Origin of the sequence: Streptomyces sp. NPDC029526 (assembly GCF_040637405.1) — a bacterium.
In the GTDB taxonomy this organism is placed as follows: domain Bacteria; phylum Actinomycetota; class Actinomycetes; order Streptomycetales; family Streptomycetaceae; genus Streptomyces.
The window spans coordinates 171,210-228,880 of sequence record NZ_JBEZWE010000004.1 but is presented as its reverse complement, the minus strand read 5'-3'; the positions used below and the strand labels follow the sequence as shown (position 1 = coordinate 228,880).

Below are 57,671 nucleotides of genomic sequence, written 5' to 3'. Positions count from 1 at the left end.
GCCGCCCACGAAGCCCGCGGACAGGTTGTAGATGAAGGCGCCGAGAGTCGCGAGGGCCGTCGCCAGGACGACGTCGATGACCGCGATGACCGTGGTGAAGAGCAGGACGTTGGGCAGCGACAGGAACGACTGCAGGTCGAAGCCGTTCGACTCGTTGGAGCCGGTCGCCTCGGCGATGGTGCCGCCCACGGTCGAGAACACGCCCATGGCGTCCATGACCATCCACAGCACCGCCGACGCGACGATGGTGCACACCCCGAGGGCGATGGAGAGCAGGAAGCTGACCTTCATCACCGACCAGGGGTCCATCTTGGCCACCCGCAGACGCGCCTTGCGCACGCGCGGGGTGGTGCGCGCCCCGGTGCGCGGGCGACGGACCGCGCCGGTCTGGCCGGCGGCCGCCCCGGCCTGCGCCGGATAGGCCTGCGGGGGGTGGTAGGGGCCCGCCTGCTGCTGCGACTGCCGCTCCCCGGGCAGCGGCGAGGCCGACTGGCCCGCGCCGCGCGACGCGGCCCGCTGTGCGCCGCGGCCGTCCGTCCCGCCTGCCCCGGAAGGTCCCTGCGGGCCGGACGCGCGGGTGTCGTCCTTCACCGGCTTGAGGTTGGTGGTGTGCGGATCGTTCGCCGGCGCGGCCGAGCCACGGGCACCGCCGTCCGTCCCCGTACTGGTACCGGCCGGTCCGGCGCCCGTGGCTCCGCTCACGCTGACTCACTCCTCGTCCTACTCGGCCGAGGGCGCCTCACCCTCGGCCGCACCGGTGGTCGCGGCACTCTCGTCGGTCTCGTCCACGGCCACGTCGCCGTCGACTTCCTCCGCCTCGCGTCCCGCCTCGGCGTTACGGGCGATGCCGACCACGGCATCGCGCTTGCCCAGATTGATCAGTTGGACGCCCATGGTGTCACGGCCCGTCTCCCTGACCTCGTTGACTCGCGTACGAATCACGCCGCCGGACAGCGTGATGGCGAGGATCTCGTCGGTCTCCTCCACCACCAGCGCGCCGACGAGGGTGCCGCGGTCCTCGACGATCTTGGCGGCCTTGATGCCGAGGCCGCCGCGACCCTGGACGCGGTACTCGTCGACGGCGGTCCGCTTCGCGTACCCGCCGTCCGTAGCAGTGAACACGAACGTACCGGGTCGAACAACATTCATCGAGAGCAGCTCGTCCCCTTCACGGAAACTCATGCCCTTGACGCCCGAGGTCGCACGGCCCATGGGACGCAACGTGTCGTCCGTGGCGGTGAACCTGATCGACTGCGCCTTCTTGCTGATCAGCAGGAGGTCGTCGTCGGACGACACGAGTTCGGCACCGATCAGTTCGTCGTCGGAACCGTCCTCCTGCTCGCGCAGGTTGATCGCGATCACACCACCCGAACGCGGAGAATCGTAGTCCTTCAGCGCGGTCTTCTTGACCAGACCGGCCTTGGTGGCGAGCACCAGGTACGGCGCGGCCTCGTAGTCGCGGATCGCGAGGATCTCGGCGATCACCTCGTCCGGCTGGAAGGCCAGCAGGTTGGCCACGTGCTGACCGCGCGCCTCCCGCCCGGCGTCCGGCAGTTCGTACGCCTTCGCGCGGTAGACCCGGCCCTTGTTGGTGAAGAACAGCAGCCAGTGGTGCGTCGTGGACACGAAGAAGTGGTTGACGATGTCGTCTTCCTTGAGCTTCGTGCCGCGCACGCCCTTGCCGCCGCGCTTCTGAGCCCGGTAGTCGTGCGTCTTGGTGCGCTTGATGTAGCCGCCGCGGGTGACCGTGACGACGATGTCCTCCTCGGCGATCAGGTCCTCGATGGACATGTCGCCCTCGTAGGGGATCAGCTTCGTCTTGCGGTCGTCGCCGTACTTCTCGACGATCGCGGCCAGCTCCTCGCTGACGATGCCGCGCTGGCGCACCGGGGAGGCGAGGATCTGGTTGTACTCGTCGATCTTCGCCTGCAGTTCGTCGTGCTCCTGGACGATCTTCTGGCGCTCCAGGGCGGCCAGCCGGCGCAGCTGCATCTCCAGGATCGCGTTGGCCTGGATCTCGTCGATCTCCAGGAGGTCCATCAGGCCCCCGCGCGCGATCTCGACGGTGTCGCTGCGCCGGATCAGCGCGATGACCTCGTCGATGGCGTCCAGGGCCTTCAGCAGGCCGCGCAGGATGTGGGCGCGCTCCTCGGCCTTGCGAAGGCGGAAGCGCGTCCGGCGGACGATGACCTCGATCTGGTGCGTCACCCAGTGGCGGATGAACGCGTCGAGGGAGAGCGTGCGCGGCACGCCGTCGACCAGCGCCAGCATGTTGGCGCCGAAGTTCGTCTGCAGGTCGGTGTGCTTGTACAGGTTGTTCAGCACGACCTTGGCGACCGCGTCCCGCTTGAGCACGATGACCAGGCGCTGACCGGTGCGCGAGGAGGTCTCGTCACGCACGTCGGCGATGCCGCCGATCTTGCCGTCCTTCACCAGGTCGGCGATCTTCTGCGCGAGGTTGTCCGGGTTGACCTGGTAGGGCAGCTCGGTGACCACCAGGCACTGGCGGTTCTGGATCTCCTCGACCTCGACCACCGCGCGCATGGTGATCGACCCGCGGCCGGTGCGGTAGGCCTCCTCGATGCCCTTGCGGCCCACCACCAGGGCGCCGGTCGGGAAGTCGGGGCCCTTGATGCGCTCCATCAGCGCGTCGAGCAGGTCCTCCTGGGAGGCCTCCGGGTTCTCCAGGTACCACTGGGCACCGGAGGCGACCTCGCGCAGGTTGTGCGGCGGGATGTTGGTCGCCATGCCGACCGCGATGCCCGCCGAGCCGTTGATCAGCAGGTTCGGGAAGCGGGCGGGCAGGACGGTCGGCTCCTGGGAGCGGCCGTCGTAGTTGTCCGTGGAGTCGACGGTCTCCTCGTCGATGTCGCGGACCATCTCCATCGACAGCGGCGCCATCTTGCACTCGGTGTACCGCATCGCCGCCGCCGGGTCGTTGCCCGGGGAGCCGAAGTTGCCGTTGGAGTCCACCAGCGGCATGCGCATCGACCACGGCTGCGCGAGGCGGACCAGCGCGTCGTAGATCGAGGAGTCGCCGTGCGGGTGGTAGTTGCCCATGACGTCGCCGACCACGCGCGCGCACTTGTAGAAGCCGCGCTCGGGGCGGTAGCCGCCGTCGTACATCGCGTACAGCACCCGGCGGTGGACGGGCTTGAGGCCGTCACGGACGTCGGGCAGCGCACGCGAGACGATGACGGACATCGCGTAGTCGAGGTAGGAGCGCTGCATCTCCGTCTCGAGCCCGACCGGCTCGACGCGCAGCGCGAGGCCGTCCTCTTCGGGCGTGACGGGAGTGTTCTCGTCGGTCATTGCTGGTGAAGATCCTTCCTGGTGCGGTCAGCTGAGACCGACTCAGATGTCGAGGAAGCGGACGTCCTTGGCGTTGCGCTGGATGAACTGGCGGCGGGCCTCCACGTCCTCGCCCATCAGGACGGAGAACAGGTCGTCGGCCTGCGCGGCGTCGTCGAGCGTGACCTGGCCGAGGACGCGGTGCTCCTGGTCCATGGTCGTGACGCGCAGCTCCTCGGCGTTCATCTCGCCGAGGCCCTTGAAGCGCTGGATGGAGTCCTCACGGATGCGCTTGCCCCGCTGCCGCCCGATCTCGATCAGCGCGTCGCGCTCACGGTCGGAATAGGCGTACTCCACCTCGTCACGGCCCCACTTGATCTTGTACAGCGGGGGGCGGGACAGGAACACGTGCCCGGCCTCGACCAGCGGACGCATGAAGCGGAACAGGAAGGTCAGCAGCAGGGTGTTGATGTGCTGGCCGTCGACGTCGGCGTCCGCCATGAGAATGATCTTGTGGTAGCGGAGCTTCTCGATGTCGAAGTCCTCGTGCACGCCCGTGCCGAAGGCGGAGATCAGCGCCTGGATCTCCTGGTTCTGCAGGATCTTGTCGATCCGCGCCTTCTCGACGTTGAGGATCTTGCCGCGGATCGGGAGGATCGCCTGGTACTCCGGGTTGCGGCCGGACTTGGCCGAGCCGCCGGCGGAGTCGCCCTCGACGATGAAGATCTCGCACTTGGTGGGGTCGTTCGACTGGCAGTCGGAGAGCTTGCCCGGCAGGGACGCCGTCTCCAGCAGGCCCTTGCGCCGCGTGAGGTCACGGGCCTTGCGGGCGGCCACACGCGCGGTGGCGGCCTGGATGCCCTTGCGGACGATGTCCGCCGCCTCGTTCGGGTTGCGGTCCAGCCAGTCCGCCAGGTGCTCGTAGACGACCTTCTGCACGAAGGTCTTCACCTCGGTGTTGCCCAGCTTGGTCTTCGTCTGGCCCTCGAACTGGGGCTCGCTCAGCTTGACCGAGATGATCGCCGTCAGGCCCTCGCGGATGTCGTCGCCCGTGAGGTTGTCGTCCTTCTCGCGCAGCAGCTTGCGGTCGCGCGCGTACTTGTTGATCAGCGAGGTCAGCGCGGCGCGGAAGCCCTCTTCGTGCGTACCGCCCTCATGGGTGTGGATGATGTTGGCGAAGGAGTAGACGCCCTCGGTGTAGCCGCCGTTCCACTGCATGGCGATCTCGAGGGACAGGCTCTTGTCCTTGTCCTCGGCCTCCAGGTCGATCACGGTGGGGTGCACCACGTCGCCCTTGCGGGAGTTGAGGTACTTCACGAAGTCGACGATGCCGCCCTCGTAGTGGTACGAGACGTGCTTGACCTCGTGCTTCTCGTCCTCGCCCGCCTCGTCCGCGCCGGCGGTGGCCTTCGCCGACTCGCGCTCGTCGGTGAGGTTGATGCGCAGGCCCTTGTTGAGGAACGCCATCTCCTGGAAACGCCGCGACAGCGTCTCGAAGGAGTAGTCGGTGGTCTCGAAGATGTCGGGGTCGGCCCAGAAGGTGACCGAGGTGCCGTGCTCGTCCGTGGCCTCGTGCTTGGCCAGCGGAGCCGTCGGGACGCCGAGCTTGTAGTCCTGCGTCCAGCGGTGGCCGTCGGTCTTGATCTCGACGGACACCTTGGTCGACAGGGCGTTCACGACGGAGACGCCCACGCCGTGCAGACCGCCGGAGACCGCGTAGCCGCCGCCACCGAACTTTCCGCCCGCGTGCAGCACCGTCAGCACGACCTCGACGGCCGGCTTGCCCTCGGAGGGGACGATGCCGACCGGGATGCCGCGCCCGTTGTCGACGACGCGCACGCCGCCGTCGGCGAGGATCGTGACGTCGATGGTGTCCGCGTGGCCGGCCAGCGCCTCGTCGACGGAGTTGTCGACGACCTCCTGCACCAGGTGGTGCAGACCGCGCTCACCGGTCGAACCGATGTACATGCCGGGTCGCTTGCGGACCGCGTCCAGGCCCTCGAGGACGGTGATGGCGCTGGCGTCGTACGAGGCGGTGGCCTCGGCGCCGGCGTCGGTGGACGGGATGATCTCGTTGGGGTTGCCGGAATCGGCCACGAAGCGCCCTTTCTGGCACAGCACGAGCCGAACTCCTGGGAGCACCCCCTGTGGGCGAGGGTCGCCGGAGCGGCTGCGGCATGTTGCGTTGGTAAGCCTTGATCAGCGTTGCTCAGCTTTTCCCGGGCGGTCCCCACGATCGGGGCGGGATTGCCTCCAGTCTACCGGTAGCGCTGACATCGATGGGGGTTTGCCGGTACCTGGATCCGCATGTGCCGCCCTCAACCGGCCGCTCGCGACTCCCGATATGCGGATGGGGGCCCCAGGCGGTCCACGAGGGCACTCAGCGCTTCGGACCGTCAACCCTTGGCTACTGGGGAGTCAGGTGCCGATTCGCAACCCTGTGCGAGGCGTGGACACACCGGGCGGCAGTGCCCCGATCAAGGGGTTGAGAAGCCCTGATGTGATGTCGATCACGTGGCGGGGGAAGGCCGGAAATCGGCGTCCCGTCACCCGTACGTGTCCCCCGGACCGGTGCTTCCCGGCGCGCGCAGAGGGCCGTAGCGGCGTGCGGGACCGCCCGGACCCTGGACCTTGATCTGCTTCACCGTGCCGTGCCCGAGGTCCTGGTTCAGCCGGGCCACCAGAGTCGGCGCGAGCAGCCGCAGGTTCGTCGCCCAGGCCGAGGAGTCGCAGCGCACGACCAGCACCCGCTCGTCCTCGTCGTACCGCTCGGGCGCGCAGTGGTTGGCCACGTCCTCGCCCACGATCTCCGGCCAGCGGCCCATCACACCGCCGACGGCGGCCGGCGCCTCCCAGCCCCGCTCGGTCAGCAGCCGGTTGATCGCCGCACCGAGCGCCATCGGATCCCGCCGGTCGGCACCCGCGCCGGAGCGCAGGCCGCCGCGGCGCGTCTGCTTCCTCTGCTGCGCCGCGTCACCCCGCGCGCGGGCCGCGTCCCGGGCCGCCCGCAGCGCCACCCGGGCGAGATCCACGCCGGACGGCTGCGGAGCGCCCCCCGGGGCGCCCCCGGGCGTACCGGGCTCGCTCATGCGCGCTCCACCGTGCCCTCCGCCACCCGGAACCGCGTCCCGGCGAGCACATGCGGCACGTCGTCGTCCACGGCCGCGGTCACCAGTACCTGCTCACCGGGGGCGACGAGTTCGGCGAGCCGTTCCCGGCGACGGGTGTCCAGCTCCGCGAAGACGTCGTCGAGGACCAGCACCGGCTCGTTGCCCTCGGCCCGCAGCAGGTCGTACGACGCCAGCCGCAGGGCGAGCGCGTAGGACCAGGACTCGCCGTGGGAGGCGTACCCCTTCGCCGGCAGCTCGCCGAGCCGCAGCAGCAGATCGTCCCGGTGCGGACCGACCAGGGTGACGCCCCGCTCGATCTCCTGCTTGCGCGCCTCCGCCAGGGCGGCCATGAGCTGCTCGAACAGGTCCTCGCGGGTGTGCGCCTCGCCGGGCGCGGACGGCTTGTACTCCAGCGCGACCGGCCCTCCGCCCGGCGCGAGCTGCTCGTACGCCTTGTCCGCCAGCGGCTGGAGCGCCGCGATCAGGTCCAGGCGCCGCGCGAGCAGTTCGGCCCCGGCGCGGGCGAGGTGCTGGTCCCACACGTCCAGCGTCGACAGGTCCAGCGTGCGGCCGCCGTGCCGGCGGGCCAGCGCGGCCGACTTCAGCAGCGTGTTGCGCTGCTTGAGCACCCGGTCGTAGTCGGAGCGGACCCCGGCCATACGCGGGGAACGGGCGGTGATCAGTTCGTCGAGGAAGCGGCGCCGCTCGCCCGGGTCGCCCTTGATCAGCGCCAGGTCCTCGGGCGCGAACAGCACGGTGCGGACGATGCCCAACACGTCCCGCGGCTTGACCTGCGAGGAGCGGTTGATACGGGCCCGGTTGGCGCGCCCGGGGTTCAGCTCCAGCTCGATGAGCTGCTGCCGCTCCCCCTGGCGGACCTGGGCCCGGACGACGGCGCGGTCAGCTCCCATCCGGACCAGCGGGGCGTCGGAGGAGACCCGGTGGCTGCCGAGGGTGGCCAGGTAGCCGACGGCCTCGACCAGGTTCGTCTTGCCCTGGCCGTTGGGACCGACGAAGGCCGTCACCCCCGGGTCGAGCGGGACCTCGACCCGGGGGTAGGACCGGAAATCGGCCAACGACAGGTGCGTGACGTGCATGGTCCTTCGCCGACCTCCCCCGGCGCCGCGGGCCGCCGTACGGCCCTGTGGACGACTGGATGTCCTGTGGGTTCTGTGGATCCTCGTGGACCCCTGTGGATTACTTCTTCTCGACCGCGTGCCCGCCGAACTGGTTGCGCAGGGCCGCGATCATCTTCATCTGCGGCGAGTCCTCCTGACGCGAGGAGAACCGCGCGAACAGCGACGCGGTGATCGCGGGCAGCGGCACCGCGTGGTCGATGGCCGCCTCCACCGTCCAGCGTCCCTCACCCGAGTCCTGTGCATAACCCCGGAGGGCGTCCAGGTGCTCGTCCTCGTCCAGGGCGTTCACCGCGAGGTCCAGGAGCCAGGAGCGGATCACCGTGCCCTCCTGCCAGGAGCGGAACACCTCCCGGACGTCGGTGACGGAGTCGGCCTTCTCCAGCAGCTCCCAGCCCTCGGCGTACGCCTGCATCATCGCGTACTCGATGCCGTTGTGGACCATCTTCGCGAAGTGGCCGGCGCCCACCTTGCCGGCGTGCACCGAGCCGAAGTCACCCTCCGGCTTGAGCGCGTCGAAGATCGGCTGCACCTTGGCGACGTCCTCCGCGGCGCCGCCGTACATCAGGGCGTAGCCGTTCTCCAGGCCCCAGACACCGCCGGAGACGCCGCAGTCGACGAACCCTATGCCCTTGGCGGCCAGCTCCTCGGCGTGCTTCTCGTCGTCCGTCCAGCGGGAGTTGCCGCCGTCCACCACGACATCGCCCGGCTCAAGCAGTTCGGCGAGCGCGTCGATGGTGGCCTGGGTGGCCTCACCGGCCGGGACCATCACCCACACCACGCGCGGGCCGGTCAGCTTGCCCACCAGATCGTGAAGGCTGTGGACGTCGGCGAGGTCGGGATTGCGGTCGTATCCGACGACGGTGTGGCCCGCGCGACGGATCCGCTCGCGCATGTTGCCGCCCATCTTGCCGAGGCCGACGAGACCGAGCTCCATCAGTTGTGTTCCTTAGGTTGCGACGTGACGTGGCGTGACGGCACGGCTGTGCCGGGTACCAGGTACCGCCCTGAGCCTAAACCCGGACGCTCACGCACATCTGTGGGCGTATGCGCTCATGCGTACGCCCCCACCTGCGGCTTCCTCCACAGGGCTTCCGGGATCCGGCCGACTCGGCGGAGCCGGTGGTCCACCGGACCCCGGACGAACTGTGCACAGCTGTGGACAGAGCGGCCGCTCAGCCGCTCAGCCGCACCGGCATGATCAGGTACTTGTAGGCCTCGTCCGCCTCCGCGTCGACCGCCGGGCGCCCGCTGAGCAGGGCCGGCTTGGTGGACGTGGTGAAGGACAGCTGCGCCACCGGGGAGTCGATCGCGCTCAGGCCGTCGAGCAGGAACGTCGGGTTGAAGGCGATGGAGATGTCGTCGCCCTCCAGCTGGGCGTCGACCCTTTCCACAGCCTGTGCGTCGTCGCTGGAACCGGCCTCCAGGATCAGTACGCCCTGCTCGAAGCTGAGGCGCACCGGGGTGTTGCGCTCGGCGACCAGCGCCACGCGCTTCACGGCCTCCACGAAGGGGGCGGTCTCGATCACGGCGATGCTGTTGAACTCGGTCGGGAAGAGCGTGCGGTACTTCGGGAGGTCGCCCTCCAGCAGTCGCGTGGTGGTCCGGCGGCCGGCGCCCTCGAAACCGATCAGGCCCTCGCCCGCGCCCGAGCCGGACAGCGCCAGGATCACCTGGTCGCCGCTGGTCAGGGCCTTGGCGGTGTCCAGCAGCGTCTTGGCGGGCACGAGGGCGACCGCCGACGCCTCCGGGTTCTCCGGCTTCCACAGGAACTCGCGGACCGCGAAGCGGTAGCGGTCGGTGGAGGCGAGCGTCACGGTGTCGCCCTCGATCTCGATGCGCACACCCGTCAGGACGGGCAGCGTGTCGTCGCGGCCCGCGGCGATGGCGACCTGCTGCACGGCGGAGGCGAAGACCTCCCCCGGGACCGTGCCGGTCGCGTTCGGCATCTGCGGCAGGGCCGGGTACTCCTCCACGGGCAGGGTGTGGAGGGTGAACCGCGAGGATCCGCACACCACGGTCGCCCGTACACCGTCCGTGGAGATCTCCACCGGCCGGTTGGGGAGGGCGCGGGAGATGTCGGCGAGCAGGCGGCCGGAGACGAGCACCGTGCCCTCCTCCTCGATCTCCGCCTCCACCGAGACCCGCGCCGAGACCTCGTAGTCGAAGCTGGACAGGCTGAGCTGACCGTCCTCGGCCTTCAGCAGCAGGCCGGCGAGGACAGGCGCCGGCGGACGGGCCGGGAGGCTGCGTGCCGCCCAGGCCACTGCCTCCGCGAGTACGTCGCGTTCCACCCGGATCTTCACTGTTGCCGCCTCCTGCTGTTGCCGGCGCTTCTCGCCCTGCCTGGCTTCGTCGTCTGACTCGGTGTCATCGCTCCCGGTGCGGGGAAGGACACCGGGACCAGTCTGACGCACCGCACTGACAGTAGGTGCCGGTCGGGGTCAAGTCGTGACGAGGGGCAGCCGGGGTCGAAGCATCGAGTTGTGCACAGGACCCACTTCGAAACGATTTCCTCGCTCTCTCTAGTTGGGAGTAGTAGTAGGGCCTGTGGATACCGTGGATAACCTCGTTTCCGCAGGTCAAGACCCAGATTTTGTCCACGTCCCCTGTGGGCGGCGGCAGTGGACAACCAAGGGCTTCTGTGGAGAACAGAAAGTTCTGCACACACCGTGCACAGGGCGGGGCGAGTTCTCCCCAGAGCCGTCCCCAGCTTTCGGCGTCTTTCCCACAGGGCCTCGCGGCACCTTGATGTGACGCCTTTCACTCGACCCAGTGAGGGCGGGCGTCGCGTTGCCGAACAGTGGACAGCCATGTGGAGAAAACGGCGTTTGCTGGGGACAAGGGGCTCCAGCCTGTGGGTTGTCCGTGGACAACTTTGTGCACAGGCTGGGGATCGCCAGGTTGTCCACAGGTTGTGGAGATCCTTCGTCCACGAATCCCCAACCCGCTGACCTGGCTCGATCGCTCCTCACCAGGGTGACCTGTGGACGAGGTCGGGACAACTTCGCAGTCCCCAGGATGTGGACGCGAAAAAGTCGTCGAATCTGTGGAGCGCGGCCGTAACCCGGCCATTAATCGAACAGCGGGTGCCGCACGGCGTCGACCGCCGTGCGGCACCGTGCGGTGCGTGGCGCGCCCCGCGTGGCGCGGGCGGGATACCGGACGGTGTTCCGAGGCGCGTACCGTCGGCGGGCCTGCGGGCCCGCGGGACTTCGCGGACGGCCGTGGAGGGGCGGGTGCCGAGGCTCGGGACAAGGCGGACGAGGGGACGCCCTGATCGGCATGCCTGGCATCACCGGTACACATCGCGCGGGCGTCCCTGGCGAAAGCCCCCGGTGTGACGGGGTGGCAGCGGCAGACTCCCCTGCCGAGCGGCTCGGGCCGGTACGGCCCGTAGGGCCACAACGGCGATACAGCCGGTACCGGCGGCACACAGCGGTTCGCAAGCGGCAAGGGAGCCGGGGCAACGGCCACGGCAGGTGTCCGGGAGCGCGAAACCGGGCCTGCGGCAACCGCGTCGCCCGCCGCCCGGGTGTGCTGCGGAGCCCCGGCCCCCGGGCACGACGAAGGGCGCCTCCAGGAGGGTTCCGGAGGCGCCCTCGACGGGCCGGCGCTCTGCCTCAGCCCGCCTTGATGCGGTTGGTGAGCTCGGTGACCTGGTTGTAGATGGAGCGCCGCTCGGCCATCAGATTGCGAATCTTGCGGTCCGCGTGCATCACCGTGGTGTGGTCCCGCCCGCCGAACAGCGCACCGATCTTCGGCAGCGACAGATCCGTGAGCTCCCGGCACAGGTACATCGCGATCTGCCGTGCGGTGACCAGCGCCCGGCCCCGGGACGTGCCGCACAGGTCCTCGACCGTGAGCCCGAAGTAGTCGGCCGTGGCGCCCATGATGGCCGTCGAGGTGATCTCCGGTGCCGAGTCGTCGCCGCCGGGGATCAGGTCCTTCAGGACGATCTCCGTCAGCCCCAGATCCACCGGCTGGCGGTTGAGCGAAGCGAACGCCGTCACCCGGATCAGCGCGCCCTCCAGCTCACGGATGTTCCGGGAGATCCGCGAGGCGATGAACTCCAGGACCTCCGGCGGGGCGTTGAGCTGCTCCTGCACCGCCTTCTTGCGCAGGATCGCGATGCGGGTCTCCAGCTCGGGCGGCTGGACGTCGGTGATCAGGCCCCACTCGAAACGGTTCCGCAGCCGGTCCTCCAGCGTCACCAGCTGCTTGGGCGGCCGGTCGCTGGAGAGCACGATCTGCTTGTTCGCGTTGTGCAGGGTGTTGAAGGTGTGGAAGAACTCCTCCTGCGTCGACTCCTTGTCCGCCAGGAACTGGATGTCGTCGACCAGGAGGATGTCCATCTCGCGGTACCGCTTGCGGAAGCTGTCGCCCTTGCCGTCGCGGATGGAGTTGATGAACTCGTTGGTGAACTCCTCCGAGCTGACGTACCGCACGCGGGTGCCCGGGTAGAGGCTGCGCGCGTAGTGCCCGATGGCGTGCAGCAGGTGTGTCTTGCCGAGCCCCGACTCCCCGTAGATGAAGAGGGGGTTGTACGCCTTGGCGGGTGCCTCGGCGACGGCGACCGCGGCCGCGTGCGCGAACCGGTTGGACGCGCCGATCACGAACGTGTCGAAGAGGTACTTGGGGTTGAGCCGGGCGGTCGGTTCCCCGGGGCCGGTGGCCGGCGCGGGCTGCGCGGCCAGCGGACCGGGCGCGCCGGTGGTGGGCAGGTTCGGGCCGACCGGGCCGCCGCGGTGGACGTGGCCGGAACCGGCCGGGGGCTCGGGCCGCTCGCGCCGACCGGAGTCGCGCGGGTCGTAGTCGCTCCGGTCGTAATCGCCGCGGTCGTAGTCACCGCGGGGCGGGTCGTAGTCGGCACGCGGCTGCTCGTAGGAGGGGCGCTCCATCGGCTGCGGACGGTAGTCCTGCGGAGGCGGACCGCCGTAGCCGTCCTGGCCCCCGTAGCCCTCCCGGTCGCCGTAGGCGTCCTGCGAGGGTGAGGCGTACGGGTCCCGGTCGGGGAAGCCGAGGCGCTGCTGCTGCCAGCCGTACTCGTCCTGCGTGGGCCGGGGCCAGGAGGCGGGCTCCGGACGCTGGTACTCGGAGGGGTAGGCGGGACGGGCGGTGGGGAGCTGGTCGCCGGGAGGGCCGGGATGCTGCTCGGGGCGACGGCGGCCGTACCCCTCGTACCCGTCGTATCCCCCCTCGTACTGGTCGCGCTCCGGACGTTCCGGGCGGGCCGTGGGGAGTTCGGGTTCCTCGTACCGGGGCTGTGCACGGGGCGGGGCGGGCGCCGGAGCGGCCGGAGGTTCGCCGGCGGACTCGTCGACGGTGATGGCGATCCGGATGGGGCGGCCGCACTCGCGGCTCAGGGTCTCGCTGACGACGGGTGCCAGGCGACCCTCGAGCACACCCTTGGCGAACTCGTTCGGCACGGCCAGCAGTGCGGTGTCGGCGACGAGGGCCAGGGGCTGGCAGCGCCTGATCCAGTGCTCGTCCTTCCCTTCGACCCCGTGACCACGGCCCTCGCCGAGAAGCTGTTCCAGAACGCGTGGCCACACTGCGGCAAGATCGGCAGGTACGTCAGCCACAGGGCACGCTCTCTCACAGGTCCCTCGAACGTGTGATTCGGGGACGGGTCGGTGGATCAAGGGGTGGTGAAGGGACACAAGGGAACGAGTCGAAGTCCAGTCACGGTAGTCAGCGCGGCCGGTACGGTTCAAGTTGTTGTCCCCAGGCTGTGGACAAGTGTCTCCCGGCGAGCAGCGGTTTGACCGAATGGCGCAGCCGCGCGTACCGTGACGAGGTCGAGTTGTCGATGGCTGCTGCCGCCTGCCTCCGATGGGCACAGATCGCGCAAGGTGATCGGTCAGCGGTGCACTCGGGCGTAACGCGAGCTACTCGTGGGCGCACGGTGACAGCCAGGACGGCATCCCGCAGACCCCGATCTTTTCTGGAGCCCCCGAGTGAGCAAGCGCACCTTCCAGCCGAACAACCGTCGTCGCGCGAAGACCCACGGCTTCCGGCTGCGTATGCGCACCCGTGCCGGCCGCGCGATCCTCGCGTCCCGCCGCAGCAAGGGTCGCGCCCGCCTGTCCGCCTGATTTCGATCAGGTCATGACGTCGTGCTGCCCACCGACCACCGGCTGAGGCGGCGCGAGGACTTCGCGAACGCCGTACGACGAGGACGCCGGGCCGGGCGCCAGCACCTCGTCGTACACCTTCGTAGCGGTGCCACGGACCCGCACGCGCCTGGGGAGAGCGCTCCTCCGCCGCGTGCGGGTTTCGTCGTGAGCAAGGCCGTGGGCGGTGCGGTGGTGCGCAACACGGTGAAGCGCAGGCTTCGCCACCTGATGCGCGAGCGAATCGGCCGACTGCCCCCCGGTAGCCTGGTAGTCGTACGGGCGTTGCCCGGGGCGGGCGACGCCGACCACGCAGAACTGGCCCGAGACCTGGACGCCGCCCTGCAGCGGCTCCTGGGAGGGGGCACCCGATGAAGTACCCACTGCTGGCCCTGATCAAGCTCTACCAGTGGACGATCAGTCCGCTGCTGGGCCCGGTGTGCAAGTACTACCCATCGTGTTCCCACTACGGCTACACGGCCATCGACCGGCACGGTGCCATCAAGGGCACAGCACTCACGGCCTGGCGCATCCTGCGGTGCAATCCGTGGTCGCTCGGTGGTGTGGACCATGTCCCTCCACGCAAGCGCCCGCGATGGCACGAAATGCTGCGAAGCGCCTGGCGTGCACGCAAGGGCGGGCCCTCCGCCGCCGAACCGGCCACCGAGGGACAGACTTCCCCCACAGGTCCGACGAGTCCTTCGAGCCCGGCCGCTGAGACCTCGTCCCATGCCCAAGGAGCATGATTAGTGGACACGATTGCCAGCTTCTTCAGCTTCATCACGACACCCGTCTCCTGGGTCATCGTCCAGTTCCACACGGTGTACGGCGCCATCTTCGGCCCCGACACCGGATGGGCCTGGGGCCTGTCCATCGTGTCCCTGGTGATCCTCATCCGCATCTGCCTGATCCCGCTCTTCGTGAAGCAGATCAAGGCGACGCGCGCGATGCAGACGCTCCAGCCGGAGATGAAGAAGATCCAGGAGCGCTACAAGAACGACCGGCAGCGCCAGTCCGAAGAGATGATGAAGCTCTACAAGGACACGGGCACCAACCCGCTGTCCTCGTGTCTTCCCATCCTGGCGCAGTCCCCGTTCTTCTTCGCGCTGTACCACGTGCTGAACAGCATCGCGTCGAACAACACCGTCGGCGTGATCGACGAGACCCTCCTCCGGAGTGCGCAGAAGGCCCACATCTTCGGCGCCCCGCTCGCCGCGAAGTTCACGGACAGCGCGGAGAAGGTCCAGGAGCTCAGCGCCTCGCTCACGGACGTGCGCGTCGTCACGGCGCTGATGATCGTCCTGATGTCGCTGTCGCAGTTCTACACGCAGCGCCAGCTGATGACGAAGAACGTCGACACCACGGTGAAGACGCCGTTCATGCAGCAGCAGAAGATGCTGATGTACGTCTTCCCCATCATCTTCGCCGTCTTCGGCATCAACTTCCCGGTCGGTGTCCTGGTCTACTGGCTGACCACCAACGTGTGGACCATGGGCCAGCAGATGTACGTCATCCACAACAACCCGACGCCGGGTTCCAAGGCCCAGGCCGCCTACCTGGAGCGCCTCGCCAAGCACGTCGTGAAGCACGGCGGCACGCGCAACCGTCGCCAGCGCGCCATCGTCAAGGCCATCGTCGCCAAGGGCCGGGACCGCAACGAGCACGAGCGCAGGTTCATCAACGGTCTGGGCAAGTCGGGTCTGGTGGCCCAGACCGACGGCTCCGTGATCAAGGGCGAGGCCACGGAACACGCCGAGGACGGTGCCCAGGGTGGGACGGCGCCCAGGCGGCAGCAGCCCAAGCGGCAGAGCAAGTCGCAGCGCCAGTCCGGCGCTGCCAAGGCCGCCGGCGAGCCCACCTCGTTGACCAAGTCCGACGAACCGCGGGCCGGGAGCAACGCCAAGTCCACCGCCGGCGCCAAGAAGGGCACGGGCAAGCAGCCCGGCAACGGTACCCGCAGCAAGGCCCAGTCCGGACAGCGCAAGGGCCCACAGCGGCCCAAGTCCCCGTCCAAGAAGTAAGAAGGAGTCCATCCGTGACGGAAGGCACCATCTCCACCGCTGCCGAGGGCACAGACACCCTGACCCGCCTGGAGCAGGAGGGTGAAATTGCCGCGGACTACCTGGAGGGTCTGCTCGACATCGCCGACCTCGACGGTGACATCGACATGGACGTCGAGGCCGACCGCGCCTCCGTATCGATCATCAGCGACACGGGCAGCCGTGATCTGCAGAAGCTGGTCGGCCGGGACGGTGAGGTGCTGGAGGCACTCCAGGAACTGACGCGGCTGGCCGTGCACCGGGAGACCGGCGACCGCAGCCGCCTGATGCTCGACATCGCCGAGTACCGGGCCAGGAAGCGGGCCGAGCTGTCCGAGCTCGGTGCCAAGGCCGCGGCGGACGCCAAGAGCAGCGGCGAGCCCGTGCGACTCGACCCGATGACGCCGTTCGAGCGCAAGGTCGTGCACGATGCGGTCAAGGCCGCCGGACTGCGCAGCGAGTCCGAGGGCGAGGAGCCGCAGCGCTTCGTCGTCGTGCTTCCCGCCTGATCGGATACATGCTCCACCGGCCCCGTCTGTAGCGCAGGCGGGGCCGGATTTTGTCAGCCTGATAGTTCGTGGTTCTGGTGTCGGCGCTCGATGTCGGCACGGTACGGAAGGACGGTTCCCCGTGACCGAGGCAGCGGAGCTTCCCCCCGCGCCCGAGCAGGCACGTGAGGTGTTCGGTGCCCGCTTCGCGGACGCGGTCCGGTACGCGGAGCTGCTCGCCGAGGCGGGTGTTCAGCGTGGTCTGATCGGCCCGAGAGAGGTGCCCCGTCTCTGGGAGCGCCATCTGCTGAACTGCGCCGTGCTCTCCGAGGTCGTCCCCGAGGGAGTGACCGTGTGCGACGTCGGGTCGGGCGCTGGCCTGCCCGGCATTCCCCTGGCGCTGGTCCGGGAAGACCTCAAGATCACGCTGCTGGAGCCGTTGCTGAGGCGCACCACCTTTCTCACCGAGGTGGTGGAACTGCTCGGGCTGGATCATGTCACGGTCGTGCGCGGCCGGGCGGAGGAGGTCATGGGCAAGATCCCTCCCGTGCACGTGGTGACTGCGCGTGCCGTGGCACCCCTCGACCGACTGGCCACCTGGGGGATCCCCTTGTTGCGGCCGTACGGGGAGATGCTGGCCCTCAAGGGGGACACCGCCGAGGAGGAACTGAAGAGCGCGGCGAGTGCGCTGAACAAGTTGGGGGCCGTGACGACCTCCATCGTGCACGTGGGTAACGGCCTGGTGGACCCCCTGTCGACGGTGGTGCGGGTGGAAGTGGGGGAGAGCCCCGGGGGCGTACGGTTCGCGGCGAAGCGCGCCAAGGCCGCCCGGACGGGTCGCACCCGTCGTCGGCGCGGATAAACACACAGCCCTGCCGCACGGGGCCAGAAGGGCTCCACCCACACTGCCGAACCGGCGTCCGCCGGAGTGTCGCGCCGATACGGCTCATGGCGCTGTGCATCGTGTTTCACGTGAAACGTCGCTCACTGCTGCACGGCATCATCAGTCGCGGCCGCGCTGCGGCCGAACCCCGCGACCGCAAACCTCTCGGTTCACTCGGAGAGGGTCCTGTTCCGGAGACCGCTCCGTCCCCCGTGAGGGGCACGGACATGTCCACAGAGGTGGATTTCTCCACAGAACGCCAGGCCTCACTGGTTCACGACCCCGAAGACATGGGAGGCTCTGTTCATTGCGAGCCTGAAGTCGAGGAGAGTGAATCCTTGCGGTCCGACGCCAACATCGCGGGACCGATGACCGATCCGGTCCCCGGTCCCCGTACCGAGTCGATGGGGGCGGATGTTTCACGTGAAACACCGCCGCCTATGGACGACACTCCCATCGGTCGTGCTGCTCAACTGGCAGTGGAGGCACTGGGACGCGCCGGTGAGGGCTTGCCACGGCCCGAGCAGACCCGCGTCATGGTGGTGGCCAACCAGAAGGGCGGCGTGGGTAAGACCACGACCACCGTCAACCTGGCCGCCTCGCTCGCCCTGCATGGTGCTCGTGTCCTGGTGGTGGACCTCGACCCGCAGGGCAACGCGTCCACCGCGCTCGGTATCGATCACCATGCCGAGGTTCCGTCGATCTACGACGTCCTGGTGGAGAGCAAGCCCCTGTCCGACGTCGTTCAGCCCGTCCCCGACGTCGAGGGACTCTTCTGCGCTCCTGCCACCATCGATCTCGCCGGTGCAGAGATCGAGCTGGTGTCCCTGGTCGCGCGGGAAAGCCGGCTGCAGCGGGCGATCCAGGCCTATGAGCAGCCGCTGGACTACGTCCTCATCGACTGCCCGCCGTCCCTGGGACTGCTCACGGTCAACGCGCTGGTGGCCGGGGAGGAAGTCCTCATCCCCATCCAGTGCGAGTACTACGCGCTCGAAGGGCTGGGGCAGTTGTTGCGCAACGTCGACCTGGTGCGGGGACATCTCAATCCCGCTCTGCACGTGTCGACGATCCTGCTCACCATGTACGACGGCCGGACCCGGCTCGCCTCCCAGGTCGCGGACGAGGTGCGCAGCCACTTCGGTGAGGAAGTGCTCCGGACCAGCATTCCGCGTTCGGTCCGCATCTCCGAGGCACCGAGCTATGGGCAGACGGTGCTGACCTACGATCCTGGATCGAGCGGTGCCCTCTCGTACCTCGAGGCGGCACGCGAGATCGCGCTGAGGGGCGTCGGCATCAGTTATGACGCGTCGCATGCCCACGTCGGCGCACAGCAGAACGATCCGAACATGGTGGAGGGCGTCCAGTGAGCGAGCGACGGAGGGGGTTGGGCCGCGGTCTCGGTGCCCTGATTCCTGCTGCCCCGACGGAGCGGAGCGTGCCTCCGCCCGCGGTGGGGGGCGGCGCATCGGGAGCGACAGGCGGGGCAGCGGCCGTGCTGCCGAACGAGCGAGGTGTCGCAGCGGCAAAGGTGGCCACCCTGTCCCCCGTTTCACGTGAAACGGAGGAGACGCGGACCCACTCGGCCGCTGAAGGATTCGCAGCGCCCGTCGGCGCGCACTTCGCCGAGATCCCGCTGGATTCGGTCACGCCGAACCCACGTCAGCCGCGGACCGTGTTCGACCCGGACGCTCTCGCGGAGCTCGTCACCTCGATCAAGGAAGTCGGGCTCCTCCAGCCGGTCGTCGTGCGGCAGACCGGTCCCGGCCAGTACGAGCTCATCATGGGTGAGCGGCGTTGGCGGGCGTGTCGGGAGGCCGGCCTGGAGAAGGTGCCGGCGATCGTCCGTGCCACGGAGGACGAGAAGCTCCTTCTGGACGCGCTGCTGGAGAACTTGCACCGTGCCCAGCTGAACCCGCTGGAAGAGGCGGCCGCCTACGACCAGCTGCTGAGAGACTTCAACTGCACCCACGACCAGTTGGCTGACCGCATCGGCCGTTCCCGGCCGCAGGTCTCCAACACGCTGCGGCTGCTGAAGCTCTCCCCCAGGGTGCAGAACCGGGTGGCTGCCGGGGTGCTCTCCGCAGGGCACGCGCGTGCTCTTCTCTCGGTGGAGGACAGCGAGGAGCAGGACCGGTTGGCTCACCGCATCGTGGCCGAGGGCCTTTCGGTGCGGGCGGTCGAGGAGATCGTGAACCTCATGGGTTCGCGGCCCCAGAAGGCCACGAAGGCCAAGGGTCCGCGCGCCGGCACGCGGGTCTCACCCGCGCTCACCGACCTGGCCACGCGTCTCTCGGATCGTTTCGAGACCCGGGTAAAGGTCGATCTGGGACAGAAGAAGGGCAAGATCACGGTCGAGTTCGCCTCCATGGAGGACCTCGAACGCATCCTCGGCACGCTGGCACCGGGGGAGGGACCTGTCCTGCAGAGGAGTCTCGTCGACGACGACTCGGTGGAACCGGAGTCCTGAGCAGCCACCGGCTGCCGTGACGTAGCCGACTGGGGCGGACCCTGTCCGGTGTATACCGGAACACGGTCCGCCCTTTGCTTTCCGCCGGTATCGACGGAAACGCATCATGGATACGATGCATTCGTATATGGCGCACTCACCCGGCAGCACGTCCGAGACCAAGGCAGGAGCCATGCGCATGACGAGCCGCACCCGGATGGTGAGCGCTTGGCTGGGGGTGGGAGCCGTAGGCGGATTCGTCGGCAGCTTGCTCAGGGAACGGAACGCTTTGGCAGCCGCCTGTGAGGCAGCAGGCGAGAAAAGCGAGGAACAGCCTTCATGGGGCGTCGGGTCGTACCGCTCACGCTGGACAACCTTCAGGACCTCCCCCAGCGCTGTCGCTCATGTGTCTTCTGGGAACTCGACCCCGTCAGCGGTGAGGCAGCCGTAAAAGCGGGTAAGTCCGCGCTCGAGAAGGAGGCGTGGATCTCGGCCGTTCTCCTGGAGTGGGGCTCCTGCGGCAGGGTCGTCTACGTGGACGATGTCCCCGTGGGGTTCGTGCTCTATGCCCCGCCCGCGTACGTTCCCCGTTCCACCGCGTTCCCCACGAGCCCTGTGTCACCGGACGCGGTGCAGCTGATGACCGCCATCATCGTGCCGGGCTACCAGGGGCAAGGGTTGGGACGGGTGATCGTGCAGACCGTGGCCAAGGATCTGCTGCGCCGGGGATTCAAGGCGATCGAGGCGTTCGGTGATGCCCGCTGGACGGAGCCGGCCTGTGTCCTGCCGGCCGACCATCTGCTGGCGGTGGGGTTCAAGACGGTACGGCAGCACCCGCGCCATCCGCGGCTGAGGCTTGAACTGAGGACGGCGCTCTCCTGGAAGGAAGATGTGGAGATGGCGCTCGACCGTTTGCTGGGTGCGGTGCAGAAGGAACCCGTCCTTCGGCCGCTCTGAGCCGACAACGTCTCCCTTGCTGAGCGACTCGTGCGAAAGGGCCGACCCGAAACGGGTCGGCCCTTTCGTGTTTCACGTGAAACATGCCGCCGCGGGGGCGGATCGCCGTCAAGCGGAGATGAAGGCCTCCAGGTCGCGGATGATCGCGGCCTTCGGCTTGGCGCCGACGATGGTCTTGGCGACCTCGCCCCGCTGGTACACGTTCAGGGTCGGGATGGACATCACGCCGTACTTGGCAGCCGTCCCCGGGTTCTCGTCGATGTTCAGCTTGACGACCTCGATCTTGTCTCCGTACTCGGCGGCGATCGCCTCGAGGGACGGAGCGATCTGGCGGCAGGGGCCGCACCAGGCGGCCCAGAAGTCCACCAGGACGGGCTTGTCGCTCTTGAGGACGTCCTGCTCGAAGGAAGCGTCGGTCACGTTCTTCAGGGTGCCTGCCACGGCGGGCTCCTTAACTGGTTGATGCGTGGTGGGTGATCAGACGGCGGCGGTCTTCTCGGGTTCGGCCTTCTCGCCGTCCGCGAGGGCGGCGAGGTAGCGCTCGGCGTCGAGGGCGGCGGCACAGCCCGTGCCGGCCGCCGTGATCGCCTGGCGGTAGGTGTGGTCGACCACGTCACCGGCACCGAAGACACCGCGAAGACTCGTGTGCGTGGAAGGCGCCTCGACCTTGAGGTAGCCCTCGCCGTCGAGCTCCAGCTGGCCCTTGAACAGCTCGGTGCGCGGGTCGTGGCCGATGGCGATGAACAGGCCGGTCACCGCCAGGTCCGACAGCTCGCCCGTCTTGACGTTGCGCAGCTTCAGCCCGGAGAGCTTCTGGTCGCCCTGGACCTCGGCGACCTCGCTGTCCCAGACGAACGAGATCTTCGGGTCGGCGAAGGCGCGCTCCTGCATCGCCTTGGAGGCGCGCAGGGTGTCCCGGCGGTGGACGACCGTCACGGACTTGGCGAAGCGCGAGAGGAAGGTGGCCTCCTCCATCGCGGTGTCGCCACCACCGATCACGGCGATGTCCTGGTCCTTGAAGAAGAAGCCGTCACAGGTGGCACACCAGGAGACACCACGGCCGGAGAGGGCGTCCTCGTTCGGCAGACCCAGCTTCCGGTGCTGGGAGCCGGTCGTGACGATGACGGCCTTCGCCCGGTGTACCGTGCCCGCCGTGTCGGTGACGGTCTTGATGTCACCGGACAGGTCGACGGCGACCACGTCGTCCGGAATGAGCTCGGCGCCGAAACGCTCGGCCTGAGCCCGCATGTTGTCCATGAGCTCGGGACCCAGGATGCCGTCCTGGAAGCCGGGGAAGTTCTCGACATCGGTGGTGTTCATCAGGGCACCACCGGCGGTGACGGCACCCTCGAACACGAGGGGCTTCAGCGACGCACGGGCGGTGTAGAGCGCTGCCGTGTAGCCGGCGGGCCCCGAGCCGATGATGATCACGTTACGGACGTCGCTCACGGCGTGTTTCCTCGTCTCTGTCTGCTTCGGTCGACCGGTGGTGGGAGCTTCTCGCAGGACTCTCACCCCGTCCAACGGATCCTACGGGGCGGGCATTCCCGCCGTGTCAGGGCACACGGAAGCGCCGCCGGGGGCGGGTCCGCGGAAGGTGGACACAGGGGTGCGGGGCCTCGGTGGCGACAAGGCGCAGCCGGCGCTCAACGCCGGGTGTAGGACTCCTTGAGCAGGACCTGGGCCGGGCCGGCCGATGGCCGGTCCACGCAGGTCGCTTCCATGATGTAGGCCCTGACCCGGCGCTGGTCGGCGGCATCGGGCAGCACCACGAGCAGAGCTTCCTTGCCCTGGAAGACCCCGGTCTCGGTGGCGAGGGCGTCGTCGTCCGTGCCGAGGCCCTCACGGACGCACTCCGGGACGGCGGGCTGCCTGAGGGTCCGAGGGCTCGCTCCGTTCGCTTCGGACTCGAGCCCGAAGGTGTTCGGAGAGCGGGACCCGGCGTCTGAGGGAGCACGCCGTCCCAGGAGCTCCGTCACCTGCTGTTCCAGCTCCCCCGCGGCGAAGGTGTCGGCGGCGGTCACCCCCTGGTCCCCTTCCGCGCTCCCGGTGTCGTCGAGTGAGGACAGGAAGACCGAGCCGAGGCCCAGAGCGGCGACGGTGAACGCGGTGCCCAGTACGGCGATTCGACGCCGTCCTCGGCGGGTGGTGCCGGGGCGACGGCTGCCGCGACCCGGCCCGGTCGTCGAGATCCGGGCCCTCCCGGCAGGCCGGTCAGACGGTGCGGCCGATGTTTCACGTGAAACATCTGCGTCGGACACATCAGCGTCTGACACCTCAGCGTCGTGGTCGTCGGGCGACGGGAGCGCAGCACCGGCCTCTTCAGCGGGCGTCCGGCGCTCCGTGCCCGTGGCACTGAGCCGGGCTTCGACAGCGAGCGCCGCATCGATGCGCTGGGCGACGTCATCGGGCATGCGAGGGGGTTCGGGCAACGCGCCGAGCAGACCCCGGACCTCCTCGAGGGAGGCGTGCATGCCGGCGCAGAGTTCGCACTCGTCCAGGTGTCGCTGCACGGTGGTGGTGCGGTCCGGCGGAAGCAGGCCTTCGGTGAGGTCGGAGATCTCGGCGACGTCCGGGTGCTCCGTCCTGTGCGCTCTCGACGTCACGCTCGCCCACCTCCGCCCTTCACTGCAGCCGGGTCATTCGGTCCGCTCTCCCGCGGAACCGCTTGCCGCGGCTCCGCCGAGGATGGGACGGACGGACCTCGCGTCCGGTTCCCTCCGCCGGCCCCGCTGCCGGCTTCACCGGTCGTGTCGGAGCGGAGGTGAGTGAGCAGCGGCAGCAGCCTGGCCCGGCCCCTGGCGCAGCGGCTCTTCACGGTGCCGGCGGGGACATCCAGGATGCGGGCGGCTTCGGCGACCGGATACCCCTGCATGTCCACGAGGACGAGAGCCGCCCGCTGATCGTGCGGGAGGGTGGCCATCGCCTCGATGAGCTGGCGGTGCAGGTCGTTGCGTTCCGCGGGGGCCGAGGCGGACTCGTGCGGCTCCAGCAGCTGCTCCAGCCGCTCGGTGTCCTCGACCGGTGAGGTCTTGCGTGAGGCGGCCTTGCGGACACGGTCGAGGCAGGCGTTGACCGTGATCCGGTGCAGCCAGGTGGTGACCGCCGACTGGCCCCGGAAGGAGTGCGCGGCCCGATAGGCGGAGACGAGGGCGTCCTGGACGGCATCCGCGGCTTCCTCACGGTCTCCCAGGGTCCGCAGCGCCACGGCCCACAACCGGTCGCGGTGCCGGCGCACCAGCTCACCGAAGGCGTCGGGGTCGCCTTTCACGTGGCGGGAGAGCAGGTCCCGGTCGCTCGCTTCGCGGTTCGCGGTGCCGTCCGCCATCGGGCCCCTCCCCCCTCGGTGAGACGTCAGCCGGTGAACTTCAGGTCGGTGATGGCCTGCTTGTAACCGGGCTCACTGTAGGCGTCTCCGGGCGCCGACGGCAGGGCGGTCAGCCAGACCAGCACGTAGCGGGTCTTGACCGGCTTGTCGACCTTCACCGTGGCCTCACCGCCGCTCGTCGTCTCGGTCCCCAGCTTCTTCATCGAGCTGATCGGGGTGGACGAGCCCGGGGAGTCGGTCGCGTAGAGGGTGATCGTGGTGTGCGGGCCCTGGTGCAGCAGGCCGATCGAGGACGACGTCACCGACTGCTCGGATCCGAGGTCGTAGACGATTCCGACACCGGGCTTGTAGGCCGGATTCATGTCCGGCCCCTCCCGGTAGGTCTTGGTGCGCCAGTAGGTCGACCTGTCGCCGTCGTAGGTGTTGCCGACATCTCCGGGCGCCTGGGCCGCGCCCTTGGCCACGTATTCCTGGGCCCCCTGGATGGCGAGCGGCTTGACGGGCCGGGGCTGCTGACCGCCCTTCTCGTCGCCGTCCGTCGTCTGGGTCTTGTTCGGATCGTCGGACGCGCTGCCCTGGTCCATCAGGGCGTCCGCCAACTGCCAACTGCCCAGCCCGAGTGCGGCGATCAGCAGGGCCGACACGGCCCACTTCAGCGCCTTGCCGGTGCGGCTCTGCAGCGGGGGCGGAGGGGTGGGTACGGGCGGCGCGACATGGGGGTGCGGAGCGGGGCGCCCGTAGGTGCCCTGCTGGTAGGTCGTGCGCTGGTAGTCCGGAGGGGTCGTGAACGCGGGCTCCGGGGGACGGATGCGGGGCATCTCGCCGATCGCCTTCACCAGCTCCTCGGGGGTGGTGCAGGCGGCTTCGTGACGGGAGGCGGTGGCCCCGTCGTTGGCCAGCGCGCGCATGGCCAGTTCGGACAAGCCGCGATGCACGCCGGCCCGCACCTGGTCGGGCGGGAGCAGGCCCACGTCCTTGGGCAGTCCGGTGAGGCCGTAGGCATCGCTCTCGTACGGCCAGCGCTGGGTGATCGAGGCGTAGAGGAGGGCACCGATGGACTCGGTGTCGGTGCGCTGCGGGGTGTCGGAGGAGACACCTCGCAGCGCCGCGTTCACGGCGAGGCCGCGGATGCGCCACTGGCCGGTGGACGTGCGCAGGACGGAGTTGGGGTTGAGACGGAGGTGGGACAGGCCCTCGCGGTGGGCCGCGGCCATGGCGGAGGAGACTTGGCTGACCATCTGGTAGGCGTCGTACACCTCCAGGGGGCCGGCGGCGAGCAGAGTGGTCAGCTCGGTGGCGTCGGGGAGCCATTCGTGGACGACGTAGACGACGTCGTTCTCCTCGACGGCGTCCAGGACCTGCACGAAGCGAGGGTCACCGAGCAGGGCGGAGGATCGGGCCGCGGCCAGGACGGAGCGGGCTCGCGCATGGTCGGCGGGCAGGATGTGCACGCCGACGGCTCGGCGGAGCTTCTCGTCGACGGCGCGCCAACTGCTGAACCCGTCCAGACGGGTGACGCACTCCTCGAGGCGGTAGCGTCTGGCCAGCTTGTGACCGCTGTGCAGTTCGGGCGGCGAGGTCTTCCCGGAACCGTCGGTCCCGGTGTTCTCCTGTGCCTCGTCGCTGTCCGTGTCCTGCTCCCGGTTCTTGGCCACCCCGTCGGCCGTGGACTGGTCCGCCTGCGCGGTCAGCGACTCCTCGCCGCTGTTGTCTGCCACGTCGACGGCAGCTGTGCTCCGATCCGCCACCGTCGTTCCCTGCCTCCCCATTCATTGCGCGTCGGTCGGCGTCCGTCGCGCGCATCCGACGCCGACACCAATTGTGCCCACAGTCCGCCGCTATGCACGACACACGGCGGACGACGATGGTTGTGCGCCTACCCCCCGCTTCAGCGTCCCAGGCGTCCGCGGACCATTCCGACCAACGAGTTGAGTTCCTCGATGCGCATCCGGCGGGCCGCGACGAAGAAGACTCCCAGCAGCACGGCCCCGCCGACCAGGATGGCGGCGAACGAACCCGCGGCTCCCTGGCCGATCGCCTGGCTGATGCCGTAACAGACGGCACCGCTGAGCAGGGCGGCCGGGACCGAGGCGATGCACAGGCGCGCGTAGGTGCGCAGCACCCGGGCGCCGTCCAGGTCCCCGCCCAGCCGGGAGCGCAGCCGTCGCCAGGCGACTCCCACACCGACCGCGTAGGCGGCGCCGTAGGAGGCGGCCATGCCGACCACGGCCCAGCGGGCCGGAAGCACCAGGAAGCACGCCACCGCGGCGGCCGCGTTCACGGCGGCCACGATCACGGTGTTGTAGAAGGGGGTTCGGGTGTCCTCGTAGGCGTAGAAGGCACGCAGGACGACGTACTGCACGGAGTAGGGGATCAGGCCGAGGCCGAAGGCCATCAGCATGTACCCCATGTTGGTGGCCTCGGAGGTGCCCGAGGACCCGAACATCAGGGTGCACATCGGGATGCCGAGGGCGATGAAGCCGAAGGCGATCGGCACGATGGCGACCGCGGTGGTGCGCAGTCCCTGGGAGATGTCGTCGCGGACGGCGCCGCCGTCCTCCTCGGCGGCCGAGCGGGAGATGCGGGGCAGCAGGGCGGCCATCAGGGAGACGGTGATGATGGCCTGCGGCAGACCCCAGATGAGCTGGGCGTTGGCGTAGGCGGCGAAGCCGGTTCCCTCGACCCCGGAGTCCAGACCGGACGCGGTGGACAGCTGCGTGACGACCAGGGCGCCCGCCTGGTTGGCCAGGACGAACAGGATGGTCCACTTGGCGAGCATGGCGGCCTTGCCGAGGCCGTGGCCCTTCCAGTCGAACCGGGGACGGATGCGGAAACCGGTCTCCCGCAGGTACGGGATCATGGCCAGGGCCTGGACGACGAGTCCGAGCAGGACGCCCAGGCCGAGGAGCCGCTGGCCCTCCGGGGGGATGTTGGAGACGTTCATCCGGGAGTCGGCGGCAGTGCCGTAGACGTAGATGAAGACGCCGAGCGTCACGATGATGACGATGTTGTTGAGGACCGGGGTCCACATCATGGCGCCGAACCGGCCGCGGGCGTTGAGGATCTGACCCATCACCACGTGGACGCCCATGAAGAAGATCGAGGGCAGGAAGTAGCGGGTGAAGGTGACGGCGACCTCGTTGGCCGCCGGGTCCGTCGCGACCGGGTTCGACAGGGCGCGCACCAGCAGGGGCGCGGCGAACCAGGCGAGGGCGGTCAGTGCGGCCAGAGCCACCATCACCAGGGTCAGCAGGCGGTTGGCGTACGCCTCCCCACCGTCCTCGTCGTCCTTCATGGCCCGCACGAGCTGCGGGACGAACACGGAGTTCAGTCCACCGCCGACCGTGAGGATGTAGATCATCGTCGGCAGCTGGTAGGAGACCTGGAACGAGTCACCGAGGAGGCCCAGTCCCAGCGCGGAGACGATCAGTGCCGAGCGGACGAAGCCCGTCAGCCGGGACACCATCGTGCCCGCCGCCATCACGGCGCTGGACTTCAGCAGTCCTCCCGCCTTGCCCGCCTTCTTCGGGGCGGGCTCGGGCGTCTCGGACGACTGGGGTGCTTCGGCGGCCGGCGGAGGGGTGGCCCCGGCGTAGTGACCCGGCGTCGAGACCGGGGCCGGTACTCCGGCGGGCTGCTCGACGCGGTGACTGCTCTCCGCCGGGTGGGCGGCGTGGTCGTGCCGCGGCTCCTGCGGGTACGCGGCACCATACTGCCCGGGGACGGAACCGCTGTGCTGCTGATCGCGGAAGAGGTGCGCGAACGCGTCGGGCCCCTGCTCCCGTTCCCGGTCGCCGCCCACCAGGTCGTCGACGCCCACGTACTGCGTGGTGCGCGGGTCGTCGCCGTGCGGCAGGAACTGGGTGGGGCCGTCCGGCTCGGGCGCCGGGGTCCGCGCCCACACCCGGGGATCGGGCGCGTGCGGCGGCTGCGGCGGCTGCCCGTACAGCGGCTGCGGCGGCGGGTAGCTGCCCGGAGGCGGCGGCGGGTGCGCGGCGCGGTCGTAGAGCGCCTCGTCGACCGGGTCCTGCGCGGCCATGTCCCGCGCCCGGTAGGGGTCCTGGTCGTAGGCGTCCTGGAGGTAGGTGTCCGCGGGTGGCTGCGTCACCTGGTCGTGCCCGGGCGGCGGACCCTCGGGGCGGTCCGGCTCGGGATGTCCCGAGCTGCCCGCGGCACCGCCGCGGTCACCGTCGTACGGCGCGTTCATGGTTACCCCACCTCATCGTCCCGGGCCCACCGGCCACGACATCCTCAACGGTCCACTCTCTCACCCGTGCCGGACGGGTCCTGGCTTTCCGATGCGGTGTCCGGGGCGGGGTCACCCGCCTGCGGGGCGTCTGCCCCCGGGCCGGTGTCCGCCTCCTCCGTGAGACGCGCGTCGGGTGCCGTCGGGTTCTGCGGATCGTCCCCGTCCTCGGGCGGGCCGTCCGCTCCGCCACCCTCGGGGCCGCGGGCGGCTGCCCGCTTGCGCTGGGTGTACATGCGGAATCCGGCCAGGACGAGGAGCAGCACTCCGCCGCCGATGACCAGCATCACCGTGGCGGTGATCTCGGTGACCTTCACATCGAACACGACGGGCCCGCCGTACGGCCGGCCGTCCTCGGTGTACAGCTGGGCGACCACGGTGGCCCGGCCGTTGGCGTTGGCGGACGTGGTGAACTTCACCGACTGGCTGTGGCCCCCGGAGACCGTGACGGGCTGCTCCTGGTAGGCGTCCCCGCCGATCTCCAGACGCGTCGGATTGGTCGAGCTGAGCCGCAGCACCAAGTTCTCGACGCCCTGCACCAGGTTGTTCTGGACGGTCACGGGGATGGTGGCGCTGCGGCCGGAGAGCTTCGTCTCCGACTTGTCGATCAGTTTCACCTGGTCGATCAGGACGTCCAGGTACGCCTCGACACCGCTCCGGTACGTCGCTGCCTCCGCGACCCGGCCGCGCCACGACGCGGACATGGCCCGGTTCAGGGCACGCCCGAACGGAGTCACCACCCTGGAGCGGTCGGACAGGATCACGTTGAACTTGTCGAGTTTGCCCTGTGTCCGCGCGATCTGTTCGTAGGCGGCGCGCGGCAGCTCCTGCTTGCGCAGCGAGGAGGGGTACGCGCCGGCCGGGGGAACCCGGGTGGAGGCGGCCGGGTCCGGCTTCGCCCGGGCAGCGGTGGTGAGGTCCTGGGCCTGCGTCCAGGTGCCCTCCTGCAGCGCCTTCAGGGCCTCGGCCATGGTCTGGGCCTGGCTCGCCGACGGCGTGCGCTGCGGTGCGACCACGATGCTGCGGTCCTTGCCGGTCTGGAGGCCGAGCGTCAGGGTCTGTGCCAGGAAGCGCTGTGTGGCGAGGGTCGAGGCGGAAGCCTTGGTCAGGTCGCCCCGGAAGGCCGTGGACAGCGTGGCGTCCGCGACGACCGCGGTGGTGCCGCCGCCGATGGGGCGGGCCGCGGAGGGGGTGTACGACAGGCCTGCGGACTCCTTGAGGCTGTCGCTGCGGGTGATGATCTTGTCAGCGCCGGCCGACGTCGCCACCTTGATGACGGAGGGGTCGACGGCCCCGTCGACGGGCCAGGCGAAGTCCGTGGTCGGCTTCACGTGCAGAATCGGCTCGACCGTGTTCACGACGACGTCGGTGGCTTCCTTGAGGTGCTTCAGCGAGCCGCCGACCGAGGTGCCGTTGTGGGCGAGCGAGGCGAGGTCCGGATCGCCGAAGGGCAGTGCGACCACTTCGTCACCGGCCACGGCCTTCTGCACCGCGGCCAGCCACCGCTTGGCGACCGCCTGGTTGCGGCCGGGCACGGTGGTGTCGCCCTCTCCCCGGACTTCGTACCGTTCGGTCATGGCATCGACCGAGGCCAGCAGGTCGGGGTCGACGACCCAGGTGACGTCCAGGTCCTTGCCCAGCGCCACCATGCGGTCGAGGCGGCCGCCGGGCGAGATCTCCTTGGCGAGCCTGTCGTCGCGGAAGACGGGCGTCTGCTGTTCGTCCGACCCGGTCTCCGCCGTCATGTGGGTCGACGAGATGAGCGGCCACAGCACGGTCGTCCGCGTCCTGGGGTCGGTTTCCTCCGGCTGCCAGGGCAGGAAGGTCCGCTGCATGCCGAGGATGCGCTGCCAGGGCTGCGCGGATGTCTCGCCGGTGAGCGACACGGCCAGCTGGTAGACGCCGTCCTCTCCCAGGTCGAGCTTGTCGACCGGGACGGAGATGCGGAACGGCTGCGAGACACCGGGCGTGAGCCTGGAGAGCTTCGCGGTGTACTTGCCGCCGAGTTCCTGCCCGGCCGGGCTCAGGATGTCTGTGCTGTTCCTGGCGACTGTCTCGATGCCCGAGCGGGTGGTGAGCATCGGGCCGACCCGCAGTCCCACGTGAGCGTCGGTGACGGCCTGACGGCCCTTGTTGGTCACGGTGCCCGTCACGGTGACGGTGTCGCCCTCCCCCGGCACGCTGGGGGTGAGCCCGTCCACGGCGACCGCGACCGACCCGGTGTCCGTGGCGGCCCGTGGGGCCTCCTGGCCGGCGGCGTCCGCGGAAGGCGGTGAGGCCCACTGCAGGAGTCCGGTCAGCGCGAGCACGGTGGCGAGGAGGACCCCGGTGCGCCGCCGCCGGTGGCGGGCAGGTGAGGGAGGGGTCCCCTGGAAGTCTGCCGCCTCGGCCACGCGCTCGCCCGTCCCTCGTCGTCGTCAGTGGTCGTCGGAATGTGCGTCCCCGCATGGTAACGATGCGCGCTGAGGGGAGGTGCCGCGGATCGGCATCCAAGATCGCGGACGGTACCCTGTCGTCCGCTGTGCCGCCGTATGGCCGGAGTGTGGTCCGGCGTCGCCGGAGCGATGCTTGTGCGGGTTGGGTGCGGGATGTCCGGGGACGGACGCGATGGGGGCGCCCCGGGCAGTCCTGGCCACGTACTCTTTTCTGTTGTGCCGAACGCCAATGAAGAAACCCGTGTCCTGAGTCAGGTGCAGCGCCCCGAGACGGACGAGCCGTTGCAGGTCGCCCCTGTCGCCGACGACCTCGCCCGCCGTTTCCAGGAGGCCGGATTCTCCCTGGCCCTGGTCGGCGGATCGGTCCGGGACGCCTTGCTGGGACGGCTCGGCAACGACCTGGACTTCACGACCGATGCCCGTCCCGAGGACGTGCTGAGGATCGTCCGGCCCTGGGCGGACGCGGTCTGGGAGGTGGGGATCGCCTTCGGCACGGTCGGCGCGCAGAAGGACGGCTACCAGATCGAGGTCACCACCTACCGTTCCGAGGCGTACGACCGGACCTCACGCAAGCCGGAGGTGTCCTACGGCGACTCCATCGAGGACGATCTCGTCCGCCGTGACTTCACGGTAAACGCGATGGCACTCGCTCTGCCGGAGCGGACCTTCATCGACCCGCACGACGGACGGGGGGATCTCGCCCAGCGGCTGCTCAGGACGCCGGGCACCCCGGAGCAGAGCTTCTCGGACGATCCGCTGCGGATGATGCGGGCCGCCCGGTTCGCCGCCCAGCTCGACTTCGATGTGGCCCCCGAGGTGATCGAGGCCATGAAGGAGATGGCCGACCGCATCGGGATCGTGTCCGCCGAGCGGGTGCGGGACGAGTTGAACAAGCTGATCCTCTCCCCCCACCCCCGTAAGGGACTGACCCTGCTCGTCGACACCGGTCTGGCCGGCCATGTCCTCCCCGAGCTGCCTGCTCTGCGCCTGGAGAGTGATGAGCACCACCGGCACAAGGACGTCTACGAGCACACGTTGATCGTGCTGGAGCAGGCGATGGCGCTGGAGGACGACGGCCCCGACCTGACGCTCCGCCTGGCGGCTCTCCTGCACGACATCGGCAAACCCCGCACGCGCCGTTTCGAGAAGGACGGCAGGGTCTCGTTCCATCACCACGAGGTGGTCGGGGCGAAGATGACCAAGAAGCGCATGACGGCACTCAAGTACTCCAACGAGCTCGTCAAGGACGTGTCGCGGCTGGTGGAACTCCACCTGCGCTTCCATGGCTACGGCACGGGAGAGTGGACCGACTCCGCCGTGCGTCGCTACGTCCGCGACGCCGGGCCGTTGCTTGACCGACTGCACAAGCTGACGCGCTCCGACTGCACCACGCGCAACCGGCGCAAGGCCGCCGCGCTGTCGCGGGCCTACGACGGACTGGAGGAGCGGATCGCTCAACTGCAGGAGCAGGAGGAGTTGGACGCGATCCGGCCGGATCTCGACGGGAACCAGATCATGCAGATCCTGGACCTCAAGCCGGGGCCGGCGGTGGGGCAGGCGTACAAGCACCTGCTGGAGCTGCGCCTGGAGCACGGGCCCATGGAGCACGAGGCCGCCGTCGCGGCTCTCAAGGAATGGTGGGCCGCTCAGCAGGGCTGAACGTGAAAGGTGGTCGTGTTTCACGTGAAACACGACCACCTTCAGGTGGGTCTCGTCTCCATGGGCGGTGATGTTTCACGTGAAACATCACCGCCCATGGAGGGCGTCAAGGCCCTTACTTGATGTCCTTGAGGCAGAGGACCACCTCGTGGCCGCCGCCGGTCTGGTAGTAGGCGATGGGCGCGTCAGGAACCGTCTTGCACTTGTCACTGTCGCTGGTGCCGTCGAACTTCTCGACGACCTTGTACTCGGCGTCACCGGAGGAGCAGTCGACGGACTTGAGGTCCGGCTTGAACTGGGTGCCCTCGTTCTGCATGCAGCTGCCCACCGAGGTCGTCTCGGCGTCGGACTTGTTCCACTGCCACTTGACCACGCCGATGACGATGGCGATGGCTATGACCGCGACGACGCGCAGCAGCTTCTTGTTGAAGCGTCCGCCCGAGGGCGGCGGCGGAACGGGTGCTCCCGGCGGCGGGAACCCGGGCTGACCGGCCTGAGGGAACCCCGGCTGACCGGCCTGCTGCGGGAATCCACCCTGGGGCGGCTGCGGAGCCTGGCCCTGCGGCGGCTGGCCCTGGGCGAACGGGTTGCCCTGGGGCGGCGGAGTGGTCACTTGGGGGTCCCCCTCGAACTCGAAAAAGCCTCGCGCGGCGTGAACTGCGCGCGAGTCAAGACGCCCGTAAGCTACCTGGCCCCACTGACATCCCAAGGGTCCCGTGGGGCTCTGTGGCACTGATGTGACACTTACTGACGGTCAAAACGGGTGATAGCCGCCGCAACTGTGCCGTAGATAACGGCGATCGTTACCACCAGCGGGACCGACCTGCCGTCCGGCGGGAGCATCAGGGCGGCCACGCCGGCGGCTCCGACGAACGCGACATTGAAAAGCACGTCGTAGACCGAGAAGATCCGGCCACGGAACGCGTCCTCGACCGTCGACTGCACGATGGTGTCCGTGGCGATCTTCGCTCCCTGGGTGGTCAGTCCCAGGACGAACGCTCCCGCCAGCAGGGGGCCCGTGGCGAAGGGAAGGCCGAGGGCGGGCACCAGGACCGCGGCCACCGCGGAGCACACCAGGATCCATCGCCCCGGCCCGAGGCGCCCCGCGGCCCATGGAGTCAGCACCGCCGCCGCGAAGAAGCCGGCGCCGGAGACACCCAGAGCCGTCCCGAGCAGCGCCAGCCCATCGTCCGTGGACGAGGTCAGGGCGTACCGGCAGAGCATCAGCACCATGACGAGCATGGCGCCGTAGCAGAACCGCATCAGTGCCATCGCCGTCAGAGCGCGGGCCGCCTCCCTGCGCTCCGGGGCGGCGAGGTGGCGGACGCCCGCCACCAGGTCGCGGGCGCACTCCCGGAGGGCGGTGCCGAGCCGCGAGGGAGCGGCGGCACGATCCGGGCCCAGCAGGTCCTTGGCGATCCGCAGTGAGGCCAGAGCCGCACAGAGGTAGAGCGCGGCGCCCACCAGGACCACCGCGGCGTCCGAGTCGGCGACGAGCAGGCGGACCAGGAAGGCCAGCCCACCGCCGGCGGTCGCGGCCAGGGTCCCCGCGGTCGGGGAGAGGGAGTTGGCGACGACCAGCCGCTCGGCGTCGACCACCCGCGGGAGAGCCGCCGACAGCCCGGCCAGGACGAACCGGTTCACGGCCGTGACGCACAGCGCGGCGGCGAAGAGGAAACCGTCCGGGACCCGGCCGAGGATGAGGAGAGCGGTCGCGCAGGCCATCAGCGCGCGCAGGAGGTTGCCGTGCAGGAAGACCTGCCGTCGGCGCCACCGGTCCAGGAACGCCCCGGCAAACGGTCCCACCAGGGAGTACGGCAGCAACAGCACCGCCATCGCCGAGGCGATCGCCGCGGCCGACGTCTGCCGCTCGGGCGAGAACACGACATAGGCGGCGAGCGCCACCTGGAAGACGCCGTCGGCGCCCTGGGAGAGGAGCCGGACCGCGAGCAGACGTCGGAAACCCTGGAAGCGCAGGAGTACGCGCAGGTCACGGACGACGGCCATGGGGGACAGCCTCACACAGAAGAAGGGTCTCCGGGTCGTGCGACCCGGAGACCCCTCACCTGCCCTGGGCGAGCGTGATCAGCGCTCGACCTCGCCCTGGATGAACTTCTCGACGTTCTCACGGGCCTCGTCGTCGAAGTACTGCACCGGCGGCGACTTCATGAAGTACGAGGACGCCGAGAGGATCGGGCCGCCGATGCCCCGGTCCTTGGCGATCTTCGCGGCACGCAGGGCATCGATGATGACACCCGCGGAGTTCGGGGAGTCCCAGACCTCCAGCTTGTACTCGAGGCTCAGCGGGACGTCGCCGAAGGCGCGGCCCTCCAGGCGGACGTAGGCCCACTTGCGGTCGTCCAGCCAGGCCACGTAGTCGGACGGGCCGATGTGGACGTTGCCCTCGCCGAGCTCCCGGTCGCGGATCTGCGAGGTGACGGCCTGCGTCTTGGAGATCTTCTTGGACTCGAGGCGGTCCCGCTCGAGCATGTTCTTGAAGTCCATGTTGCCGCCGACGTTCAGCTGCATCGTGCGGTCCAGGATGACGCCCCGGTCCTCGAACAGCTTCGCCATCACGCGGTGCGTGATCGTCGCGCCGACCTGCGACTTGATGTCGTCACCGACGATCGGGACGCCCGCCTCGGTGAACTTGTCCGCCCACTCCTTGGTGCCGGCGATGAAGACCGGGAGCGCGTTGACGAAGGCGACCTTGGCGTCGATGGCGCACTGCGCGTAGAACTTCGCGGCGTCCTCGGAGCCGACCGGCAGGTAGCAGACGAGGACGTCGACCTGCTGGTCCTTGAGGACCTGCACGACGTCGACGGGCTCGTCGGCGGACTCCTCGATCGTCTCGCGGTAGTACTTGCCGAGGCCGTCGAGGGTGTGGCCGCGCTGGACCGTCACACCGGTGCGGGGGACGTCGCAGATCTTGATGGTGTTGTTCTCGGATGCGCCGATGGCGTCCGCGAGGTCGAGGCCGACCTTCTTGGCGTCCACGTCGAAGGCGGCGACGAACTCGACGTCGCGGACGTGGTAGTCGCCGAACTGGACGTGCATCAGGCCCGGCACCTTGGACGCCGGGTCGGCGTCCTTGTAGTACTCGACTCCCTGCACCAGCGATGCGGCGCAGTTGCCCACGCCAACGATGGCTACGCGAACCGAACCCATTCCGGTTGCTCCCTGTGTAGTACGAGTGAGGCCCTGACTGGGACTCACGTGGCGGTGTCGTCGGGCGAATCCGGCCGGAGGTCGTCCTCCGGCCGGGGCAGGCCGCCCGTCGCTCCAGATGTGGTGTCCTGCTGAGCGGTCCCCCCGGAGACGGAACCCTTGAGGTCCCGTCCGGCACGCTCACTCTCGATGAGCTCGTTCAGCCAGCGCACTTCGCGCTCCACGGACTCCATCCCGTGGCGCTGGAGCTCGAGTGTGTAGTCGTCGAGGCGTTCCCTGGTCCGCGCCAGAGAGACGCGCATCTTCTCCAGGCGCTCCTCCAGCCGGCTGCGGCGGCCCTCGAGCACCCGCATGCGCACGTCACGCGACGTCTGCCCGAAGAACGCGAAGCGCGCGGCGAAGGTCTCGTCCTCGTACGCGTCGGGTCCCGTCTGGGAGAGGAGCTGCTCGAAGTGCTCCTTCCCCTCCGCCGTCAACCGGTAGACGATCTTGGCGCGACGGCCCGTGAGCGGAGCGGCGAGGGCGTCCTCGGTGGTATGCCCCGGTTCCTCGATCAACCAGCCGTTCGCGACCAGCGTCTTGAGGCACGGGTAGAGCGTCCCGTAGCTGAACGCACGGAACACACCCAGTGATGTATTGAGTCGTTTGCGCAGCTCATAGCCGTGCATGGGTGATTCGCGGAGCAGACCGAGGACAGCGAACTCGAGGATCCCGGAACGCCGGCTCATCGTCGCCTCCTCCCTTTCCACGGTCGCCTGGCGCCGGACCGGGGTCCGGCTCAGCGACACCTTATGCCGAGCTGATGTATCGACTCGATACATCACGACGATAGAACGGCCTCCGGGTCGCGACAAGAGGGGGTGGCGTGAACGGGATCACATCCCCGCTTCGGGAGGAGCAAGTTGCCTGGTTTGAGGTGAACTTCTGTCCTCGGCACGGTTTGGCGATGCGTAGTCTGTGCGCCATGCACACCACCGGGAACCGAGTGACGTCCGTGAGCGTCGTCGTCCCCGGTGCAGTACGGGTGAATGCGCTGCGCGTCACATCCGTACTTCGGGGGGACCGGAAACCAGCCGCCGTTTCCAGGCGCACAGGTGCGCCTGCCCTAGGAGTAGTCGTTCGATGAGCGAGCACCGTCGCAAACCGCCGCAGCCGCAGGGAGGCGGACGTGCCGCGGCCCGACGCGGCCAGTCCGGCTCGTCCTCCGGCCGCCGCGCGGCTCCGCGAGGCGCCACCGGGTCTCCGTCCGATTCCCATGGGTCGGGCGGACACGGTGAGGAGCGTACGTACGGCAGCCGCGCCGAGGCGCGGCGTGCGGCACAACGAGGTGGAGGCAGCCGGCGCCGGGCCGCCCCGGCCGCCGGGCCCGGCCGGGGCAGGGGACGCGCGGCGCCGCCCGCCAAGAATCGGATCATCGACTACCCCCGTCACGACAAGTACGGCTGGCGCCGGTGGATGCCGTCGTGGCGGCTGGTGACCGGTCTGTGCATCGCCTTCTTCGGTGGTCTGGTGGCCGTCGCCGGAGTCGGATACGCCCTGGTCGACGTGCCCAACATCGCGTTGACGGCCAAGGCCCAGAACAACGTCTACTACTGGTCCGACGGCTCGCAGATGGTCGCCACGGGTGGTGAACGCAACCGCCAGATCGTCAATCTCTCGCAGATCCCCAAGGCGATGCAGAACGCGGTCATCGCCCAGGAGAACAAGACGTTCCGCGACGACAGCGGCATCGACCCCAAGGGCATCGCCCGTGCCGTGTTCAACATGGCGCGCGGTGGCGAGACGCAGGGCGGGTCCACCATCACCCAGCAGTACGTCAAGAACGCGATGCTGGACGACCAGTCTCAGACGCTCTCCCGCAAGTTCAAGGAGATCTTCGTCGCCGTCAAGGTGGGCACGACCGAGGACAAGGACACCATCCTCGAGGGCTACCTGAACTCCGCGTACTACGGGCGGGGCGCGTACGGCATCCAGGCGGCCGCCCGCGCCTACTTCAACAAGGAAGCCATCGACATGGACGAGGGCGAGTGCGCCCTCCTCGCCGCCGTGCTCAAGGGAGCCACCTACTACGACCCGAACGGCTCCCCGTCCATCGACCCGGTCAACGCCACCGCCGCGGCGAACAAGAAGCGTGCCCTGACCCAGATGCAGGACACGCTCGACAAGATGGTCGAGTACGACCTGCTCGACCCGGAGACCAGGGCCAAGTACCCGAAGCTGCCCAAGGTGCAGAACCCCCGGTCGAACACCGCGCTGAGCGGCCAGATCGGTTACCTGGTGGACCTCGCCAAGGCGTACATCGTCAACAACAGCGACGAGACCGGCATCACCGCCAGCAAGCTGGAGCAGGGTGGTTACTCGATCTACACGACCTTCGACAAGAAGAAGGTCAAGGAGCTCGAGAAGTCGGTCCAGAAGGTCTACAAGGCGAAGATCAGGCCCAAGGAACGCCCGGAGACGGACACCCATGTGCAGTTCGGTGGTGCCTCGGTGAACCCGGCCACCGGCGCGATCGAGGCCATCTACGGCGGTGAGGACGCGACCAAGCACTTCACCAACAACGCCGACGCGACCGGGGCCCAGGTCGGCTCCACCTTCAAGCCCTATGTGCTGGCGGCGGCCATGAAGTGGGGCGTGCGCGACCCGGAGCGGGACGCGAGCCAGGCTCAGGACGAGCGCACCATCGTCTCGCCGAAGAGCCTGTACAACGGCAAGAACAAGCTCAAGATCAAGAACTACGACGGTTCGATCTGGCGGAACGAGGAGGGGGAGGAGTGGCTGCAGGTCAACGACGGTGACCAGTCCTACGGCACTCCGCCCGACTACAAGGTCGACCTCCGCGAGGCCATGCGCGAGTCCATCAACTCCTCCTTCGTCCAGCTCGGCATGGACGTCGGTCTGGACAAGGTGAAGGAGGCCGCGATCGACACCGGCATCCTGAAGTCCAGCCTGGCCGGTACCGACTACCCGTCGTTCTCCATCGGCACCTCCAGCCCCAGTGCGATCCGCATGGCGGGCTCGTACGCCACCTTCGCGGCCAGCGGGAAGCAGCGTGAGCCGTTCTCCGTCAAGAAGGTGACGAGCAAGGACGGCACGGTCTTCACTCACAAGACCGAGACCAAGCAGGCGTTCACCGCCCAGGTCGCCGACAACGTCACGGACATCCTGAAGACCGTGGTGGAGGAGGGCACCGGTACCAACGCGCAGCTTCCGGGCCGTCAGGTGGCCGGGAAGACGGGTACGACGGACGGCAACAAGTCCGCCTGGTTCGTCGGGTACACCCCGCAGCTGTCGACCGCGATCAGCATGTTCCGGTATCCGGATGACGAGTCCATCAAGAACCGCCAGTTCCTGGAGATGTTCGGAACCGGTGGCGAGAAGAAGATCCACGGCGCGTCCTTCCCGTCGCAGATCTGGGCGGACTACATGGAGGACGCGCTCAAGGGGAAGGCGCCCCAGCCGTTCCCGACCCCGCAGCCGATCGGCACGGTCGTGAACGACGACCCCGAGCCGACTCCGACGCCCACGCCCACCGAGACGGAGTCGGAGACGCCTTCCGCGTCGCCCGATCCGACGCCGTCCCAGACCACTCCGACGCCCCCGCAGCCGAGCAACACCTGCCGGCCGTTCGACTTCACCTGTGACGACGAGGACGACTCGGGCGGCAACGGGCCGGGCGGTACGGACGACGGCGGAACAGACGGTGGAGTGCCCACCTCGCCCACGCCGACACAGTCCGACGGCGTCGGCAACAACAGAGGCAACGGGAACAACGGAGGTCCTGGCTTCTTCGGAGGTCCTGCCGGTTAGTCCGACTCCTGCCCGTTCCGGGCGTTTCACGTGAAACATGGGCCGCCGCACCTCTCCGGTGCGGCGGCCCTCGGCCCTTCACGGCGGCGTACGGCAGGATGTGCGCCATGCCCAGTGGAGAATCGACGCGCGCGAGCGTTCACGAACCGGACGCGGTGGGGCCGACGAGGGAGGACGAGGTCGCTGCCGCCGGCAGTGAGCTGATCGGCGGTCCGCTCGGACGCCGTGTCCTGTCGGGAACCTCGTGGTGGACCCCGGTCAGGGTGATCGCGCTGGTGGCGATCGGCATGTTCGCCCTCGGCATGGTCCAGAAGGCGCCGTGCTTCAACGGGGGCTGGTTCTTCGGGGCCAGCGCCCAGTACACGCACGCCTGCTACTCCGACATCCCGCACCTCTACCAGGGGCGCGGCTTCGCCGACGGGCTCGTGCCGTACTTCGACCAGTTGCCCGGTGACATGCAGTATCTCGAGTACCCGGTGCTCACCGGTGTGTTCATGCAGGTCGCGGCCTGGCTCACCACGGACGGCGGCAGTATCCAGCACCAGGAACAGTGGTACTGGATGGTCAACGCCGGGATGCTCATGGCCTGCGCCGCGGTCATCGCCGTCTGTGTGACGCGCACCCACGCCCGCCGGCCCTGGGACGGCCTGCTGGTCGCGCTGGCGCCGGCCTTCGCCCTGACCGCGACGATCAACTGGGACCTGCTGGCCGTCGCTCTGACGGCCGCGGCGATGCTCATGTGGTCGCGGGGGCGGGCCCTGGCCTTCGGGGTCCTCCTGGGGCTCGCCACGGCCGCCAAGCTGTACCCCTTCCTGCTCCTCGGCCCCCTGCTGGTGCTGTGCTGGCGCGCGGGGCGCTGGCGGGAGTACGGAAAGGCTCTGGGCGGGGCCGCCGTGGCCTGGGCGGTGGTGAACGGGCCGGTGATGCTGTTCGCGTTCGACGGGTGGTCGAAGTTCTACACGTTCAGCCAGGAACGGGGCGTCGACTTCGGCTCCTTCTGGCTGATCCTGGCGCAGAACTCGTCCGACCCGCTGAGTACGGAGACCGTCAACACACTGGCCACCCTGCTGATGCTGGTGTGCTGCCTGGGAGTGGCGGCGCTCGCCCTCATGGCGCCCCGACGGCCGCGGTACGCCCAGCTCGCCTTCCTGATCGTCGCGGCGTTCATCCTCACCAACAAGGTCTACTCACCCCAGTACGTCCTGTGGCTGGTGCCGTTGGCCGCGCTGGCCCGGCCGAGGTGGCGGGACTTCCTCATCTGGCAGGCGTGCGAGGTGGCGTACTTCCTGGGCATCTGGATGTACCTCGCGTACACCACCAGCGGGGACGCGCACAAGGGACTGCCCGCCGACGGCTACCACTGGGCCATCGCGCTCCACCTGCTCGGGACCCTCTACCTGTGCGTCATGGTCGTGCGCGACATCCTGCAGCCCGAGCGCGACCCGGTCCGCAGATCGGGTGGGGACGATCCGTCGGGCGGTGTGCTGGACGGAGCCGAGGACGTCTCGGTCTTCGGGCCGGCCGCCCGTCCGGCGCGGCACGTCGCGGCCGTGGAGAGAGTGACGGTGGAGTGGGGCAGGGCCGCGGGTGCCGCCGGGCGTTCTCTCTGAGCGAACACGCGCGCGGTCGGCGCCGGCCGAGCCCTCACCGCCTCGGGACGGACGGCGGGGCCGTGCACGGAGAAGCTCCGCGCACGGCCCCGAAAGCGTTGTGCGGCGACGGCAGTACCTCCCGACGGCCCCAGCAGGCCGCCCGGTCGGGGACCGCTCAGCGGTCCAGGAGGCGGTCGAACTGCGTGGTGGTGTGGCGCAGATGGGCCACCAGCTCCTCGCCGACCTTCGGCTCCGGTGAGTCAGAGGGCACGAAGAGGATCGACACCTGCATGTGCGGGGGCTCGGCGAACCAACGCTGCTTGCCGCCCCAGACGAACGGGGAGAGGTTGCGGTTGACGGTGGCGAGACCCGCTCGGGCCACGCCCTTGGCCCGTGGCATGACGCCGTGCAGAGCCTTGGGGGCCTCCAGCCCCACCCCGTGCGACGTTCCGCCCGCCACGACGACCAGGAAGCCGTCGGAGGCGGCCTTCTGCTGGCGGTAGCCGAACCGTTCCCCCTTGGCCACGCGCGTGACGTCCAGGACCGCTCCGCGGTACTCGGTGGCCTCGTGGTCCCCGAGCCACAGCCGCGTGCCGATCCGGGCGCGGAACCGGGTCTGCGGGAACTGCTGCTGCAGCCGGACCAGTTCGTCGGCCTTGAGGTGGCTGACGAACATCGTGTGCAGGGGCAGGCGCGCGGCGCGCAGCCGGTCCATCCAGCCGATGACCTCCTCGACGGCGTCCGAGCCGTCGGTGCGGTCGAGCGGCAGGTGGATGGCGAAGCCCTCCAGGCGGACGTTCTCTATGGCGGAGTGCAGCTGGGGCAGGTCCTGCTCGCTGACGCCGTGCCGCTTCATCGAGGACATCACCTCGATGACCACACGGGCGCCGACGAGGCCGTAGACGCCGTCGACCGACGAGACCGAGCGGATGACCCGGTCGGGCAGCGGGACCGGCTCCTCGCCCCGACGGTACGGGGTCAGCACCAGCAGGTCGCCGCCGAACCAGTCCTTGATCCGGGCGGCCTCGTACGTGGTGCCGACGGCGAGGACGTCGGAGCCCAGCCGGGTGGCCTCCTCGGCCAGCCGCTCGTGGCCGAAGCCGTAGCCGTTGCCCTTGCAGACCGGGACGAGCCCGGGGAACTGCTCCTGCACGTGCTTGTGGTGCGCCCGCCAGCGCGCGGTGTCGACGTAGAGGGTGAGCGCCATGGCCGGACCGGAACCTTTCTCGTGGCTGCGGTGTATCAGAGGTGTGGAAGGAAGTGATGCCGTCGCGAGGACGGCCGAGGAGTCAGCGGCGCGACATGTACATGTCGAGCGCCTTGTGGAGCAGCTTGTTGAGGGGGAAGTCCCATTCGCCGAGGTACTCGGCGGCCTGGCCGCCGGTGCCGACCTTGAACTGGATCAGGCCGAAGAGGTGGTCCGTCTCGTCCAGCGAGTCGGAGATGCCCCGCAGGTCGTAGACGGTGGCCCCGAGCGCGTAGGCGTCGCGCAGCATCCGCCACTGCATCGCGTTCGAGGGCCGGACCTCGCGCCCGATGTTGTCGGAGGCCCCGTAGGAGTACCAGACGTGCCCGCCCACGATGAGCATGGTCGCGGCGGACAGGTTCACGCCGTTGTGGCGGGCGAAGTACAGCCGCATGCGGTTGGGGTCCTCGGAGTTGAGGGCCGTCCACATGCGCTGGAAGTACGACAGCGGGCGGGGCCGGAAGTGGTCGCGCACGGCCGTGATCTCGTACAGGCGCTGCCACTCGGCCAGATCCTCGTAACCGCCCTGGACGACCTCGACACCCGCCTTCTCGGCCTTCTTGATGTTGCGGCGCCACAGCTGGTTGAAGTTCTTGTGGACCTCTTCGAGGGACCGGTTCGCCAGGGGCACCTGGTAGACGTACCGGGGCTGGACGTCACCGAAGCCGGCGCCGCCGTCCTCGCCCTGCTGCCAGCCCATGCGACGCAGCTTGTCGGCGACCTCGAAGGCGCGCGGCTCGATGAAGTCGGCCTCCAGGTCGCGCAGACGCTTCACGTCCGGGTCCTGGATGCCCTTCTTGATCGTCGGCGCCTCCCAGCGCCGGATCACCACCGGCGGACCCATCTTCACCGAGAAGGCGCCCTGCTGCTTCAGATGCGCCAGCATCGGCTCGATCCATTCCTGCAGATTCGGCGAGAACCAGTTGATGACCGGCCCCTCGGGCAGGTACGCGAGGTAGCGCTTGATCTTCGGCAGCTGGCGGTACAGGACCAGCCCGGCCCCGACCATCTCACCGGTCCGCTCGTCGAACCAGCCGAGGTTCTCCGCGCGCCATTCCGCCTTGACGTCCGCCCAGGCCGGGACCTGCATGTGACTCGCCGACGGCAGGCTCTGGATGTATGCCAGATGCTGCTCTCGACTGATGGTCCTCAGGGTCAGGCTCATTCGGGGCGCTCCTCGGGCTGGTGTGTCCCCATGGGTCAGGGGCTCCGGCTCTCGCGCGAAGCCTACTGCGCCCGGGGAGCGGCCCGGTGGGGCGCACGGGCGGTCCACCCCCACCGGTCACCGGCCGGGGCGGACCGCCGTACGGGAACGGGGGCGCCGGACGTCAGTCGAAGACGCCGCCGAACAGGCCACCGTGTGCCATGCCCAGGAAGAAGCCGAGCGCCGAGGCGCCGAGCCCGAGGATGAGACCGAAGCGTTGCCGCGTCGTCTCGGAGATCCACTGGCCGTACGCGCCGGTGAGGATGCCCACCAGGCCGGTCCAGGAGCTGAGCAGGTGCAGATGATGGAACATCGCTGTGACGAAGGACGTGATACCCAGCACCAGGGTCACCACCATCAGGGTGTCCTGGACTGGGTGGGGTTTTCCGTCCGTGGCGAACAGCCCTCCGGCGGTGTTGGGTCGCATTGCCTGTGCCATGGGGCACCTCCTGCGAAAGGCGGCGCATCGTAGCGCCATACACACCCGATGTGTACAGACTGACGGGGTTCCCGGCCTGATTTCAACCGGAAGCCACTGTCCGGGTACCCTGTACCGTCTGCACCGGTGTCTGTCCGGACAGAAACAGGACGGCGCGGAACGGACCACGGTCCGCCGCTGCCGGCCCGGGGCCGCCGCCCGACCTCCGTTGTCAGTGGCGGCTGTTTTACTGACAGGCATCGTTGCGCAACGCATCACGACCCTCCTGCCACGGAACGACCGTGGCCGCTGAGTCCAAAGGAGGTGGGTTCCACATGCGTCACTACGAGGTGATGGTCATCCTCGACCCCGATCTCGAGGAGCGCTCTGTCTCCCCGCTGATCGAGAACTTCCTTTCTGTCGTCCGTGACGGCGGCGGAAAGGTCGAGAAGGTCGACACCTGGGGCCGTCGTCGTCTCTCGTACGAGATCAAGAAGAAGCCCGAGGGCATCTACTCGGTCATCGACCTGCAGGCCGAGCCTGCGGTCGTCAAGGAGCTCGACCGCCAGATGAACCTGAACGAGTCGGTCCTCCGGACCAAGGTCCTCCGTCCCGAGAACCACTGAGCTACCGCTCAGCTGTTCCGGGATTCGAGTAGCAGCACAAGCAGCCAGCAGCACACCCGCCGAGAGGTTCCCCCATGGCAGGCGAGACCGTCATCACGGTCGTCGGCAACCTTGTCGATGACCCCGAGCTGCGCTTCACCCCGTCCGGTGCGGCCGTCGCGAAGTTCCGTGTCGCGTCGACCCCCCGCACCTTCGACCGTCAGACCAATGAGTGGAAGGACGGCGAGAGCCTGTTCCTGACGTGCTCGGTCTGGCGTCAGGCGGCGGAGAACGTCGCCGAGTCGCTTCAGCGAGGCATGCGCGTGATCGTGCAGGGCCGGCTGAAGCAGCGGTCCTACGAGGACCGTGAGGGCGTCAAGCGCACGGTCTACGAACTGGACGTCGACGAGGTCGGCGCCAGCCTGCGCAACGCCACGGCCAAGGTCACCAAGACCACCGGCCGAGGCGGTCAGGGTGGCTACAGCGGCGGTGGCGGCCAGGGTGGCGGCGGCTGGGGCGGTGGCCCCGGCGGCGGCCAGCAGGGCGGCGGTGCTCCCGCCGACGACCCGTGGGCGACCGGTGCTCCCGCCGGTGGCCAGCAGGGTGGCGGCGGTGGCGGCGGCTGGGGCGGTGGCTCCGGCGGCGGTGGCGGCTACTCGGACGAGCCCCCCTTCTAGGCGGGGCCGCACCACACTTCTTGATCACACAGGAGAAACACCATGGCGAAGCCGCCTGTGCGCAAGCCTAAGAAGAAGGTCTGCGCGTTCTGCAAGGACAAGGTCACGTACGTGGACTACAAGGACACGAACATGCTGCGGAAGTTCATTTCCGACCGCGGCAAGATCCGTGCCCGCCGCGTGACCGGCAACTGCACGCAGCACCAGCGTGACGTCGCCACGGCCGTCAAGAACAGCCGTGAGATGGCGCTGCTGCCCTACACCTCCACCGCGCGATAAGGGAAGGGTGACCGACTCATGAAGATCATCCTCACCCACGAGGTCTCCGGCCTCGGTGCCGCGGGCGACGTCGTCGACGTCAAGGACGGCTACGCTCGCAACTACCTGGTGCCGCGGAAGCTCGCGATCCGCTGGACCAAGGGTGGCGAGAAGGACGTCGAGCAGATCCGTCGTGCTCGCAAGATCCACGAGATCCAGACCATCGAGCAGGCCAACCAGGTGAAGGCCCAGCTCGAGGGCGTCAAGGTCCGTCTGGCTGTCCGCTCCGGCGACGCCGGCCGTCTCTTCGGTTCCGTCACCCCGGCCGACATCGCCTCCGCGATCAAGGCCGCCGGTGGTCCCGAGGTGGACAAGCGCCGCATCGAGCTCGGTGCGCCGATCAAGACGTTGGGCGCTCACGAGACGTCCGTGCGTCTGCACCCCGAGGTTGACGCCAAGGTCAACATCGAGGTCGTCGCGGCGTAATCGACGCGCTGGCTGAAGCAGTGAGCAGGGGCCGCACCCTCCAGGGTGCGGCCCCTCTCATGTCCCCGGTGGCGCGCCGAGTCGTCCGACCCGCGGAGCCGGTCCGTTTCACGTGAAACAGGCACTCGTCAGCGGGTCGCTCCGGTGACGACCCAACGGCCGGAGCGGGTGCGGACGGCGAGAGTGAGCAGACGCACGCTCATCATCAGCGTCATCGTGGCCCACAGGGCGGTCAGTCCGCCGCCCACCACCGGTACCAGAAGGGCCACAGGGGTGAACACCGCCAGTGTCGCCAGCATGGCCCAGGCCAGGTAGGGGCCGTCACCCGCTCCCATGAGGATCCCGTCCAGGACGAAGACGACTCCCGAGATCGGCTGCGACAGGGCCACGATCACGAGTGCGGGCAGTGCGGCGTCCGTGACCGTGGAGTCGCTGGTGAAGAGGGGCAGGAGGAGGGGCCGCGAGATCACGACGAGAGCGCCGAGAACCACACCGACCGCGACGCCCCACTCGACCATGCGGCGGCATGCCTCCCGGGCCCCCTGGGCGTCACCGGCTCCGAGATAGCGGCCGATGATGGCCTGCCCCGCGATGGCGATGGCATCGAGAGCGAAGGCGAGCAGGCTCCACACGGAGAGGATGATCTGGTGGGCCGCCATGTCGGCATCCCCGAGACGGGCGGCGATGGCCGTGGTGATCATGAGAATGGCCCGCAGGGAGAGCGTACGCACCAGCAAGGGCGCACCGGCCTGTGCCGAGGCCCTGATACCGGCCGCATCCGGGCGCAGGGAGGCGCCGTGCTTGCGGGCTCCCCGCACCACGACGAGGAGGTAGATCGCGGCCATGCCGCATTGGGCGATGACGGTGCCCCAGGCGGAGCCCGCGATGCCGAAGCCGGCTCCGTAGACGAGGGCGACGTTCAGGACGCCGTTGGCGAGGAACCCTCCCGTGGCCACGTAGAGAGGGGTCTTGGTGTCCTGGAGTCCGCGCAGGACTCCGGTGGCCGCCAGGACCACCAGCATGGCCGGAATGCCGAGGGCCGAGATCCGCAGGTACGTGACGGCGTAGGGGGCTGCCGTGCTGGAGGCCCCGAACAGATCGATGAGCGCGGGTGCTGTGGGCAGGACGACGGCGATGACGCCCGCACCCAGCAGCAGAGCGAGCCAGATACCGTCCATGCCCTGTCGGATGGCCGCCGGAAGGTCTCCTGCCCCGACGCGACGGGCAACGGCGGCCGTGGTGGCGTAGGCCAGGAAGACGAAGACGCTGACGGCGGTCATCAGCAGGGCCGAGGCGACTCCCAGTCCGGCCAGTTGCGCCGTGCCCAGATGGCCGACGATGGCACTGTCGGCCATGACGAAGAGAGGCTCAGCGACGAGTGCGCCGAACGCCGGGACGGCCAGCAGGACGATCTCACGGTCGTGCCGACGCCGACTGGTTCGGGGGCTCGGAGGGGCCTGTGTCATGTGCACCAATCTAATCGTCCACAGGTAAGAGATGCAAAGCCCTTGCGTCCCTTACTCTCTCCCACAGAGTGTGTGGTTGCGTACACCGCTCGACGTGATCTTGGGCCGACTGGGGAAGTTTTTCTTCTGCACAGCCGGTGGACGGTAAACCTGCAGCTCAAGCCGCTTCATGGCGGTGCTGGTGGAGCTTGTTCACAGCGCTGTCCACGGTGTCGTGCACAGGTTTGGCGGAGTTCTCCACAGCATTGGGCCGGTCGTCCACATGGCCTGTGGATAACCAGATTGGCTGACGGTGCCGACGGGCCTACGGTGGTCCGGCGTCCCGCTCCTTCCGCCGATTCCGGAATCGCCACATATCCGGCGTGCGACTACCGGAGTTGGGCCTCTTATTTGTCAGTGCCGTGCCGTAGAAAGAGGGGCACGGTGAGGTCCGCTCGCGGACGGGAGGAGGTGGCTCGGTGAGCATTTCCGAGCCCTTGGACGATCCGTGGGCCGACAGCGGTCCCAGCGATCGTCTGCCCGCCTCCCGCCGCCGGGACGAGGGTGGTCGCGGCCGCGACGAGCGCCACGACCGCGGCCGGGACGCCGACGGGTGGGACGCCGGCGGCTCGCCGTTCGAGCGCGTACCGCCCCAGGACCTGGAGGCCGAGCAGTCCGTCCTCGGCGGCATGCTGCTGTCCAAGGACGCCATCGCCGACGTGGTGGAACTCCTCAAGGGCCACGACTTCTACAAGCCGGCGCACGAGACCATCTACACGGCGATCCTCGACGTCTACGCCAAGGGGGAGCCCGCCGACCCCATCACGATCGCCGCCGAACTGACCAAGCGCGGTGAGATCAACAAGGTCGGCGGCGCGTCGTACCTGCACACCCTCGTCCAGACGGTGCCGACCGCCGCCAACGCGGCCTACTACGCGGAGATCGTCCACGAGCGCGCGGTGCTCCGCCGCCTGGTCGAGGCGGGCACGCGCATCACCCAGATGGGATACGCGGGCGACGACGACGTCGACGAGATCGTCAACCGCGCCCAGGCCGAGATCTACGCGGTGACCGAACAGCGCACCAGCGAGGACTACCTGCCCCTGGGCGACATCATGGAGGGTGCCCTCGATGAGATCGAGGCCATCGGGTCGCGCAGCGGGGAGATGACGGGGGTCCCCACCGGGTTCACGGACTTCGACTCGCTCACCAACGGCCTGCATCCCGGTCAGATGATCGTCATCGCCGCCCGGCCCGCCATGGGAAAGTCCACCCTCGCGCTGGACTTCGCGCGCGCGGCATCGATCAAGCACAACCTGCCGAGCGTCGTCTTCTCCCTCGAGATGGGACGCAACGAGATCGCGATGCGCTTGCTGTCCGCCGAGGCCAGGGTCGCCCTGCACCACATGAGGTCCGGCACGATGACCGACGAGGACTGGACCCGGCTGGCACGCCGGATGCCGGACGTGTCCGCGGCACCGCTCTACATCGACGACTCCCCGAACCTGTCGATGATGGAGATCCGCGCGAAGTGCCGCCGGCTCAAGCAACGCAACGACCTGAAACTGGTCGTGATCGACTACCTCCAGCTGATGCAGTCCGGTGGCTCCAAGCGCGCCGAGAGCCGTCAGCAGGAGGTCTCGGACATGTCCCGGAACCTGAAGCTGCTCGCCAAGGAGCTGGAGATTCCGGTCATCGCGCTCTCCCAGCTGAACCGTGGTCCCGAACAACGCACGGACAAGAAGCCGATGGTCTCCGACTTGCGTGAGTCCGGCTCCATCGAGCAGGACGCGGACATGGTCATCCTGCTGCACCGCGAGGACGCCTACGAGAAGGAGTCCCCCCGCGCCGGCGAGGCCGACCTGATCGTGGCCAAGCACCGGAACGGCCCCACCGCCACCATCACGGTCGCTTTCCAGGGCCACTACTCGCGCTTCGTGGACATGGCCCAGACCTGATGCGAGGCCGGTGCGGGGCCTCATAGGGCTTCGTCGGGTCTTTCGGCCGTCCTCGGGGTGGTGCGAGGGGCGGGTGCCGAGGAGGGCGCGGGCGGTATCCGCGGTGGCTGAGGGACGGGGCCCGGGCCGGCGAAGCTGCGCTCGTGACCCTCGACGGTGCCTGGACGCCGGTTGGGCCGGGACCACCCCGAGCAGACCAGGGAGGACGCCGTTCTACGGTGCCGGCGGCCCCGGAACCGGCCTCATCCACGGCGCACTCCAGGTCGAGGGTCGGACACCGCGGACCGGCCGGCACGCCCGTGGGGGCGACAATGGGGCGTGGATGTCATCGAGTTGCTGGAATCGGCTTCTCTGCTGGTACCCGAAGAGACGGCCACGGTGAACGATCTAACGGTGCGGGACGTCTGGGACCACCTTGTGCATGACGAGTGGGAGATCGCCCTGAGTCTGCTGGAAGGACTCGGGGACGCTCGCCCACTCCCCCCGGTCTTCTGGGAGAAGCTTGCCGAAGCGGCTGATCGGCTTCGGCTGGAGCGGAGTGCGGCCTGGTGCCACTGGCGATGCTCCGAGCTTCGCCACGGTGTGATCAGGGCAGATCTGACGCTGCGCTCCGGGCACGGGGTACGACGTACGACGCCCCTGCCGGGCGCCGGAGTTCTCAGGCCCATGTGGGACATCGGGCATGTCTCACCCAGCGGCGGACGGGCGGTCAGCATCGCCGCGCTGTGGGTCGAGGGTCTGCCCGTGCTGGAGCCCGGCGGGCGGGCCACGATTCGTCTGGTGCCCCTCACCCCCTCGCACTGGACGGATGTCCAGCCCGGCCGGCGGATCACCATGCATGAGGACCGCAGCGTGGCCGGTACCGCAGTCGTCCTCCAGGTGCGCCCTCCTGACATCACCGTGTCACCCGGATGACCCCGCCGCTGGTGCACGTGTCCTCGTCCGGGGCGCCGTATCCCGACCGGGTAGGGGGACGAGGAGTGCGGCCCCTCGGACGATCCCGCGACGCACCGTCGGCCGGGCGTCGCCGGTCGGCACGGTCGTGGCCTGTGGACCTGCTGAACTGGGGGCATGACGACATCTCAGGAAGAACTGCTGCCGGGTACGCGCAGGGCGCTGCTGCACAGGGTCGCCGTCGCCCAGGCGGAAGGCCGGGCCCCGTCGGTGGTGGCGACCGTGGCGCGGGGCGGGCGGGTCGTGTGGACCGGAGCGCGGGCCTCCTCCGAGGAAACGGTGCCGGGGGCGGACACGCAGTACCGCATCGGTTCGATCACCAAGACCTTCACCGCCGTGCTGACGCTCCGGTTGCGGGACGAGGGCCTGCTCGACCTGCAGGACCCACTGGAGAAGCATCTGCCGGGCACCGGCGTGGGCAAGGTGACCGTGGCCGAACTGCTCGCCCATGCCGGGGGCCTGGCCGCCGAGACACCGGGCCCCTGGTGGGAGCGGACTCCAGGGTCTCTGCGCCCGGAGCTGGCCGACGTGCTGGGGGAGCGTCCCTCGGTGCATCCGGCAGGGCGGCGGTTCCACTACTCCAACCCCGGATACGCCCTGCTGGGTGCCCTGGTGGAACAGGTGCGGGGCGCACCGTGGGAGGAGGTGCTGCGACGGGAGGTGCTCGAGCCGCTGGGACTGGAGCGGACCGGTGTGCTGCCACAGACTCCGTATGCGCAGGGCTGGGCGGTACACCCCTGGGCCGACGTGCTGCTGCCGGAACCCGCCGCGGATCTCGGACGCATGGCACCGGCGGGTCAGTTGTGGTCCACGGCGGGGGACTTGGCGCGCTTCGCGGCCTTCCTCGTCGAGGGTGATGAGCAGGTGCTGAGCGCCGCGTCCGTGAGCGGGATGAGGGTTCCGGCGGCCCCGGCCGAGGCGGCGGACGTGGCCGGAGGGTACGCGTACGGCCTCGGCCTGGAGCTGCGGCACCAGAACGGTCGCGCTCTGGTCGGGCACACGGGCTCGCTGCCGGGCTTCCTCGCCTGTCTCACGATCGGTGTGGAGGACGACGTGTCCGTGGTGGTGCTGGCGAACTGTACGTCCGGGATCCCGGTTTTCTCCCTCGCCGCCGACCTGGTGCGGATCACCGCCGAGGCGGAGCCCCGCCTTCCGTCGCCCTGGAAGCCCATGCGGCAGACCGGTCCGGATCTGCTGGAGCTGGTGGGCCCCTGGTACTGGGGGACGCAGTCCTGTGCCCTGCGTCTTTCGGCCGACGGTCTTCTCTCCCTGGAGCCCTTGTCCGGTGCCGGGCGCCGCTCACGCTTCCGGCCGAACGGCGACGGAACCTGGACGGGACTGGAGGGCTACTACGCGGGAGAGGTCCTGAAGCCCGTGCGTCGGCCCGACGGGGTGGTGGGGCACCTGGACCTCGGATCCTTCGTGTTCACGCGCAAGCCCTACGACGCCGGTGCGCCGGTGCCCGGAGGGGTGGATCCCGAAGGGTGGCGTGGGGTCGGGTAGCCCACGCCACCCTCACTCGCGGCTCGTGGGTGTTTCACGTGAAACGTCCCCGTCGGGTCCCGCTACAACGCCAGCTTGAAGCCGACGTGGGAGGCCGTGAAGCCCAGACGCTCGTAGAAGCGGTGTGCGTCGGTGCGTGTGTTGTCCGAGGTGAGCTGGACCAGTTGGCACCCTTGCCGACGGGACTCGTCGATCGCCCACTCGATCAGCTGGGTGCCCAGTCCACTGCCGCGCTCGTCGGCATGCACGCGGACACCCTCGATGACGGACCGGGTGGCACCGCGTCGGGAGAGCCCTGGGATCACGGTGAGCTGGAGGGTGCCGACGACCCGGTCGTCGCGCACCGCCACCACCAGGTGCTGATGCGGATCCGCACGGAGCCGCTCCAGTGCGGTCAGGTACGGGCCGAGGTCGTCCGGCGATTCGCGCTGGGCGCCCAACGGGTCGTCGGCGAGCATGCCGACGATCGCGGGGAGGTCGTCGGCGACCACGGCGCGTATCTCAAGATCTGTCATGCCCGCACCCTATGCGGGCGGAGGTGGCGTGATCCGGCCCGAGGTGGTCGAACCCGTGATCGAACCAGAGGGCGGTCAGGCCGGAACCGGTGCCTTGAGTGTCTCCACCGCGCGGACCAGGGGGGCCAGGTCCGGGTTCTCCGCCGCTTCGTCGAGAGCCTGGCGAAGCGCCCGGTCGTGAGTCGGACGTGCCTCTTCCAGGAGGGCCAGGCCGGCGCGGGTGACGTTCGTGTAGATGCCGCGTCGGTCGGTGGGGCAGAGATAGCGCTCGAGCAGGCCGCGGTCCTCCAGCCGGGTCACCAGACGGGTGGTGGCGCTCTGGCTGAGCACGACCGCGTCGGCCACCTGCTTCATCTGCAGATGACCTCCCTCGCCGTCGTGCTGGCGGCTGAGCACGTTGAGCAGGGAGTACTCGCGCACGCTGAGGCCGTGGTCCGTCTGGAGGGCTCGTTCGACGTGCGGCTCGATTCTCCCGTGCAGCAGGGAGAGGGCCCACCAGCCCTCGGCGAGGGCGGTGAGGCTGGGGTCCGTGGCTGTCATGAGGCGGTGTCCTCCGTCCAGGAGCTGCTCCTCCCAGCGTAGAGCACTGACGCAATAGCCCGCGTTTGCAAGTAGACAGCGTCTGCAATTATTGTTCGGAGGCGTAAAGCGCTGCTGCAATCATTTGGAAGGTCCCCCATGCCTCTCGCCCTGCTCGCTCTGGCGATCGGAGCCTTCGGGATCGGGACGACGGAGTTCGTGATCATGGGCCTGCTGCCCGAGGTCGCCGGTGACTTCGGGGTCTCCATCCCCACGGCCGGTCTGCTCGTGACCGGCTACGCGCTGGGTGTCGTGCTCGGCGCCCCGCTGATGACCGTGCTCGGCACCAGGGTGTCCCGCAAGCGGATGCTGATGCTCCTGATGGGCCTGTTCGTCGTAGGGAACCTCGTCTCGGCCCTGGCCCCCGCCTTCGGCCTCATGCTGGTCGGCCGGGTCGTCGCGTCCTTGGCCCACGGTGCCTTCTTCGGCATCGGCTCCGTGGTCGCGGCGGATCTGGTCGCCCCGGACCGGAAGGCCGGCGCCATCGCCATGATGTTCACCGGACTGACCGTTGCCAACGTGGTCGGCGTCCCGCTGGGCACCCTCGTCGGTCAGTCCCTCGGCTGGCGGGTGACGTTCGGCATCGTCGCGGCCCTGGGCCTCATCGGTCTGGCGGGTATCGCCGTACTGGTTCCCGAGGTGAGCAGGCCCGAAGGCGTCCGGTTGCGCCACGAACTGGCCGCCTTCAAGAACGTCCAGGTCCTGCTGGCCATGGCGATGACCGTGCTGGGCTTCGGCGGTGTCTTCGCGGCCATCACCTACATCGCGCCGATGATGACCCACGTCGCGGGCTTCGCCACCGGCTCCGTCACCTGGCTCCTGGTTCTTTTCGGCCTCGGCATGGTGGGCGGCAACCTCCTCGGCGGCCGGTTCGCCGACCGTGCCCTGATGCCCATGCTCTACGTGTCCCTGGGGGCGCTGGCCATCGTGCTGGCCCTGTTCACCGTGACCGCCCACCACAAGATCGCGTCCGCCGTGACGATCACCTTGATCGGTGCCCTCGGCTTCGCGACGGTGCCGCCGCTGCAGAAGCGGGTGCTCGACCAGGCCAAGGGCGCCCCCACGCTGGCTTCGGCCGTGAACATCGGTGCCTTCAACCTCGGCAACGCGCTCGCGGCCTGGCTCGGTGGCGCGGTGATCGCGGCCGGTCTCGGCTACACCGCCCCCAACTGGGTCGGAGCCCTCCTCGCCGCCGGCGCCCTCCTCCTGGCCGTCATCTCGGCCGCCCTGGAACGCCGTGACACGGACGTCCCGGCAGCCGCCGGTCCGGACGTGCCCGCCGAGCAGCCGGTCACCGCGCGGCACTGACGCCCACGAACGGACGGCCGCGAAGAACGAGCCGTCCCGACCGGCAGGAGCACCCGGTCACGCACGACCCCACCCCACCCATTTCCTCTGCTTCAGGAGTACCCCGCATGAGCACCACCACTGCCGTGACCCCGCTGACCACGTCGGACGCCGAAGCCCTGGTCGCCGCCGCACACCGTGCCGCCGCCACCTCGGGTGTCCCGGTGAGTATCACCGTGCTGGACGCCGGAGGACATCTGCTCGCCTTCCGCAGGGACGACCGCGCCGTGCTGATCTCGGGCGAGACCAGCACCCGGAAGGCCTACACGGCCCTGCAACTGAACGCCCCCACCGCCGACCTGGTCCCCGCCGTGCAGCCCGGCGCCCCGTTCCACACCCTGCCCACCGCGCTCGACCGCCCTCTTCTCTTCATCGCCGGGGGCGTCCCCGTCCACCGCGACGGGCGCCTGATCGGTGCGATCGGTGTCGGGGGAGGTGCGCCGGAGCAGGACCACGCCTTCGCTACGACCGCGGCGGCCGTGCTCGCGTGACGGCGAGGCCGCGAGCCCGACCCTCCTGCGGGTACGGCTGCCATGTCAGGCCCGCAGGCCCGTCCAGCTGATCGGCCGGGGTCAGCCCGCAGCGACCGTCAACGGCGCGAATCTGCGGCGCCAGTCTCCGGGCAGGTCCGTGACGCCGTACGTCATCACGGCGTTGAAGGCGACCGAAGCCAGACCGTGCTTTTTGGCCCAGTCGAGGAGCGCCCCGTGACGCACGTCGATGTCCGTGCGCAGCGGGCGGTCGGTGCCCTCGGCCAGGGAGCTGACGAGCGCCTGCGCGGTCGGTGTGTCCCGGGCGATCAGCGGACCCACGACGTGTGTGTCCATGTTGGGCCATGCAGCCGCGTACCCCGTGAACCGTCCGTCGTCCTCGGCGACGCGCACCTGGTCGGCGAACGCGGGGAGGCGGGTGAGCAGGGGTGTGCGGTCCGCGCCGAACACCTCCTCGTCCAGTCGCAGAAGGGCGGGCAGATCGTCGGCCGTCGCCGGCCGGGTGGCGACCCCCGCCCCCGGTTCGCCCCCGTCCGGACGGAACCGTCCGCGCAGCATCTCGGCCCTGCCGACCAGCTTGAAGCCGAGTTCCTCGTACAACGGACGGCCGTGGGGTGTCGCGTGCAGGGTCAGCGGAGTGGTGTCCATGAGGGAGAGGACATGGCGCATCAAACGGCGTCCGATCCCCTGCCGGGCGTACCGCTCGGCGACCAGGACCATGCCGATGGCCCCCAGCTCGGGGCGGGGCCCGTGGCCGTACGCGGTGACGACGCAGGCGGAGATCAGTCCGCCGTCCGGGTCGTCGATGCCGTATCCCTGTCCGGCGGAGAGCAGGAGTCCCCACTTGTGCTCCTCCCGCGGCCAGCCACGGTTCTCGGACAGGTCGGCGCATGCGGTGAGATCACGGAACGTCAGACGGCGGATCGGCAGTGGGGAAGGAGTCGGCACGGAGGTCACCCTGGCCGATCCCGGCCGCGGCCGTCCACTCGTTAAGCGGGACCGGCAGGCGTTCGGGCAGGCAGGGCTGAGTTCCCCTCTCGTTCGCGGTCGAGGACGTTTCACGTGAAACGTCCTCGACAGGACTCAGTGCCGCGGCAGGCAATGCCTGCTCCGTTGCGACGTCCAGCACGCGTTCTCGCTGCACCGGCCGAAAGCCCACTCTGCGTCCAGTACGAGGGCTTCCGTCCTGCGGGTCGAGAGCACGCACCGGACACCGCGGGCACCGCAGAGGACTCTCGAAACACCCCCTAGCCTCATGCCCCATGACTCGATTGCATCTGTTCGATCTGGACGGCACGTTGCTGCACGGCACCACGGCTCCGGTGGAGATCTCCCGCCAGCTCGGTCTGGAGGCCGAGACAGTGGCGCTGGACCGGGCGATCTCGACGGGCCTGATCGGCCCCCCGGAGTACGCGACTCAGGTGCACGCGCTCTGGGCGGGCCTCACCGAGGCGCATGTGACAGCGGCTTTCGACGCGGCAGCCTGGCTGACTCGCATCCGTGAGGTCTGGGCAGAGATCACGCGGCGCGGCGAGTACTGCGCGGTGATCTCGCTGTCGCCGTCCTTCTTCGTGGAGCGGCTCCGCGACTGGGGAGCCCATGCCGCGCACGGCTCCGTCTTCCCGGCCGTGCCGTTCACCGAGCCGGTCGATCCGACGGGTGTTCTCAGTGCGGCGGCCAAGGTCAGGATCGCCGACCGGCTGTGCGCCGAGTTCGGTGTGACGCGGGCACACTGCGTGGCCTATGGCGATTCGCGCTCGGACCTCGACCTGTTCGGTGCGGTTCCTGTCTCCGTCGCGGTGAACGCGGACCACCACGTGGACGGGCTGGCGACCCACTGTTACACCGGGCGGGACCTCTGGGACGCCTACGAGCTCGTGCGCGCCGCTTGACCCCAGGTCAGCCGAGGTCGGATGCGTGCAGGGCGCGTACCCCTTCGATGTTGCCGTCCAGGAAGTGGCGGAGGGAGAGCGGCACGAGGTGGACGGAGGCGATTCCGACCCGGGTGAACGGCACACGGACGATCTCGTACTCGCCGGCGGGTTCCTCGACCTCCGGGCCGTGTCGCAGGGAGGGGTCCATGGACTCGAGACGGCACACGAAGAAGTGCTGCACCTTCACGCCGGTGGCGCCGCCGTCCTCCCCGATGTGTTCCACAGTGTCCACGAAGCACGGCACGACGTCCGAGATCTTCGCTCCGAGTTCTTCGTGGACCTCCCGGTGCAGGGCGTCGACCACGGTCGAATCTCCCGGCTCGACCCCGCCTCCGGGCGTCACCCAGTAGGGATCGACGCCGGGCTTCGTGCGCTTGATCAGGATCAGATGGTCGTCGTCCAGCAGAACCGCACGGGCGGTGCGCTTGACCACGGGGCGGACGGTCATGGTGGAAATGTGGCCCGGTTGGTTCCACGTGAAACATCGACGGTGGCCCTCGGCGCTCCGTCGGGCGCCGCGGTGCTCTCCACCCGGCACGCCACCCGGCTCACCCCGTCGCGGGACGCGAGCTGGCGCTCGCCCAGCCCGCGCGGCATCTGCGTCGGCGCTGCGGCCCTCTGCGCCGACCACGTCGCCGCCGGGCCGGTGCGGCGGAACCGGCGCCCTGTCCGGGTCGGTCAGCACCAGTCGGTTGCCGTCCGCTGCAACCAGTCGTGCGCTCGCGCCACGTACGGCAGCGCCAGAGTGCCCGTGCGCACCACCAGGAAGTAGGTGCGCAGGGGCGGGACCGCCGGCTCGTACAGGACCCGCACCGCGCCCTTCTCCAGAGCCGAGGCGCACAGATAGCGGGGGAGCACCGCCAGCCCGGCACCGGCGACGGTGCAGGCCAGCACCGCGCGCAGATCGGGGACGACGACGGAGCCCGGCGAGGGCGGGCGGGAGTCGAAGACGGAGGCCCAATAGCGGGCGACGAACGGCAGCGACTCGTGCACCTCGATCACCGGCACCCGCTCCAGGACGGAGGTTCCGGTGTGGAGCGGTACGCCGTCGCCGACGCGTTCGGCCCAGCGCGGTGCGGCGACCAGGACGTGCTCCTCGTCGCAGAGGGCGGTCGCGGACAGCAGGGCTCCGCGGGGCCGCACCGTGCTGATGGCCAGATCGTGATGCCCGGCGGCCAGCCCGTCCAGGACATCCTCCGCGGTACCGAAGGAGGCGCGCAGGTCCAGGCTCCGTCCGTCCTCCGTCGTCAGACCGGTGAGGGCGGGAAGGACCCGCTCGGCGACGAATTCCGCGGGTCCGGCCAGGTGCAGGGTGCGCGACGCGGAGGACTCCTCCAGGCCGGTCCC

General features: G+C 69.3%; 50 protein-coding genes (2 of these 50 cut by a window edge). 22 read left to right on the top strand and 28 right to left on the bottom strand.

From position 1 onward, the window contains the following. From AB0F01_RS13890 to dnaA, 8 genes are all read right to left on the bottom strand, one after another. Window positions 1-702: the 5' portion of a DUF3566 domain-containing protein gene (locus AB0F01_RS13890; protein ID WP_362094038.1), read on the bottom strand. 30 nt of this gene lie to the left of the window's left edge; 702 of the gene's 732 nt are visible here — the first part of the coding sequence; it begins with the start codon at window positions 700-702; its stop codon lies beyond the left edge, outside the window. 18 nt (window positions 703-720) lie between these two features. Further along, complete coding sequence (gene gyrA / locus AB0F01_RS13885) at window positions 721-3,312, bottom strand: DNA gyrase subunit A (RefSeq protein ID WP_362094035.1); 2,592 nt, start codon at window positions 3,310-3,312, stop codon at window positions 721-723. A gap of 42 nt (window positions 3,313-3,354) precedes the next feature. Next, on the bottom strand, window positions 3,355-5,388 hold the full coding sequence (gene gyrB, locus AB0F01_RS13880) for a DNA topoisomerase (ATP-hydrolyzing) subunit B (RefSeq protein WP_362094416.1): 2,034 nt from the start codon (window positions 5,386-5,388) through the stop codon (window positions 3,355-3,357). Window positions 5,389-5,837: 449 nt separating this feature from the next. Further along, on the bottom strand, window positions 5,838-6,380 hold the full coding sequence (locus AB0F01_RS13875; protein WP_362094032.1) for a DciA family protein: 543 nt from the start codon (window positions 6,378-6,380) through the stop codon (window positions 5,838-5,840). After that, window positions 6,377-7,498 (bottom strand): DNA replication/repair protein RecF, encoded by a 1,122-nt coding sequence (recF, locus tag AB0F01_RS13870; RefSeq protein ID WP_362094030.1) that lies wholly within the window; start codon window positions 7,496-7,498, stop codon window positions 6,377-6,379. The genes AB0F01_RS13875 and recF overlap by 4 nt, the downstream gene beginning before the upstream one ends. A gap of 100 nt (window positions 7,499-7,598) precedes the next feature. Then, entirely contained in the window at window positions 7,599-8,474 is an 876-nt protein-coding gene (gene gnd / locus AB0F01_RS13865) for a phosphogluconate dehydrogenase (NAD(+)-dependent, decarboxylating) (RefSeq protein ID WP_362094027.1), read from the bottom strand. Window positions 8,475-8,712: 238 nt separating this feature from the next. Then, window positions 8,713-9,843 (bottom strand): DNA polymerase III subunit beta, encoded by a 1,131-nt coding sequence (gene dnaN, locus AB0F01_RS13860; RefSeq protein ID WP_362094413.1) that lies wholly within the window; start codon window positions 9,841-9,843, stop codon window positions 8,713-8,715. Between the two features lie 1,317 nt (window positions 9,844-11,160). Further along, window positions 11,161-13,122, bottom strand: coding sequence for a chromosomal replication initiator protein DnaA (gene dnaA, locus AB0F01_RS13855; protein ID WP_362094025.1), 1,962 nt, complete (start codon window positions 13,120-13,122; stop codon window positions 11,161-11,163). 375 nt (window positions 13,123-13,497) lie between these two features. Between dnaA and rpmH the strand changes: the two genes are divergently transcribed. From rpmH to AB0F01_RS13810, 9 genes are all read left to right on the top strand, one after another. After that, entirely contained in the window at window positions 13,498-13,635 is a 138-nt protein-coding gene (rpmH, locus tag AB0F01_RS13850; protein WP_003956500.1) for a 50S ribosomal protein L34, read from the top strand. A gap of 21 nt (window positions 13,636-13,656) precedes the next feature. Further along, entirely contained in the window at window positions 13,657-14,028 is a 372-nt protein-coding gene (gene rnpA / locus AB0F01_RS13845) for a ribonuclease P protein component (RefSeq protein WP_362094022.1), read from the top strand. Next, window positions 14,025-14,399: a membrane protein insertion efficiency factor YidD gene (yidD, locus tag AB0F01_RS13840; protein ID WP_362094020.1), complete on the top strand. Its 375-nt coding sequence runs from the start codon at window positions 14,025-14,027 to the stop codon at window positions 14,397-14,399. The genes rnpA and yidD overlap by 4 nt, the downstream gene beginning before the upstream one ends. Window positions 14,400-14,402: 3 nt before the next feature. Beyond that, a complete protein-coding gene (gene yidC, locus AB0F01_RS13835) occupies window positions 14,403-15,674 on the top strand; it encodes a membrane protein insertase YidC (RefSeq protein ID WP_362094017.1) in 1,272 nt (423 codons plus the stop codon). Window positions 15,675-15,688: 14 nt separating this feature from the next. Next, complete coding sequence (locus tag AB0F01_RS13830; RefSeq protein WP_362094014.1) at window positions 15,689-16,201, top strand: R3H domain-containing nucleic acid-binding protein; 513 nt, start codon at window positions 15,689-15,691, stop codon at window positions 16,199-16,201. Window positions 16,202-16,322: 121 nt separating this feature from the next. Continuing rightward, window positions 16,323-17,042, top strand: a complete 720-nt coding sequence (rsmG, locus tag AB0F01_RS13825) for a 16S rRNA (guanine(527)-N(7))-methyltransferase RsmG (RefSeq protein WP_362094011.1) — start codon at window positions 16,323-16,325, stop codon at window positions 17,040-17,042. A gap of 311 nt (window positions 17,043-17,353) precedes the next feature. Beyond that, the gene (locus AB0F01_RS13820) at window positions 17,354-18,430 is read left to right on the top strand and encodes a ParA family protein (RefSeq protein WP_362094410.1); all 1,077 of its coding nucleotides are present in this window, start codon (window positions 17,354-17,356) and stop codon (window positions 18,428-18,430) included. Continuing rightward, the gene (locus tag AB0F01_RS13815) at window positions 18,427-19,530 is read left to right on the top strand and encodes a ParB/RepB/Spo0J family partition protein (protein ID WP_362094008.1); all 1,104 of its coding nucleotides are present in this window, start codon (window positions 18,427-18,429) and stop codon (window positions 19,528-19,530) included. Before AB0F01_RS13820 ends, AB0F01_RS13815 begins: the two co-directional genes overlap by 4 nt. A gap of 318 nt (window positions 19,531-19,848) precedes the next feature. Next, the gene (locus tag AB0F01_RS13810; RefSeq protein ID WP_362094005.1) at window positions 19,849-20,466 is read left to right on the top strand and encodes a GNAT family N-acetyltransferase; all 618 of its coding nucleotides are present in this window, start codon (window positions 19,849-19,851) and stop codon (window positions 20,464-20,466) included. Between the two features lie 108 nt (window positions 20,467-20,574). Here AB0F01_RS13810 and trxA read toward each other — a convergent pair whose 3' ends face one another. The 7 genes from trxA to AB0F01_RS13775 all read right to left on the bottom strand — a co-directional run bounded on the left by trxA (window position 20,575) and on the right by AB0F01_RS13775 (window position 30,433). Further along, complete coding sequence (trxA, locus tag AB0F01_RS13805; protein ID WP_362094003.1) at window positions 20,575-20,907, bottom strand: thioredoxin; 333 nt, start codon at window positions 20,905-20,907, stop codon at window positions 20,575-20,577. Between the two features lie 36 nt (window positions 20,908-20,943). Next, window positions 20,944-21,915 carry a thioredoxin-disulfide reductase gene (gene trxB, locus AB0F01_RS13800; RefSeq protein ID WP_362094001.1) on the bottom strand — a complete coding sequence of 324 codons (972 nt, stop codon included), beginning with the start codon at window positions 21,913-21,915 and terminating at the stop codon, window positions 20,944-20,946. 197 nt (window positions 21,916-22,112) lie between these two features. Then, the gene (locus tag AB0F01_RS13795) at window positions 22,113-23,072 is read right to left on the bottom strand and encodes a hypothetical protein (RefSeq protein ID WP_362093998.1); all 960 of its coding nucleotides are present in this window, start codon (window positions 23,070-23,072) and stop codon (window positions 22,113-22,115) included. Beyond that, the gene (sigM, locus tag AB0F01_RS13790; protein WP_362093995.1) at window positions 23,069-23,794 is read right to left on the bottom strand and encodes an RNA polymerase sigma factor SigM; all 726 of its coding nucleotides are present in this window, start codon (window positions 23,792-23,794) and stop codon (window positions 23,069-23,071) included. The genes AB0F01_RS13795 and sigM overlap by 4 nt, the downstream gene beginning before the upstream one ends. 26 nt (window positions 23,795-23,820) lie before the next feature. After that, entirely contained in the window at window positions 23,821-25,542 is a 1,722-nt protein-coding gene (locus AB0F01_RS13785; protein WP_362093993.1) for a protein kinase family protein, read from the bottom strand. Between the two features lie 140 nt (window positions 25,543-25,682). Further along, on the bottom strand, window positions 25,683-28,001 hold the full coding sequence (gene murJ / locus AB0F01_RS13780) for a murein biosynthesis integral membrane protein MurJ (RefSeq protein ID WP_362093990.1): 2,319 nt from the start codon (window positions 27,999-28,001) through the stop codon (window positions 25,683-25,685). Between the two features lie 44 nt (window positions 28,002-28,045). Further along, window positions 28,046-30,433: a DUF6049 family protein gene (locus AB0F01_RS13775; protein ID WP_362093989.1), complete on the bottom strand. Its 2,388-nt coding sequence runs from the start codon at window positions 30,431-30,433 to the stop codon at window positions 28,046-28,048. A gap of 258 nt (window positions 30,434-30,691) precedes the next feature. Between AB0F01_RS13775 and AB0F01_RS13770 the strand changes: the two genes are divergently transcribed. Continuing rightward, window positions 30,692-32,134, top strand: coding sequence for a CCA tRNA nucleotidyltransferase (locus AB0F01_RS13770; RefSeq protein WP_362093986.1), 1,443 nt, complete (start codon window positions 30,692-30,694; stop codon window positions 32,132-32,134). A 115-nt stretch (window positions 32,135-32,249) separates the two neighbouring features. Here the strand turns inward: AB0F01_RS13770 and AB0F01_RS13765 are convergent, their stop codons facing one another. From AB0F01_RS13765 to AB0F01_RS13750, 4 genes are all read right to left on the bottom strand, one after another. Beyond that, window positions 32,250-32,747 carry a hypothetical protein gene (locus tag AB0F01_RS13765; protein ID WP_362093985.1) on the bottom strand — a complete coding sequence of 166 codons (498 nt, stop codon included), beginning with the start codon at window positions 32,745-32,747 and terminating at the stop codon, window positions 32,250-32,252. 131 nt (window positions 32,748-32,878) lie between these two features. Beyond that, on the bottom strand, window positions 32,879-34,141 hold the full coding sequence (locus AB0F01_RS13760) for an MFS transporter (protein WP_362093983.1): 1,263 nt from the start codon (window positions 34,139-34,141) through the stop codon (window positions 32,879-32,881). A 78-nt stretch (window positions 34,142-34,219) separates the two neighbouring features. After that, on the bottom strand, window positions 34,220-35,302 hold the full coding sequence (locus AB0F01_RS13755) for an inositol-3-phosphate synthase (RefSeq protein ID WP_362093981.1): 1,083 nt from the start codon (window positions 35,300-35,302) through the stop codon (window positions 34,220-34,222). 44 nt (window positions 35,303-35,346) lie between these two features. Then, window positions 35,347-36,030: a PadR family transcriptional regulator gene (locus AB0F01_RS13750; RefSeq protein WP_362093979.1), complete on the bottom strand. Its 684-nt coding sequence runs from the start codon at window positions 36,028-36,030 to the stop codon at window positions 35,347-35,349. A gap of 394 nt (window positions 36,031-36,424) precedes the next feature. On the opposite strand from AB0F01_RS13750, the gene AB0F01_RS13745 reads away from it, so the two are divergent. Then, window positions 36,425-39,112, top strand: a complete 2,688-nt coding sequence (locus tag AB0F01_RS13745) for a transglycosylase domain-containing protein (RefSeq protein ID WP_362093976.1) — start codon at window positions 36,425-36,427, stop codon at window positions 39,110-39,112. 98 nt (window positions 39,113-39,210) lie between these two features. After that, window positions 39,211-40,722, top strand: a complete 1,512-nt coding sequence (locus tag AB0F01_RS13740) for a glycosyltransferase 87 family protein (RefSeq protein ID WP_362093974.1) — start codon at window positions 39,211-39,213, stop codon at window positions 40,720-40,722. Window positions 40,723-40,879: 157 nt separating this feature from the next. Here AB0F01_RS13740 and AB0F01_RS13735 read toward each other — a convergent pair whose 3' ends face one another. The 3 genes from AB0F01_RS13735 to AB0F01_RS13725 all read right to left on the bottom strand — a co-directional run bounded on the left by AB0F01_RS13735 (window position 40,880) and on the right by AB0F01_RS13725 (window position 43,593). Beyond that, window positions 40,880-41,911: an alanine racemase gene (locus AB0F01_RS13735; RefSeq protein ID WP_362093971.1), complete on the bottom strand. Its 1,032-nt coding sequence runs from the start codon at window positions 41,909-41,911 to the stop codon at window positions 40,880-40,882. An 82-nt stretch (window positions 41,912-41,993) separates the two neighbouring features. Then, the gene (locus AB0F01_RS13730) at window positions 41,994-43,115 is read right to left on the bottom strand and encodes a peptidoglycan bridge formation glycyltransferase FemA/FemB family protein (RefSeq protein ID WP_362093968.1); all 1,122 of its coding nucleotides are present in this window, start codon (window positions 43,113-43,115) and stop codon (window positions 41,994-41,996) included. A gap of 163 nt (window positions 43,116-43,278) precedes the next feature. After that, complete coding sequence (locus AB0F01_RS13725; protein WP_362093965.1) at window positions 43,279-43,593, bottom strand: hypothetical protein; 315 nt, start codon at window positions 43,591-43,593, stop codon at window positions 43,279-43,281. A gap of 314 nt (window positions 43,594-43,907) precedes the next feature. On the opposite strand from AB0F01_RS13725, the gene rpsF reads away from it, so the two are divergent. From rpsF to rplI, 4 genes are all read left to right on the top strand, one after another. Next, on the top strand, window positions 43,908-44,198 hold the full coding sequence (gene rpsF, locus AB0F01_RS13720) for a 30S ribosomal protein S6 (RefSeq protein WP_030420069.1): 291 nt from the start codon (window positions 43,908-43,910) through the stop codon (window positions 44,196-44,198). A 74-nt stretch (window positions 44,199-44,272) separates the two neighbouring features. Next, window positions 44,273-44,854, top strand: a complete 582-nt coding sequence (locus AB0F01_RS13715; RefSeq protein ID WP_362093961.1) for a single-stranded DNA-binding protein — start codon at window positions 44,273-44,275, stop codon at window positions 44,852-44,854. Window positions 44,855-44,896: 42 nt separating this feature from the next. Then, window positions 44,897-45,133 (top strand): 30S ribosomal protein S18, encoded by a 237-nt coding sequence (rpsR, locus tag AB0F01_RS13710; protein WP_003949403.1) that lies wholly within the window; start codon window positions 44,897-44,899, stop codon window positions 45,131-45,133. Window positions 45,134-45,151: 18 nt separating this feature from the next. Continuing rightward, window positions 45,152-45,598: a 50S ribosomal protein L9 gene (gene rplI, locus AB0F01_RS13705; RefSeq protein WP_164334484.1), complete on the top strand. Its 447-nt coding sequence runs from the start codon at window positions 45,152-45,154 to the stop codon at window positions 45,596-45,598. Window positions 45,599-45,726: 128 nt separating this feature from the next. Here the strand turns inward: rplI and AB0F01_RS13700 are convergent, their stop codons facing one another. Beyond that, window positions 45,727-47,064 carry an MATE family efflux transporter gene (locus AB0F01_RS13700; RefSeq protein ID WP_362093958.1) on the bottom strand — a complete coding sequence of 446 codons (1,338 nt, stop codon included), beginning with the start codon at window positions 47,062-47,064 and terminating at the stop codon, window positions 45,727-45,729. 458 nt (window positions 47,065-47,522) lie between these two features. On the opposite strand from AB0F01_RS13700, the gene dnaB reads away from it, so the two are divergent. The 3 genes from dnaB to AB0F01_RS13685 all read left to right on the top strand — a co-directional run bounded on the left by dnaB (window position 47,523) and on the right by AB0F01_RS13685 (window position 51,458). Then, the gene (gene dnaB, locus AB0F01_RS13695) at window positions 47,523-49,001 is read left to right on the top strand and encodes a replicative DNA helicase (protein WP_362093956.1); all 1,479 of its coding nucleotides are present in this window, start codon (window positions 47,523-47,525) and stop codon (window positions 48,999-49,001) included. Between the two features lie 318 nt (window positions 49,002-49,319). Further along, window positions 49,320-49,916 carry a hypothetical protein gene (locus AB0F01_RS13690; protein ID WP_362093954.1) on the top strand — a complete coding sequence of 199 codons (597 nt, stop codon included), beginning with the start codon at window positions 49,320-49,322 and terminating at the stop codon, window positions 49,914-49,916. A gap of 156 nt (window positions 49,917-50,072) precedes the next feature. Further along, entirely contained in the window at window positions 50,073-51,458 is a 1,386-nt protein-coding gene (locus AB0F01_RS13685; protein ID WP_362093951.1) for a serine hydrolase domain-containing protein, read from the top strand. Window positions 51,459-51,520: 62 nt separating this feature from the next. On the opposite strand, the gene AB0F01_RS13680 is transcribed toward AB0F01_RS13685, so the two are convergent. Then, window positions 51,521-51,973, bottom strand: a complete 453-nt coding sequence (locus tag AB0F01_RS13680; RefSeq protein ID WP_362093948.1) for a GNAT family N-acetyltransferase — start codon at window positions 51,971-51,973, stop codon at window positions 51,521-51,523. A 75-nt stretch (window positions 51,974-52,048) separates the two neighbouring features. Continuing rightward, window positions 52,049-52,513, bottom strand: a complete 465-nt coding sequence (locus AB0F01_RS13675) for a MarR family transcriptional regulator (protein ID WP_362093945.1) — start codon at window positions 52,511-52,513, stop codon at window positions 52,049-52,051. Window positions 52,514-52,651: 138 nt separating this feature from the next. On the opposite strand from AB0F01_RS13675, the gene AB0F01_RS13670 reads away from it, so the two are divergent. Together AB0F01_RS13670 and AB0F01_RS13665 are read left to right on the top strand one after the other, a co-directional pair. Beyond that, entirely contained in the window at window positions 52,652-53,860 is a 1,209-nt protein-coding gene (locus AB0F01_RS13670) for an MFS transporter (RefSeq protein ID WP_362093942.1), read from the top strand. Between the two features lie 107 nt (window positions 53,861-53,967). After that, window positions 53,968-54,390, top strand: coding sequence for a heme-binding protein (locus AB0F01_RS13665; protein ID WP_362093940.1), 423 nt, complete (start codon window positions 53,968-53,970; stop codon window positions 54,388-54,390). A gap of 81 nt (window positions 54,391-54,471) precedes the next feature. On the opposite strand, the gene AB0F01_RS13660 is transcribed toward AB0F01_RS13665, so the two are convergent. Continuing rightward, window positions 54,472-55,338 (bottom strand): GNAT family N-acetyltransferase, encoded by an 867-nt coding sequence (locus AB0F01_RS13660; RefSeq protein ID WP_362093937.1) that lies wholly within the window; start codon window positions 55,336-55,338, stop codon window positions 54,472-54,474. A 314-nt stretch (window positions 55,339-55,652) separates the two neighbouring features. Here AB0F01_RS13660 and AB0F01_RS13655 point away from each other — a divergent pair, with 314 nt between their 5' ends. Continuing rightward, window positions 55,653-56,282: a haloacid dehalogenase-like hydrolase gene (locus AB0F01_RS13655; RefSeq protein ID WP_362093935.1), complete on the top strand. Its 630-nt coding sequence runs from the start codon at window positions 55,653-55,655 to the stop codon at window positions 56,280-56,282. Between the two features lie 7 nt (window positions 56,283-56,289). Here the strand turns inward: AB0F01_RS13655 and AB0F01_RS13650 are convergent, their stop codons facing one another. Then, the gene (locus AB0F01_RS13650; RefSeq protein WP_362093932.1) at window positions 56,290-56,772 is read right to left on the bottom strand and encodes an NUDIX hydrolase; all 483 of its coding nucleotides are present in this window, start codon (window positions 56,770-56,772) and stop codon (window positions 56,290-56,292) included. 230 nt (window positions 56,773-57,002) lie between these two features. Further along, window positions 57,003-57,671 carry the 3' portion of a LysR family transcriptional regulator gene (locus AB0F01_RS13645; RefSeq protein ID WP_362093929.1) on the bottom strand. Its footprint extends 237 nt past the window's final position, so 669 of the gene's 906 nt are visible here — the last part of the coding sequence; the start codon falls outside the window, past its right edge; its stop codon occupies window positions 57,003-57,005.

What these genes read in the sequence shown, in the direction of transcription:
- AB0F01_RS13725 (WP_362093965.1), bottom strand. Translation starts at nt 43,593, where the DNA reads ATGGCACAGGCAATGCGACCCAACACCGCCGGAGGGCTGTTCGCCACG.
- AB0F01_RS13665 (WP_362093940.1), top strand. Translation starts at nt 53,968, where the DNA reads ATGAGCACCACCACTGCCGTGACCCCGCTGACCACGTCGGACGCCGAA.
- rpsR (WP_003949403.1), top strand. Translation starts at nt 44,897, where the DNA reads ATGGCGAAGCCGCCTGTGCGCAAGCCTAAGAAGAAGGTCTGCGCGTTC.
- recF (WP_362094030.1), bottom strand. Translation starts at nt 7,498, where the DNA reads ATGCACGTCACGCACCTGTCGTTGGCCGATTTCCGGTCCTACCCCCGG.
- gnd (WP_362094027.1), bottom strand. Translation starts at nt 8,474, where the DNA reads ATGGAGCTCGGTCTCGTCGGCCTCGGCAAGATGGGCGGCAACATGCGC.
- AB0F01_RS13740 (WP_362093974.1), top strand. Translation starts at nt 39,211, where the DNA reads ATGTGCGCCATGCCCAGTGGAGAATCGACGCGCGCGAGCGTTCACGAA.
- AB0F01_RS13760 (WP_362093983.1), bottom strand. Translation starts at nt 34,141, where the DNA reads ATGGCCGTCGTCCGTGACCTGCGCGTACTCCTGCGCTTCCAGGGTTTC.
- AB0F01_RS13745 (WP_362093976.1), top strand. Translation starts at nt 36,425, where the DNA reads ATGAGCGAGCACCGTCGCAAACCGCCGCAGCCGCAGGGAGGCGGACGT.
- AB0F01_RS13735 (WP_362093971.1), bottom strand. Translation starts at nt 41,911, where the DNA reads ATGGCGCTCACCCTCTACGTCGACACCGCGCGCTGGCGGGCGCACCAC.
- rpsF (WP_030420069.1), top strand. Translation starts at nt 43,908, where the DNA reads ATGCGTCACTACGAGGTGATGGTCATCCTCGACCCCGATCTCGAGGAG.
- AB0F01_RS13680 (WP_362093948.1), bottom strand. Translation starts at nt 51,973, where the DNA reads ATGACAGATCTTGAGATACGCGCCGTGGTCGCCGACGACCTCCCCGCG.
- AB0F01_RS13730 (WP_362093968.1), bottom strand. Translation starts at nt 43,115, where the DNA reads ATGAGCCTGACCCTGAGGACCATCAGTCGAGAGCAGCATCTGGCATAC.
- AB0F01_RS13750 (WP_362093979.1), bottom strand. Translation starts at nt 36,030, where the DNA reads ATGAGCCGGCGTTCCGGGATCCTCGAGTTCGCTGTCCTCGGTCTGCTC.
- AB0F01_RS13755 (WP_362093981.1), bottom strand. Translation starts at nt 35,302, where the DNA reads ATGGGTTCGGTTCGCGTAGCCATCGTTGGCGTGGGCAACTGCGCCGCA.
- murJ (WP_362093990.1), bottom strand. Translation starts at nt 28,001, where the DNA reads ATGAACGCGCCGTACGACGGTGACCGCGGCGGTGCCGCGGGCAGCTCG.
- AB0F01_RS13650 (WP_362093932.1), bottom strand. Translation starts at nt 56,772, where the DNA reads ATGACCGTCCGCCCCGTGGTCAAGCGCACCGCCCGTGCGGTTCTGCTG.
- AB0F01_RS13875 (WP_362094032.1), bottom strand. Translation starts at nt 6,380, where the DNA reads ATGAGCGAGCCCGGTACGCCCGGGGGCGCCCCGGGGGGCGCTCCGCAG.
- gyrA (WP_362094035.1), bottom strand. Translation starts at nt 3,312, where the DNA reads ATGACCGACGAGAACACTCCCGTCACGCCCGAAGAGGACGGCCTCGCG.
- AB0F01_RS13675 (WP_362093945.1), bottom strand. Translation starts at nt 52,513, where the DNA reads ATGACAGCCACGGACCCCAGCCTCACCGCCCTCGCCGAGGGCTGGTGG.
- AB0F01_RS13810 (WP_362094005.1), top strand. Translation starts at nt 19,849, where the DNA reads ATGGGGCGTCGGGTCGTACCGCTCACGCTGGACAACCTTCAGGACCTC.
- AB0F01_RS13715 (WP_362093961.1), top strand. Translation starts at nt 44,273, where the DNA reads ATGGCAGGCGAGACCGTCATCACGGTCGTCGGCAACCTTGTCGATGAC.
- AB0F01_RS13700 (WP_362093958.1), bottom strand. Translation starts at nt 47,064, where the DNA reads ATGACACAGGCCCCTCCGAGCCCCCGAACCAGTCGGCGTCGGCACGAC.
- AB0F01_RS13655 (WP_362093935.1), top strand. Translation starts at nt 55,653, where the DNA reads ATGACTCGATTGCATCTGTTCGATCTGGACGGCACGTTGCTGCACGGC.
- AB0F01_RS13670 (WP_362093942.1), top strand. Translation starts at nt 52,652, where the DNA reads ATGCCTCTCGCCCTGCTCGCTCTGGCGATCGGAGCCTTCGGGATCGGG.
- yidD (WP_362094020.1), top strand. Translation starts at nt 14,025, where the DNA reads ATGAAGTACCCACTGCTGGCCCTGATCAAGCTCTACCAGTGGACGATC.
- sigM (WP_362093995.1), bottom strand. Translation starts at nt 23,794, where the DNA reads ATGGCGGACGGCACCGCGAACCGCGAAGCGAGCGACCGGGACCTGCTC.
- AB0F01_RS13685 (WP_362093951.1), top strand. Translation starts at nt 50,073, where the DNA reads ATGACGACATCTCAGGAAGAACTGCTGCCGGGTACGCGCAGGGCGCTG.
- AB0F01_RS13820 (WP_362094410.1), top strand. Translation starts at nt 17,354, where the DNA reads ATGGGAGGCTCTGTTCATTGCGAGCCTGAAGTCGAGGAGAGTGAATCC.
- rplI (WP_164334484.1), top strand. Translation starts at nt 45,152, where the DNA reads ATGAAGATCATCCTCACCCACGAGGTCTCCGGCCTCGGTGCCGCGGGC.